Raw genomic sequence first — 57671 nt, 5'->3', positions numbered from 1 at the left:
ATATTTTTAATATAGCATTTGCTTCTGCATGTAAAACATACCATTTGGTTTCTCCATTTTTATCTTCACATATATTATCAAATCCACTTGGAGTTCCGTTGTATCCATCGGATATGATTCTGTTTTTTTTGACTATAATAGCTCCTACTTTTTTTTTTTTACAAAAAGATAATTTTGACCATTCTATAGCTAGACTCATGTAAGTTTGATCATATTTTTTAAATATTTCATAATTCATTTTAAGATAATATGGAAAACATATATGGGACACGTAGTCATAAAATTAATAATTTAAGAAAAATTTATAAAAAAAGTTCCAGAAAAATCTTTTTTGTAGAAGGAATTAAAGAATTTGAAATGGCAATAAAAGGTAATTTTTTACCCATAGAAATTTTCATATGCAAAAAAATATTTCACAAATATAATATTATCAAATCGTTTAATCACATTGTTTTTTTTATTAGCATAAAAGCCTTTAAAAAATTAGCCTATAGAGAAAATTCCGGTGGAATCATCGCCTTATTTAAAAGAAAAAATCTTGAAAGACTAGAAAATATAAAAATATCTCAAAATCCTTTTATTCTTATATTAGATGGGATAGAAAAACCTGGAAATTTAGGATCCATGCTAAGAATAGCTGATGCGGTAGGGGTTCATTTGATTATATTATGTAATATAAAAACCTATATTTACAATCCTAATATAATTAGATGTAGTCTAGGAAGTGTTTTTACAAACAAAATTCTCATTGAGGAAAAAGAATCCATTATTTCCTGGTTGCTAAAGAAAAAAATAGAAATTATAGTAACAGGATTTCATGAAAAGGCTATACAATTATATAGAACGAAATTTTCTTCACATTTAGCCATCGTTTTAGGTTCAGAAAGCAATGGGGTATCGCCTATTTGGTTAAAAATCGCTCACAAAATAGTAACCATTCCTATGTTTGGAAATATGGATTCTCTAAATGTAAGTAATGCTATGTCTGTAATCATATATGAAATTCTTAGACAAAGAAATTATAATTAATGAATATTTTTTTTCTTTTCATATGTTTCATAAACATAATCTATTTTTAAATTCTTTCTTTTGGAAGCTTCTGCTGATAGTCGATCACAATAATCATTAATATAATGAAAATCATGTCCTTTTATCCATTTGAAAACAATAAAATGTTGACGAAATATATCTAAAAATCGGATCCATAGATCTGCGTTTTTTTTTTATAAAAATTATTTTTTTTCCATTGAAATATCCAATTTTTTTGAATAGGATTTACCACATATTTAGAATCGGTAAATACAACAATATTCTGTTTCTTTTTTGTAATTTTTTCTAATCCAACTATGACAGCTAATAGTTCCATTCGATTATTAGTGGTATAACGAAAACCTTCGGAAATAACTTTTCTATAGGTAGTCCCTACTACTTCTATAAAAATAGCATATCCCCCAGGTCCAGGATTTCCTTTGGAAGAACCATCGGTGTAAATATGAATTTTTTTATTCACGAGTTAATTTTTTCACGTTCAAATTGTTCTAATTGATATTTAATTAAATTAAAACATTTTTCTTTTAGAAAATTTTTGTCTTTTAAGGACAAGTTTTTTGTTGAGATGGAGTGATGTTGTTTTATTCGTATTTTTCCAGGTCCACCCTTTATAATAGGAAAACTTGGAAACTTTGTTTTTATATCAGCTATGGTAAATGGAATGATAGGTATTTTTTTTATTATAGCAATAGAAAAGGCACCACTTTTAAAATGATCTAAAAAAATAGAAGGGTTAGGTACCCCTCCTTCTGGGAAAATACAGACACTTTTTCCAGAATCTACTTTTTTCTGTATTTGTTTAAATACTTGCATACAACTAGAAAAATTTTTCCTTTCTATTAATATATTGCTTCTTCTATAAACAAAACCGAAAAAAGGAAGTTTGGCTAGTTCCGCTTTCCCTACAAAAACTAAGGGATGGTTTCTCATTAAAGAGTAAATCAACATAATGTCCATAATAGAACTATGATTACTGATTATCATATATTGTTTATTCTTATCTAATGTTTCTTGATCTTTTTCTAATACATACCAAAAACCCATGAGAAAAAGATTGCTTCTCGCCCACATTTGGTGAAACCAATATGCAATATGATAATATTTATCTTGAAAAAGAAATGGAATAGAAGCCCCTGCCCATAATGGAACTAAAAATATATTGATTAGAAAAAACCAGACCCGCCATAATAATATAAATGAAATTTGAAGAATTTTCATGAACTAATAAAATTACTCAAAAAACAAATGAAAGTTATTTATAATGTATTATTTATTCCTTCTTTTTTTTTTTGGTGAAAAATAAAAAATTTATAACTTTTTTTTAAAAGATTAAAATTTGAATTTTTACAGTTTATATTCTATCATTTTTTCAAATGGAATTAACTATAAATTTTTCTAAAAAATAGAAGATTTTTTTTTTAAAAATCTTTGTCGTTTTTAGAAACGAAAAAAAATCTGATATTTATATATATTTTCCAATACATCATGTATACCTTAGGAGAATTTATCATAGAAAATAGAGATCGTTTTTTATATTCAACAGAAGATTTATTACGGTTATTTAGTTCTATTAAATTAGCAGCTAAAGCTATTAACAAGGAGGTGAATAAAGCAGGTTTAACAGAAAAAATTGGAAGTTCAGGAATAACTAATATACAAGGAGAAAATCAACAGAAACTAGATGATTTTGCACACAGAATTTTTATTGAATCATTTAAAAGCAGAAATGTAGTTTGTGGAATAGCTTCGGAAGAAAGCAAAGATTTTATAGTGATAAAGGGAGAAAAAGAAAATCCTTTTCAAAAGAAATACATTGTTTTAATAGATCCACTAGATGGTTCTTCCAATATAGATGTCAATGTGTCTATTGGGACTATATTTTCAGTGTATATCAAGAAGACTCCCATTCAAATGGATTTGAGAATAGAAGATTTTTTGCAAAAAGGAAATAAACAAATTCTTGCAGGATATATTATTTATGGATCCTCCACTATTTTGGTCTATACTACAGGAAATGGGGTACATGGATTTACTTTGGATCCTTCTGTGGGAACTTTTTATTTATCTCATCCTCAACTTCATTTCCCTAAAGTAGAAAAAATTTATTCTATCAACGAGGGAAATTATGTTAGATTCCCTAATGGGATCAAGAAATTTATAAGATACTGTCAAGAAGAAAAAGATAATCGTCCTTATACGGCACGATATATTGGATCATTAGTGGGAGATTTTCATAGAAATATGATACAAGGAGGTATATATATTTACCCCAAAACAGCGCTTTCTCCAAATGGAAAATTGAGGCTACTTTATGAATGTAATCCGATGGCATTTTTAACAGAACAAGCGGGTGGAAAAGCTTCTGATGGAAAAAAAAGAATTCTAGATATAGAACCTTTCAAGTTACATCAAAGGACTCCATTCATTTGTGGACCTGTCGGGATGGTTTCTAAGTTGGAGGAATTTATGAATAATCAATCATCAGATAGATAAGGTATGGGTTTTCAAGTAAAAAGAAAAAAAAATATTATTTATCATACAATCAAATACGGAAAATTATTACCTGTATTTCCTATTTATAGTTTTTTTTTATTGTATCCCCATAATGAAAATAAAATGAGATGTACAGAACTAATTGGAACTTTGGTAAAAAAAAAATTTCAAAAAAGCCGTACATAGAAATAGAATAAAACGTTTATTGCGGGCCTCTTTTTTATTAAATAAATCTATTTTAGAAGAAAAAATAGAACAAACTCGTTGTAGTTATCATATTGTATTTATTTATATAGGAAAATTTTTACCAAAATTTCAGGATATTAACCCCTCTATTAAAAAAATATTTAATCTCATAAGAGATACTGACCTCTCATTTTTATTGAAATAATTGACTGGCATTAGCTCCAAAAATTTTTACTGCAAAAGCCAATAAAACGATCCCGAATATCTTTTTTAGTATATCTAAACCATTAGTTCCTATTTTTTCGGCTATAAAATCACATCTATCTATGACAAAATAGACTACTATCATATTTAGTATCAAAGAAATAAGTATGATTTTTACATCATAAGTAGTTCTTAGAGAAATTAGAGTAGTTAAGGATCCGGGGCCAGCTATAAGTGGAAAGGCAATTGGAACGATAGAAGTTTGGGCGTTTTCTGTTACTTTATGAAGATCTATGCCTAAAATCATTTCTAACCCAATTAAAAACAAAACGATAGATCCTGCAATGGAAAAAGAGTGAACATCCACACCAATAATTTTTAGCATAGGTTGTCCTAAAAACAAAAAAGATAAAAAGATAATAAGAGAAGTCACTATCACTTTTTTTGTCTCTATAATATTTCCTTTGGATTTAAAACCCATAATTATGGGAGCATTTCCTAGTATATCGATAATGCTAAAAAGGATCATGAAACAACTGATTAATGAATTTATCCATTCCATATTCAAAATTTATTCAAAAAATTTTTAAGTTTATTTTTAAGTTTCGAATTCGAGTCTTTTTGAGGATAAAACATGATCAAACATAATTAATAATATCTATGATCTATTATCCTCCTCTTATCTATCACAAATTAAACAAAAATATAATCAGTACCATTAATTTTTTTGAAAAAAAAATTTAATCTATTCATGTTTTAATTTTAAGCTTTGTTGTATTAAGTATAATTTCTAAAGTCCATTTTCATAAGCGGTCCATCCTGCCTCTCTATATTTTTCTGCCACAATTTTTGGATTTGTAGATTGATAAATAGCTTTTCCAACTATGATAAAATCACTTTTATTTTTTTGAAAAGCTTGATTAGGATGAATGTACGTATTTCCCATCGAATTTTCTTTTGATTGAGAAAAATGTATTCCAGGGGTAAATAATAATAATCGATCGTCTACTCTTCTTTGTGCCACAGTTCCAATTACTTTTGGATTTTTTAAAGAAATGTTTAAAGCTTTTCTTATATAATTATCATCAGATAATCTTCCAAAAGAAGACATTTCAGACACAGTAATTAATCCCATATTTGAAGGAATATTCAAGTTTTGTATACTGATACTTCCTGCAAGTAGATGGACGGTTAAAATATCTACCCAAGAAGAAATTTTGTGTAATCCATGATGTAATTGTAGATAATTTATAGGTCCCACATCACATAATTTTCTATCTTCAAATAATAAAAATTTCTTTTCTACAGAAATCTTTTTAAGAGATGCAATGAATGAAGATGAAAAATCACTAATAATATCTGCATGAAGTTTCAATCCACAAATGGAATCTCCAGTCAAATTCCCTAGTTCTAAAATTTTTTCAGAGTATATTAAGTCAGCTGAAACAATCAAATTTGTTTTTTTTTTCAACGTTATATCAAGAAGTTTTTTTCCAATGGGATGGGAAATTTTTTCTTTTTTTTCTTCATAGGAAATACGTTTTTCCTGAAAATTTTTTTTATTCTTTTTTTTGAAAAAAAGTTGAATTATATGTATTTCTTTTTCCTTTAAAAGATCTTTGTTTTCTAACATCTTTAAAACTTCTCCTATCCGAAATAAAGTTCGGATATTAAATCCTCTTTTTTTTATATTATCTATTCCTCCTTGTTCACGATCAAGAATGGATAGAATGTTTTTAATAATTAATCCTTCTTTTTCAAGATCTCTCACGGTTTGTAATAAACTATCACCACTGGTGATTACATCTTCTATAAGAAGACAATTTTGTCCTTTTTTGTAAATCCCTTCTATCATTCGTTTGGTACCATAACCTTTATTTTCTTTTCTCTTAATAATCAAAGGGATATTTGACCTTAAGGATAAAGTAGTAGCTATAGGTAAAGCCGCATAGGGAACTCCACAAATAAGTTCAAGCGTATGATCTGGAACTTCTCTAAGAAGCAAATCAGAAAGTTTTATTAATAAATCTGGTCTAGAAGCTATTGGACGAAAGTCTATATATATAGGAGAAGTCATTCCACTTTTCAAGGTAAAATGACCAAATTTGATAATTCCTAAATTATAAATTTTTAAGAAAAACTGTTCTTTTTCTTCCATAAAAAACCTTTTTTGGTTAAAGTTAAAAATTTTCTCCTTGTGGGTTTTGTATTATATTACTTATACAATTTCTATGATCATGAAAAAAAAGAAAATAGATATATCTGCTGATATAAATGGGATCCAACTTTCTTCTTGTATTATGAATGCTTCAGGAGTACTTTGTACTACAGAAAAAGATCTTAAAAAATTGATTACTAGCTCTTCAGGAGCTGTTGTAACAAAGAGTTGTACCTTGAAACCAAGAAAAGGAAATTTAGAACCTAGATATTTTGGATGGAATATTGGAAGCATTAATTCTATGGGCCTCCCAAATCTTGGAATAGATTTTTATTTAGATTTTTTAGAAAAAAAAAATCTTAAAAAACCTTTTTTCTTATCTATATCAGGACTTTCTATAGAGGAAAATTATCTTCTTCTTCATAAAGCCAATCTTTCTTCCCGTATCAGTGCAGTAGAATTAAATTTATCTTGTCCAAATATTATTGGAAAAGATAAAGTATTAGGTTATGATTTTAATCATATTTCGAATTTTTTCGAAAAGATATTTAAATTTTATAAAAAACCTTTAGGAGTTAAGTTGCCACCTTATTTTGAAAATAGACATATTAAAAAAATGGCTTGTATTTTAAATAAATATCCTATTTTCTTTGTTACCTGTATTAATAGTTTACCTAATGGTCTTTTCATTGATATCAAGAAAGAAACTGTGGTAATTCAACCAAAAATGGGTTTTGGAGGGATAGGAGGAAAAACTATCAAACCATTTGCATTAGCAAATATTCGTCAATTTTATACTTATCTCCGAAAAGAGATTCCTATAATAGGTTGTGGGGGAATTTGTTCCGGAAAAGATATTTTTGAACACATATTGTGTGGAGCCTCAGCGGTTCAAATAGGAACACAATTTATAAAAGAAGGGGTTACTGTTTTTGATAGATTGAGAAAAGAATTAGTTGATCTTCTGCAAAAAAAAAAATTTCCATCTATAAATAGATTTATAGGAAAACTAAACGTGATTGAATTTCCTTAAATTAATAAGATTTTGCAAAAAAAACTCTTTGAGAAGAAGGATTTCCAGAATAAATACACTTTCCTTCTTCTTTTTTAGTAGAAATTGGAATACAACGTATAGTAGCTTCCGTTTCTTCTTGAATTTTTTTCCCTGTACTTTTTGTCCCATCCCAATGAGCAAGGATAAAACCTCCTACACTGTTTATTTTTTTTTTAAAATCCTCATAATGATCTGAAATCATGGTCAATTTTTTTGTTCTAGTTAAAGCTCTTTGATAGAGATTCTTTTGTATTTTCTCAAGAAGTTGTGGAATAAAAGTGATAATCTGATTCAAAGAAACATCTACTTTTTCGTAAGTATCTCTTCTAAAAACTTCTGCTTTTTCTTTTATGATTTCATCCAATCCAATGTTAATTCGTATAGGGACCCCCTTCATTTCGTATTCATGAAATTTCCATCCAGGAGTAAAAATCTCTCTGTTATCATATTTCACACTGAATCCTTTTTCTTCTATAATGTTTTGGATCCTTTCAGCTATTTCATTTATTTTACTTAATTCTTGCTTGTTTTTATATATAGGTATAATAACTATTTGTATAGGAGCTATTCTGGGAGGTAATATCAGTCCATGATCATCTGAGTGTAACATAACTATTCCACCTATTAATCTAGTCGAAACCCCCCAAGATGTAGACCAGACATATTCTTTCTTTCCATTTTTATTAGTGAATTTCACATCGAAAGCTTTTGAAAAATTTTGTCCAAGAAAATGTGAAGTTCCAATTTGTAACGCTTTTCCATCTTGCATCATGGCCTCTAGACTAAATGTTGTTTCAGAACCAGAAAATTTATCCATGTAAGGTTTAATTCCTTGAACTACAGGAATTGCCATAATTTTTTCAGAAAAATCTGCATAAATATTTAATATTTTTTTAGTTTCTTCTATGGCTTCTTTTTCAGTAGAATGAGCTGTATGACCTTCTTGCCATAAAAATTCAGAAGTTCTTAAAAATAAACGGGTTCGCATTTCCCATCTAATAGCATTTCCCCATTGATTCAAAAGAAGAGGAAGATCTCTATAAGAATGAATCCAATGTCTAAAAGTTTTCCATATGATACTTTCAGAAGTAGGTCGAATCACTAATTCTTCTTGAAGTTTAGATTTTGGATCTACAGTTAATTCTTCTCTATCTGTATTTTTTTTCAACCTACAATGCGTGACTATAGCACATTCTCTAGAAAAATTTTCAATATGTTTTTTTTCTTTTGAAAAAGAAGATTTAGGAATAAGCATAGGAAAATAAACATTTTTATGTCCCGTTTCTTTAAACATTTTGTCTAATGTTTTTTTGATGATTTCCCATATAGAAAAACCATATGGCTTTATAATCATAAAACCACGAATTCCGGAAAATTCTGCTAAACCAGATCTAATGATAATTTCATTATACCATTTGGAATAATCCACACTACGTTTAGTTAATTGATGCATAAAAAAATAAAGAAAAATTGATTAGGATTACAATCATTAAATATAAAAAAATTATTTTTATTAGTGATTTATTAAAAGAGTACATTATCATGGCACATCCTAAAAGAAGGCAATCTAAATCTAGAAGAAATAAAAGAAGAACTCATTTAAAAATACAGGAACCATTATTAGTTACATGTCCTTTAAATCACCAAAAACACTTATATCACCATGCTTATTGGCATGAAGGAAAACTCTATTATAGAGGAAAAATGGTATTGAAAAAAGATAATCCATCCATGTAATCATAATAATAGGTAGATCTTCGGTAAAATTTATGGATTTTAAAAATATTAAATCACTGATTCAATTGATTTCTAAATCTAATATTCGTGAAATAAGAGTGAAGATAGGAGAAACTCAAATTCATATTAAGAATAACAGAAAAAAAAGAAAAAAGTTATTGAACCCAATTTTATCCAGGAACAGAAGAGTTTATTCTCCTATTTCGGATTTTTCCGATAGGTTTTCTAAATTAGAAATGGAAAAAAAATCTGATAAAAATCAGTACATTATTATTAAATCTCCTATGATTGGAACTTTCTATCGTAGACCTCATCCAGATAAAGATCCCTTTGTGAAAGTAGGCGATCAGGTGAAAATAGGAACAAAAATTTGTGTAATAGAAGCTATGAAACTATTTAATGATATAGAATCTGAAGTAGATGGAAAAATCGTAAAAATTCTTGTAGAAGACTCTACTCCAGTTGATTATGATCAACCTTTATTTATGTTAGATCCTAATTATTAAAAGGAGACATCATCAATGTATGTTTAAAAAAATATTAATTGCTAATCGTGGAGAAATTGCCTTACGAGTGATACGTACGGCTAAAGAAATGGGGATAAAAACGGTAGCGGTTTATTCTACCGCCGATAAACATAGTCTTCATGTTTATTTTGCAGATGAAGCAGTCTGTATTGGTCCTGCTTCTCCATATCAATCGTATTTAAATGTTCCAAATTTAATATCTGCGGCAGAAATTACAAATGCAGATGCCATTCATCCTGGATATGGTTTTTTATCTGAAAATGCATATTTTTCATCTATGTGTAAAAAACATAGAATTAAGTTTATCGGTCCACTTCCAAATCATATTATTCAGATGGGAAATAAAATTTCAGCTAAAAAAACTATGAAAAAAGCTGGAATCTCGTGTCTTCCTGGATCAGATTTTTTTTTAAAATCTTCTTATAAGGAAATAGAAAGAATTGCAGAACAAATAGGATATCCTCTCATTATCAAAGCGGTTTCTGGAGGAGGTGGAAAAGGAATACGATCTGTTTTAGATAAAAAAGGATTAAAACGTTCTTGGGAAGAAGCAAAAAAAGAATCTTTTGCTTTTTTTGGAAAAAAAGATATGTATATAGAAAAATTAATTCTCAATCCAAGACATATAGAAATACAAATTATTAGTGATCAATATGGAAAAGCTTGTCATCTATCCGAAAGAGATTGTTCCATTCAAAGAAGAAATCAAAAACTGTTGGAAGAAGCCCCTTCTCCTTTTTTAACTTCTTCTTTGAGAAAAAAAATGGGAGAAGCAGCCATAAAAGCTGCTGAATTTATTCGTTATGAAGGAGTAGGAACGATAGAATTTTTAGTAGATAAAAATCGTAATTTTTATTTTATGGAAATGAATACTAGAATTCAAGTAGAACATCCTATTACAGAAGAAATAACTGGTTTAGACCTTATACAAGAACAAATTTTTTTAGCTAATGGAAAAAAACTTTCTGGAAAAAACTTTTATCCAAAAATGTATTCTATGGAATGTAGAATTAATGCAGAAGAACCTTCTCAAGATTTTCGTCCTATGCCTGGGAAAATTACTCAAATGCATTTACCAGGAGGAAAAGGGGTTCGTGTAGACACCCATGTTTATGCAGGATATAGAGTCCCACATTATTATGATTCTATGATTGCTAAAGTTATCACTACAGCAAAAAGTAGAAAAGAAACTATTGAAAAAATGCGTCGTTCATTAGATGAATTTGTAATAGAAGGGATTCGTACGACTATCCCTTTTCATAAACAGCTTATGCAAAATAATAACTTTTTGAAAGGAAATTATAATACAAATTTTTTAGATACACTTCATTTAGATTCAAATTTTTATAAAAATGAATCAAATCCGAATTATTGATTTTTTTCAGATAATTTTAAGAAATTAATCATTTCTTGAATATTTCCGTTCATGAATCCTACAAGATTATAAATGGATTTATGAATTCTATGATCCGTCACTCTTCCTTTAGGATAATTATAGGTTCGTATTTTTACGGATCTATCTCCTGTAGAAACTAAAGATTTTCTCTTAATAGATCGTTCTTTCAATCTTTTTTCCTTTTCATTTTGATAAATACGTGATCGTAAAACGTTCATAGCTTTTTCAAAATTTTTGTGTTGCGAACGTTCTTCTTGACATTCCACTGTGATTTTAGTTGGAATATGTGTTAATCGTACAGCTGATTCTGTTTTATTGACATGTTGTCCTCCAGATCCACTGGATCGAAATGTGTCTTTTTTTATATCCGATATATGAATTTTCATTTCTATATCTTTTATCTCAGGTAGAACTGCTACAGTGATAGCAGATGTGTGTACTCTACCTTGAGATTCTGTTTTTGGAATTCTTTGAACTCTGTGTACTCCAGATTCAAATTTTAAATTTCCATAAACTTCTTCTTTTCCACTGACATCTAAAATTATTTCTTTGTAACCTTGTATTCCTCCTTTTTGAGCATGGAGAATTTTATATTTCCAACCTACTTGTTTAAAATACATTATATACATTCGTAATATATCTTCTACAAAAAGACAAGCCTCATCACCTCCTGTTCCAGAACGTAATTCTACAATAGCGTTTCTATGATCGTCTTCTACTCTATTTTCTTTTCCTGTAGGAAAAAGAGAAAATAGTAGATTATCTGATTTTTTTTCAATATCAGACAGATCTTCTAAAATTTTATTTTTTTCCAAAAAAGCTATTTCTTTCATTTCTGGATCTGAATCATTTTTTAAAATAAAGTTAGCTTCTTGAAGAGCTGTTAACTTTTTTTTGTATTTTTCATAAATAGTTACTATTTTTTCTAAGTTTCGATACTTTTTTAATAATGTTTTATATTTTTTTTGATTAGATACAATATGAGGTTGTATAATGGAATTTGAAATTTTATGAAATTCTTTTTCAAGAATTTCAAATTTCTTAATTAATGAAATGTTTTTCATTTTTTTTAGTAAAAAGATTTGAAATATCTATTTCATCTGTCATCGTATTCTATTCATGGAATGGATTAATTTTATATCCTTTTTGATTTCTTGACTAGAAAGATATAAGAAACATATAGATAAAAATGTAAGAAAAAGATTAGTTGTTCTTGAAAACAGGAAATATTTATTTGATTGAAAACATGAAAAAATAAGAATCAATATAAAAGTAGTACTATTTAGAAGTATATTTAGACCATTGAAAAATATTTGTAATGGTTTTTTTTTAAAAAAAAGAAAACTTAAAACAGATAGAATTAAACATGTTATTATAAAAATTAAAATGAATTTATCTAATAAAAAAAAGGAATGCTGGATATTTTTTTTTGAATATGGATAAAAATGTAAAGAAATAGAAGAAACTAATATGGATATAAATAAATAAAAAGTTTGTATCCGATAGAACATAGGTAAAAAATATTTTCTAATTTATTCTCTAGAAGTTCAAATTAATTTGTATAATTGTTATACTGTCTTATTAAGCCAAGAGTGGCATAAATATAACCCAATTACTTTATGTTTGATATTACTGAATTAAAAAGTAAAAAACTTTTTGAATTACAGGAGATTGCTCGTTCTTCAGGATTAAAAAAATGCACACAATTACGAAAAAACGAACTCCTAGAAAAAATTATTTCCATTTTCAATAGTAATAATAAAAATACAACATCTACAAGAAATCCAAAGATAGAAAATTCTTTATTAAAAAAAGGATTTAAAGGTAGAAAAAATACGGAGTCAAAGACCACATTTTTAGAAAATATTAATGGGAAAAAAAAATTAACCAATCAAGAAAATTTCAAAAATTATTCAAAACCTTCAGAAGAAATTGGAAAATCCAAAAAAAAATATTTTCAAAATTGGAAAAAAAATGATAAATCAGAATTTTCTACTGGATCAGAAAGTGGATTTTCACAGAAAATTACTAATAAATATCGTACTCCTGAATATGAATTTGAGGGCATTATAATTAGTGAAGGGGTATTAGAAATTATGCCAGAAAATTATGGATTTTTAAGATCTTCTGATTTTAATTATTTATCATCTCCTGATGATATTTACGTTTCTCAATCTCAAATTAGACTTTTTGGAATGAAAACGGGAGACACTATAAGAGGAGAAGTTCGTCCACCCAAAGATGGAGAAAAATATTTTCCTTTGATTAAAATTCTTGAAATAAATGGGAGGCCTCCTTCTTTTGTCAGAGAAAGAGATTCTTTTGAACATTTGACTCCACTATTTCCAAATGAAAAATTCAAACTGGCTGAAAAAAATGCAACTCTTTCTACAAGGATAGTCGATCTTTTTACTCCTATAGGAAAAGGACAAAGAGGAATGATTGTGGCTCCTCCAAAAACAGGAAAAACTACTTTATTAAAAGAAATAGCTAATGCTATTGCAGCTAATCATCCAGAAGTCTATTTGATTATATTACTTATTGATGAACGTCCAGAGGAAGTAACGGATATGCAACGAAATGTTAAAGGAGAAGTGATCGCGTCTACTTTTGATGAACCTGCAGAAAGACATGTGAAAGTAGCTAATATTGTGTTGCAAAAAGCTAAGAGAATGGTAGAATGTTCTCATGATGTAGTTATTTTATTAGATTCTATAACACGTTTAGCTAGAGCTTATAACACTGTTGCTCCTGCATCTGGAAAAGTGTTATCAGGAGGAGTTGATGCAAATGCTCTGCATAGACCAAAAAGGTTTTTTGGAGCAGCAAGAAATATAGAAAATGGAGGTTCTTTATCTATTATTGCTACTGCTATGATCGATACAGGATCTAAAATGGATGAGGTTATTTTTGAAGAATTTAAAGGAACAGGAAATAAAGAACTTCAATTAGATAGAAAAATTGCAAACAAACGAATTTATCCGGCTATTGATTTGGTTTCTTCTAGTACTAGAAAAGATGATTTGTTATTAGATTCCAATACATTACAAAGAATGTGGATTTTACGAAAACATCTTTCCGATATGAATCCTGTAGAAGCTATGGAATTTTTAAGATCACGTATGGCTAGAACTCTAAATAATGAAGAATTTCTAATATCTATGAATGGATAAAATAAATTTTATCGATAATTTTGTTTTATAACTAAAAAACTTTATATTACGGGATTCGCGGGATGGAGCAGTTGGTAGCTCGTCGGGCTCATAACCCGAAGGTCATAGGTTCGAGTCCTATTCCCGCTATTTATTTCTTCTTCTAAAACAAAGAATTCTTGAGATTATTTTATGGTAATCTACTATCCTTTAGGAATTTTATTATTATTCTTTTTTGTTTTTTTCCTTTATTTTTTTAGAAAACTGGAAATTCTTTTAAGGGAGGAATCAAAAGATCAGCGAAATGAGTTAGCAAATACTTTGAAAGATTTCAAAGATGGTCTGATTCAATCTACAAGAGATTTTAAAAATTCTATTGAGGAAAAAATGAATCTCTCTTTTGAGAATCAATCTCATAAATTAAATGCGGTTCATATAGAACAAGAAAAATTAGTTAAATTAACAGAAAAGAAATTAGAAGATATCAGAGAAAGTGTAAATGAAAAACTTCAAAAATCCTTGAATTTACATTTGGGAAAATCTTTTGAATTTATTGGAAATCAATTGTTATTCTTACAGAATGGATTGGGAGATATGAAAATTTTAGCACAAGATGTGAATGCATTAAAAAGAACTTTAAATCATGTAAAAGTATGTGGAAGTTTCAGTGAAATGCAACTTTCTATGCTTTTACAACAAATTTTGGCTCCAGAACAATACGCCTGCAATGTCATTACTAAAACTAGTACAAATTATGTAGTAGAATTTGCTATTAAACTTCCAGGGCTGGGAGATGGAAATATTATATGGTTACCAATTGATGTAAAATTTCCAAAGGAAACTTATGAAAAAATACAAATTGCCTATAGTCTCGGAGAGAAGAAAAAATTAGAAATGGCTAAAAAAAATATGGAATCTGTTCTTAAAAAAATGTCCAAAGACATTAAGGAAAAATACATAGATCCTCCACATACTACTGATTTTGCTATTCTTTTTTTACCTTTTGAAGGTATATATGCAGAAATTGTAAGAAATTCAAGTTTATTAGAAGAATTGCAAAGAAAGTACAAAATAGTAATTGCAGGACCATCTACATTTGCAGCTATGTTAAATAGTTTGCAAATAGGTTTTCGAACATTAGCCATTCAAAAAAGAAGTTCTGAAGTGTGGAGTATTCTAGAAACTGTAAAAAAGGAGTTTACAAAATTTGGATTTTTACTTCATCAAGCACAAGATAAATTACAAGCAGCTTCTAAAGATATAGATATGGTAATGGGAGTCAGGAAAAACTTACTTGAAAAAAAATTAAGAGATATAGAGAACTCTTAAAAAAAACTACTGCGGAGAGAAAGGGATTCGAACCCTTGACACACTTCTGTGAACACGCTTTCCAAACGTGCGCCTTAATCCTCTCGGCCATCTCTCCAAAATAACATGAAAGTAAGACTATAAGCCGGATTCTGTTTAATCTCTATCATTTATCTAGGATAGTAGTTGCCCACTATCTCTATCTGCCGACCCCCCGGTATAAATCGAGCCAATTATCCGGTATACATGGCATTTCACCGTACAGAGTTTACATGATTTCACTACAGCTTTCCTGTACTTTCTTTCTGTTGCACTATTCCTCACCTTTCGGTGGATGGGTATTACCCATTGTACTGCTCTATGGTGTCCGGACTTTCCTCATTCTTTCAAAAAAAAATGCGATAGGACATCTTACTTTCATGTTTGGACTATATTAGAATATATATTTTTTATATCTTCATATTTTTCAATTTCTTTCATGAAATTTAATATTCTTTCTTCCTCCTTTTCTGAAATATGTTTTGGGTGTTTTGCTATACGTTTGACTATCGATTGATGGGGGATATTCAATTTGTCTAAATAATTTTTCATAGTCCCAAAATATTCAAAATCTGTGTATATGTAAACTATTTTTTCATCTTTTAGAAGATCCTTTGCTCCAAAATCTATAATCATAAGTTCAAAATCTTCCATAGAGTTAGGTATATTTTTTTCTCTTATTGAAAAAATTCCTATGCGATTAAACAAATGAACCAATTCTCCGTTATGACATAATCTTCCTCCTTTTTTTTTAAAAAAAATTCTTATGTCAGAAGTAGTTCTAATATGATTGTCTGTCATACATTCTATAATCATGCTAATTCCGTAAATTTGTCCTTCTAAATTTAAATTTTTAAAATGATTCGTATTAGCTTGTGAAGCTTTTTGTATAGCTCTTTCTATAGTATTTTTAGGAATATTAACGGATTTTGCATTGAGTAGAGCGTTTTTTAAACGAAACGAAGTTTTATTTAAACCTGATTCTTTAACTGCAATAGAAATTTCTTTAATGATTTTAGAAAACTTTTTAGATTTTCTAAAATCTTGATTAGATTTTCTATGTTGTATATTAGCCCATTTGCTGTGTCCTGACATGGAAAATAAGTTAGGTTGTGATTTTTTGGTATATTTGACCTATATTAGCTAATTTTGGAGACTAAAGTTAGTCAAAAAAATAATTATGTCAAAAGTTTGTGAACTTACAGGAAAGAGAGCTATGATCGGGAATAAAGTATCTCATGCTAATAACAAAAATAAACGTCGTTTCAACATAAATCTATGTAAAAAACGTTTTTTTTTAACAAAAGAAAAAAAATGGATTACCTTAAAAATTTGTACTTCTGCTATTAAACTTATTAATAAAATAGGAATCGAAAAAGCATTAAAACGTTTCAAATATAAATATTAATGGGAAAAAAAGGAAATCGGATTCAAATAATCTTGGAATGTAGTGAACAGAAAAAAAGTGGGATTGGTGGGGTTTCTAGATATGTGACTACTAAGAATAAAAGAAATACTCCTAAAAGAATAGAATTAAAGAAATATAATTCTATACTGAGGAAATATACTCTTCATAAAGAAATTAAATAAATATGTCTAAAAAAATTACAGAAAAGAAAAAGAAAAAAATTTCCCAAAAAATGATTTTGGCTATTAGAATAATTAAATCAAAAAAATCTGGTTCTTATACTTTTGAAGATAAAATGTTAACTGATAACGAGGTCAAGAATTTTTTTAAAAAAAATAACTAATTTCGAAATAAATCACAGATATCATGTTTTTTATAAAAAACAAAGAAACATTTGATCGTGAATTGAAAAAAACTAGGGAATCCTTCTTTTCTAGAATAAAGAGTCTTTTTTTTCGAAAATCAAAATTAGATACAGATTTTATTGATCATATAGAAGAAGTCTTGTTATCTTCAGATATAGGAACAAAAACTACTATCAAGATTATTCATAATCTTGAAAAAAGAATTCAAAAGGAAAAGTATGGGGGGAAGATTCAAGAATTATATCAACTTCTTAAAGAAGAAATTGAATCTCTATTTAAGAATATTAAAAATGAATGTTTAGAAAAAAAAATAGAAGAAGAAAGAAAACCATACGTAATTATGATGGTCGGAGTAAATGGAGTTGGAAAGACTACTACAATTGGTAAATTGGCTTTTTTTCTAAAAAAAAAAGGATTTAATTTGATTATAGGAGCTGCGGACACATTTCGTGCAGCAGCTATAAATCAACTTGAAATCTGGTCAGATACAGCTAATGTTCCACTAATAAAACAACATATGTATGCGGATCCTGCGTCTGTCGCATACGATACTTTACAATCTGCTAAATCTAAAAAGATGGATGTAGTATTGATTGATACAGCCGGTAGATTGCAAAATCGAATTGGTCTTATGGAAGAACTGGCTAAAATAAGTAGAGTAATGAAAAAAGTTATCGCTAAAGCTCCTCATGAAATCATGCTTGTTCTGGATGCTTCTACAGGACAAAATGCTTTTGAACAAGTAAAAAAATTTATTTCTTTTGTAAAAATTTCTTCCATAATATTAACTAAATTAGAAGGAACAGCTAAAGGTGGCGTAGTTATAGGAATAATGGATCAGTTTCAAGTTCCTATTAAGTATATTGGAATAGGAGAAAAAATACAAGATTTAAAAGAATTTAATGGAAAAAAGTTTATTGATTCTTTTTTTCTTCCAGAACCAGAAATACCAATATAGGACTGACATAATGTCTTTTTCATTTGAAATGGTATAATCTTTGTAATTTTTCTTTATTATTTACATACATAAAAAACCTAGAATTTTTATGGAAAAGGATAAGATTAGTGTTACTTCAGATAATATTTTTCCTATCATTAAAAGATTTCTTTATTCAGATCAAGAAGTTTTTTTAAGAGAATTAGTATCCAATGCAACGGATGCTATTCTTAAATTAAGAACTATAGAAAAATTAGGAAAAATAGAAGAAATTCTTGATGATTTAAAAATCAAAGTAAAAATTGATAAAAAAAATCAAACGATTCATATCATTGATAATGGGATTGGAATGACGAAAGAAGAAGTAGAAAAATATATCAATCAAATCGCTTTTTCTGGTGCGGAAGAATTCATTCAGAAATATAAAAATTCTGCATCTTTTTCTATTATTGGACATTTTGGATTAGGTTTTTATTCTTCTTTTATGGTAGCTCGTAAAGTAGTTATTTACACTCAATCTTATGAAAAAAATTCCCCCTCTATTTTTTGGTCTTGCGAAGGGACTCCAACATTCAGGATGAATGAAATAGAAAAAAGAGATAGAGGAACGGAAATAGTTCTTTTTCTTAATGAAGAAAGCAGAGAATTTTTAGAATATGATCGTATCTTAAAATTGCTTCAAAAATATTGTAAATTTACGCCTATAATTATCTATCTATCTTCAACAGAAAAGGAGAAAGAGATATTCATTAATAATACTACTCCTGCTTGGAAAAAAAATCCTACCCTTTTAAAGGACAAAGACTATCTAGATTTTTATCATGAACTATATCCAAATCAATTAGAAAATGCTTTATTTTGGATTCATTTAAACATAGATCATCCTTTTCGTTTAACAGGAATTTTATATTTTCCAAAAATAGAAAATAAAATTGACTTTCAGAAAGATAGAATACATTTATACAAAAATCAAGTTTATATTACGGATAACTTAGAGGGAGTGGTTCCAGATTTTCTCAGTTTATTAAAAGGAGTGATTGATTCTCCTGACATTCCTCTTAATGTATCACGTTCTCATCTTCAATCAGATCCATCTGTAAAAAATATATCAAAATATATTACAAGAAAGGTCTCGAATAAACTAGATTCTCTGTTTAGAACAGATAGGGAAAACTTTCAAAAAAAGTGGGAATATATAAAACTCATCGTAGAATATGGAATGATTAGTACAAAAAACTTTTTTGAAAAAGCCAAAAAGTTCTTTATTTTTTCTACTATAAATGGAATGTTTTTTACTTTGGAAGAATTCAAAGAAAAAATAAAAAACTTTCAAAAAAACAAAGATGGAAAAATTGTTTTTCTCTATACTTCAGACAAAGAAAAACAATATAGTTATATTCAAAACGCGGAAGATAGATCTTATGAAGTTTTAATTTTGAATAGTCCACTTACAGTCCATTTGATCCAAAAACTAGAAATGGATGATCCAGATATTTCTTTTGTTCGTATAGATTCAGATCCTATTGATAAATTAATTCACAAAGAAGAAAAGTATTCTTCAGAAATTTCTGAAAAAGAGAAAGAAGATTTAAAAAATCTTATCAACACTCATTTGATGAAAGAATATAAATTTTCCGTAAAGTTGGAAAATTTATCAAAAAAAGACTCTCCTTTTTTAATTATCATTCCAGAATTTTTACGAAGGATGAAAGAAATGAATACTCTAGGAAGAAAAATTGTGGAAAACGATCAAGATAAATTTTATCAATTAATTGTTAACACAAATCATCTTTTAATAAAAAAAATATTAAAGGAACCAAAAGATGAGAATAAAAAAATCCTCATTCAAGAGGTTTTTAATTTAACTCTTTTATCCAAAAATTTGTTGCAGGGGAAAAATTTAACTCTTTTTATTTCAAAAAAATTAGAAGATCTTTCTAAATAATTATTTATTAAATTTCCGTAATTTAACACCTGTTAATATTTTTTTTGTATATAAGGGAAAATTAGAATTCTGTATCCAACCATAATAATTTGGATCTTTTTCGAAAATTTCATAAACTTTTTCTCCTTTATATTTTCCAAAATTAAATATTTCATTTCCTTCTTCATCTATCTTTATAAAACCAGCAAGGTCCGCTAAATTTTTTTGGTGGGAAAATTGATTTAAACTTTTTACATCTTGTTTTAGATCTTGATATTTTTCTAGTTGTGCTAGCAATATTTCGTATGTAGCCAATGTATCGGCTTTGGAACTATGAGCTTTTATAAGGTTTTTTTTACAATAATATTTATAAGCCGCTGAAAGAGTTCGAGGTTCCATTTTATGAAAAATGACTTGAACATCTATTGTTTTATGTTTTTTGATATCGAAAGATATTCCAGCACGTAGCATTTCTTCCACTAAAATAGGAATATCAAATCTATTAGAATTATATCCCGCTAAGTCCGTATTTTCAATCATTCTAAAAATCTGAATGGCTACATCTTTAAATGGTAATTTTCCTGCAACATCTTCATCTTTAATTCCATGAATAGCTGTAGATTTTGGTGGAATAGGTATTTCAGGAAAAACAAGCCAGGTTTTATCTTCCTGATTTCCATTTGGAAATATTTTCAATATAGATATTTCTATGATTCTATCTTTTCCAATATTGACTCCTGTAGCTTCTATATCGAAGAAGCATATAGGACGATATAGTCGTAGTTTCATGTGTTAATGTGAATTTTTTCTAAATCTATGAAAATAAATTGAAGTTATAATGTAAAAAATGATAATACATGGTAACGCTATTAAGTGTAAAATTAATAAAAGAAATATACTAATCAATAAAAATAAATAACGTATTTTATTTTTTTTCCAAGAAATACCTTCAAAAACCAAGGGAAGCATTTTTATTCTAGATATGAGAAAGTAACAAGAAAAGAAAATCGTAAAAAGCATTTTTATAGGAGATAAAACAAGAAAATCTGTATTTCTACTTTTTAGAATAGATAAAGAAGTAAAAAACAAAGCATTTACTGGAGTAGTTAATCCAAAATTTTTTCTAGAAGAGTTGTGTATATTAAACTCCGCTAAACGCCATGCAGAAAATATAGCAATTAGAAAAGCTGACCATTCAATGAATGGAATTTTTTGGTGTTTTTCTATATTTTTCAATATCATAAAAACAATAATAGATGGAACTAAACCAAAAGATATCATATCTGCTAAAGAGTCTAATTCTTTACCTAATTTACTTTCATTTTTCATGAATCTAGAAAGAAATCCATCTAGAAAATCAAAAGTCAATGAAAATATGGTGCAAATAGCAGAAGATTCAAAACATTTTGATTGTAAAAAAGTTATAGAAATGCATCCAAAAAGGAGATTTAATAAAGTAAAGATATTTGGAATCGCATTTCTTATTTTTTTCATTTAATTATGAACTCTTATGATCGTAAAAATAAAAAAATTTTTTTTATGATTAATTTTTTTTACGAGATTTCTAACTTTTCTATTACAAATAAATCTCTTTTTATTCAAACTATTTATCTTATATTAAAAAATGAAGGAAAAGAAATTGGAAATATTAATTATATTTTTTGTAATGATCATTATCTTTTAAATTTAAATAAAAAATATCTACAAAAAGATTTTTATACAGATGTCATCGCTTTTGCTTATTCTTCTACTCCTCCTTCTCATAAGATATCCGGAGATGTTTTTATTAGCATAGATCGTGTTTTAGAGAATTCTAAACAATGGAATCAATTTTTTCAAGTTGAATTAAAAAGAGTTATGATACATGCAATATTGCATTTTTTGGGATATGAGGATCAAATCAATGAAAAACTTATGAAGAAAAAAGAGGAGTTTTATTTAATTTTATTTCAATTTTGAAAAAATCATGTGTTTATTTTCAAGTGTTTATGATGTAATTGTGGTTGGAGGCGGTCATGCTGGGGCAGAAGCTGCATCTGCTTCTGCTAATATGGGATCCAAAACTTTACTAATCACTACAAATTTACAAACAATCGGTCAAATGTCTTGTAATCCAGCTATAGGAGGAATAGCAAAAGGACAGATTGTAAGAGAAATAGATGCTTTAGGAGGTTTTTCCGGAATAATTACAGATTATAGTATGATACAATTTAGAATGTTAAATAAATCTAAGGGGCCTGCTATGTGGAGTCCAAGAGCTCAATGTGATAGAAAATTATTTTCTAATCATTGGAGATCTTTTCTAGAAAAAAATTCAAAATTAGATCTATACCAAGATACAGTGATTTCTTTAATTGTAAAAAAGGAAAAAGTAAAAGGAGTTATAACTTCTTTTGGAATCAAAATTAAGGGAAAATCGGTTATTCTTACAAATGGAACATTTTTAAATGGAAAAATTCATATTGGAAAAAAAATCGTTAGTGGAGGAAGGATAGCGGAACAAGAAGTTAAAGGGATCACGGAGCAATTAAAAAGTTTAGGATTTCGATATGGAAGAATGAAAACAGGAACATCTCCAAGAGTAGATGGACGTTTTTTAAACTACCATGAAATGGAATCTCAAGAAGGAGATTTAAATCCTAAGAAATTTTCTTTTTCAAAGACTATAAAATTAAAAAAACAACGTAAATGCCATATTACATTTACCAATAAAAAAGTTCATGATTTAATTCGTAAAAATTTAAAATTTTCTCCAATTTTTACAGGATCTATTCAAGGTGTTAGTCCTCGATATTGTCCTTCTATTGAAGAAAAGATTTATAGATTTCCAGATAAAGAAGAACACCATATTTTTGTAGAACCAGAAGGTTGGAATACTGTAGAAGTCTATATAAATGGATTTTCCACTTCTTTACCAGAAAAAATCCAATATCAAGCTTTGAGAAACATTTCAGGATTTGAAAAAGCCAAAATGTTAAGACCTGGATATGCAATTGAATATGATTATTTTCCTCCTATACAATTAAAATTTACTTTAGAAAGTAAGTTGATTGGTAATCTTTTTTTTGCTGGACAAATTAATGGAACAACGGGATATGAAGAAGCTGCCGCACAAGGTTTAATTGCAGGAATTAATGCTCATTTAAAAATTCATCAAAAGGAACCTTTTATTCTTAAAAGAAGTCAAGCTTATATAGGGGTTTTAATAGATGATTTGATCACAAAAGGAACAGAAGAACCCTATAGAATGTTTACTTCAAGAGCTGAGTATAGAATGTTATTACGTCAAGATAATGCAGACGAAAGATTAACCAAAATGGGATATGAAATTGGGCTCAATTCATATGAAAAAATGAAAGCAGTAGATAAAAAAAAATCTCAGATAGAAAAATGTCTTTCTTTTTTTCAAAAGGAGAATTTAAAACCAAAAATTATCAATCCTATTTTGATTGAAAAAAAATCTCCAATCATATTTCATGAAAAAAAAATAGATAGGATTCTATCCCGTTCTGAAATTGAGATCCACGATATTATTTCTATTCCATTTTTAAAAAAAAATATAGAAAAAAATAATTTTTCTCAAGAAATTTTGGAGATAGTATCTATTCAGATTAAATATAGGGGATATCTTGATAGAGAGAAAGAAAATGCAAAAAAATTGTTAAAACTTGAAAATCTTAAAATTCCCGAAAATTTTGATTATGGAAAAATCCCATCTCTTTCTCTAGAGGGTAGAGAAAAATTAGCTTATCATCGTCCAAATTCTTTAGCACAAGCGTCAAGAATTAGCGGAGTTTCTCCTTCAGATTTAAGTATTTTGTTAGTGTATATGGGACGTTAAAAAAAATTAACGTCAATTTTTTTTTATGACAAATAAATCCTCATCTTCTTTTTTCATGTAGAATTTTTCTCTAGCTAATTTTTCCAGATATTTAGAATCTGTTTTTAATTTTTTTAAATGATTTCCTTCCAAAAAAATTTTTCTCTTTAAAGAATCTCTATCTGAGATCATTTTATTTATATTTTTTTTAAATTTCCAGTGCAAAACCAAAGAATTTGTATCAAAAAAAAACATCCATATAGAAAAAAATAGACTGATCCAAAAATATTTATTCTTAAATATTTTTTTTTCATAAAAAGCTATTCTATTTTCTATTTTTTTTTTCAATTTTTTTTATAATGTTAATTCCTACTACACTGATAAGCCAATATATACTAAAAAAAGATAAAAAAATGACACACCAAAATCCAGAGATGGCTATGAGTAGGAAAAGTAAAAATCCTATAAATTTAATTATCATACATGATCAAAGTTGATAAAATTTAATAAAAAATTAGAATTTTTTTTATATAAAGTTTATTAATTTCGTAAAAAAAAAAATAGGAAAATGATTTTTAGAACAGAAAGAGATACATTGGGAGTAGTTCAAGTTCCTGTGGATAAGTATTGGGGAGCACAAACAGAAAGATCAAGAAATAATTTTAAAATTGGACCGGAAGGATCTATGCCTATGGAAATTATTTACGCTTTTTCTATTTTAAAAAAAGCGGCTGCACATACTAATTTTGAATTAGGTATTTTGTCAAAAAAGAAAAAAGACTTGATCTCTTTGGTTTGTGAAGAAATCTTAGAAGGAAAATTAGATGATCAATTTCCTTTGGTGATATGGCAAACTGGATCTGGGACGCATTCTAATATGAATGTAAATGAAGTGATATCTAATAGATCTAAAGTTTTAATTGAGGAAAAGCTTGGAAAGAGTAAGTCTTTTATTATACATCCTAATGATGATGTTAATAAGTCTCAATCATCTAATGATACTTATTCGACCGCTATGCATATTGCTTCTTATAAGAAATTGGTAGAACAAACCATTCCATCTCTGGAAAAATTGCGTAACACATTAGAAAAAAAAAGTCATTCATTCAAAAATGTGATTAAAATAGGAAGAACTCATCTTATGGATGCCGTTCCTATAACTTTAGGACAAGAATTTTCCGGTTATGTTTCTCAAATGAATCACGGGTTAAATTCTCTTAAAAAAACTTTAGATCATCTTTCTGAATTATCTATTGGAGGAACAGCTGTAGGAACTGGATTAAATTCACCTAAAGGATATGATTTTAAAGTTATTGACTATATTTGTCAATATACTGGACTTCCATTTAAAGTGGCAGATAACAAATTCGAATCTATAGCCTCTCATGATGCCATAGTAGAATCTCATGCTTCTCTAAAACAAATAGCTGTTTCTTTAATGAAAATATCAAATGATATCCGTTTTCTAGCTTCTGGACCTCGTTCCGGAATAGGAGAAATTTTCATTCCTGAAAATGAACCTGGATCTTCTATTATGCCTGGAAAAATAAACCCTACACAATGTGAAGCTCTTATGATGGTTTGCACACAAATCATAGGGAACGATATGGCTATTTCTATAGCAGGGGCCTCAGGAAATTATGAACTCAATGTTTCTAAACCCTTAATGGCATATAATTTTTTACAGTCTGCACAGCTCTTGTCAGATGCTAGCATTTCTTTTTCCAATCTTTGTGTTCAAGGAATTACTCCAAATCATGCAAGGATTCAAGAACTACTAGAGAGATCTTTAATGCTAGTGACGGTACTTAACACAAGCATAGGATACGAAAAATCTGCAAAAATTGCAAAATGTGCATATATGAATAATACGACTTTAAAAGAAGAAGCTATTAGGTTAGGATATTTAACCGTAGAGGAATTTGATAAATTAGTCAAACCGGATAAAATGATTTAATTAAAAAAAAGTTCTTGTACATTTATATTAATAATATCAGCTATTTTTTCCTCTGGAATAGAATAAATTTGAGAAAGTTTTTTTAAAACTATTTTTATATAAATGGGTTCATTTCTTTTTCCTCTAAATGGAACGGGAGATAAATATGGAGAATCTGTTTCTAATACGATATTTTTTAAACTAATTTTATGTAAAAAGTGACTGAGATTGTTTTTTTTAAAAGTGATAATCCCTCCAATGCCTAGTTTTAATCCAAAATCAATAATTTTTTTTGCTTGTTCTAAAGTTCCGGAAAAACAATGAAAAATTCCTTTTGTAGTAGAATAGTATTCTTTTAGAATATTAAAAACTTGATCAAAAGCTTTTCTACAATGAATAATTATGGGTAAATTTTTCATTTTTGCCCATTTTATTTGAGTTTGAAAAGCATATTCTTGTTCCAGAACAAATTTTTTTTCTAAGTGAAAATCTATCCCAACTTCCCCTAAAGAAATGAAAGAATGTAGATCTAACCATTTTTTGATATTATTTAATTCTTGTTCTAAATTTTCTGGATGTACCTTGTTAGGATGCAATCCAATCATGGAAAAACATCTTTTCGGATATTTTTTTTCCAATTTTAATATTCTAGGAATAGTTGAGCTATCTATAGAAGGAAGAAAAAATCTATCTATTCCATTAGATATCGCTTTTTGTATGATTACATCTCTATCTACATCAAATTGTTGCATGTATAGATGAGTATGAGTGTCCGTGATTTTCATTATAAAACGTTATTAATTTTTGTTCAAATTAAAAATTTATTAGGAATATGAAGGCTTATATATTTCCAGGTCAAGGATCCCAATTTTTGGGAATGGGAAAAAATTTATACAAAACTTCTAGTTTAGCAAAAAAATTGTTTCAACTATCCAACGACGTTTTGGGATTTAACATAACAAACATCATGTTCGATGGTTCTAGCATGAAAATTATAAAAAAAACTAAGTATACACAATTGGCTATTTATATTTATTCAGTAATACAAGCAAAAATATTAAATGATTTTTATCCGGATATGGTAGCTGGACATTCTCTTGGAGAATTTTCTGCTTTAACTGCCATTGATGTATTTTCTTTTGAGGATGGATTAAAATTAGTAGAAAAAAGAGCTAGTCTAATGCAAGAAATATGTGAGTCTATATATGGAGGGATGGCAGTTGTGTTTGGATTAGAAGATGAAATCATAGAAAATGTTTGTAAAAAAGATCCTGGAATTATTGTTCCAGCTAATTATAATAGTCATGGACAATTAGTAATTTCAGGAGAAGAAAAAGCTTTGAAAAGAGTTTGTAGTTCTTTAGAAAAAATTGGGGCTAAAAAAATTTTAAAACTTCCCGTTCATGGAGCATTTCATTCTCCTATTATGGAACCAGCTAAAAAAAGATTAAAAATCTTTCTAGAAAGAATTACTTTTAAAGATTCTACATGTCCAATATATCAAAATGTAACCGCTAAATCAGTGAGTAATTCTGATGAAATAAAAAAAAATCTTATCGAACAATTAACTTCTCCTGTTAAATGGAAACAATCAATAGAAAATATGATAAAAAAAGGGGCGATTTCATTTATTGAAGTAGGACCAGGAAACGTTTTACAAGGAATAATAAAGAAAATTATAAAAAAGAATAATTAAAAATATGAAATTAAAAGATTTACATTTTTTTTATTATTATAGTCATGGAAAATTGTTATTAACAGGAGAGTATTTAATTTTGCATGGAGCTTTTGGTTTAGCTTTACCCACAATTAAAGGACAATCATTTACCATTTTTTATTATAAAAATGACTCTCCCTGTTTTTCTACTTTATCTTCTGAATTTTTACAATGGAAGAGTTTTGATGAAAAAGATCAACTTTGGTTTGAGGGAATCTTTCAACTTCCTTCTTTAGATATCTGTTATGAAACAGAAAAAAAAACTGCTTTTCGATTAAGAAATTTATTGCTAAAATCTAGAGAAATTCAAAAAAATTTTCTTTCCAATACATTTGGAATATATGTAAAAACGAAATTAGAATTTTCTAGAAATTGGGGATTAGGAAGTAGTTCTACTTTGATTAGTAATATAGCCAAATGGTCCAGAGTAAAACCTCATTTATTATTAGAAAAAAATTTTCCAGGAAGTGGATATGATATTGCTTGTGGATATTATTCGAAACCTATAATTTTTAGAAGATTAAAAAATAAAGGACCTCATGTTATTCCTATAGATTTTAATCCCCCATTTAAAGAACAACTTTTTTTTTTATATCTAAATAAGAAACAGAATACTTGTGAAAGTATCCGATTTTTTCTAAAAAAAAAAAAAGATTTAAAGATCTTTAGTAAAAGAATGGATTTCATATCTTCTATTACCAAAAAAATTCCTTTTTGTAAAACTTTAAAAGAATTTGAGGAACTTTTGTTGAAACATGAAAAGATTATATCCGACATATTAGATATTCCTACTATAAAAGAAACATATTTTCCAGATTATTTAGGTTTGGTAAAAAGTTTAGGAGCTTGGGGAGGGGATTTTATTTTAATCAGTTATAGAGATGGAATGAGAAAATATTTTTCAAAAAAAGGATTTCATACCCTTATTTCATTTGATGACATGATTATATGATAATAGGAGAGTGAAAAAAAAACATCACAATGTGCGGGCGAAGGGATTCGAACCCTTATGCCTGATAGGCATCAGATCCTAAGTCTGACGTGTCTGCCAATTCCACCACGCCCACATTAATAAATTTAAGAAATTAATTTCTTTTAAAAGAAGAGGAAACTACTTCTTTATTTTTATTGAAAATTTTATATTCCGTGTATTTAAAAGAATCTCTAGGAATAATTTTAATCCATTTTTTATATTTAAAAAGCCATTTATGTTGAATAGAAGGAAATCCTTTTTTCAGATAAGCCGCTACAAAAGTATGTATATGCAATTGTATTCCTTTATGAAATTTATCTTTTACAAGAGTCTCTAGAATAAATTCTAAATGATGAATATAAACTATAGGAGATTCTTTAAATTTTTTATCATGATGATTAGCTTTTAATTCAGGTCTTACTCTATGACGGGTAAATTGAACTAAACCAAATTCATTTGGAGGTAAAATTTGGTGTTTGGCTCTATCATTTTTCATTTTTTCTTTCAAATGTTCATATAATTTTTTTCTTTGATAGGGCTCAGACATATCTATAAAATCTACTATAATTATTCCTCCCATATCCCTTAACCTCAGTTGTCTAGCAATTTCTGTTGCAGCTAAAAGATTGACTTTTAACATAGTATCTATTCTTTCTGATTCTGTACAATATTTTTTAATGTGATTAATCATCCCACTATTCACATCTATAACATGTAAAGCTTCAGTATGTTCAATAACAAGATAAGCTCCATTTGCAAGAGGAACATTTTTTCCCAAAAAATTTTTTATCTGTTTCTCAATCCCATATTTTTCAAATATGGGAATATCTCCTTTATAATGTTTAATAATGCTGGTTTTTTCTGGGGCAATTAAAGATAAATAAGAACGAATTTCCTGGCAAAGAAACCTATTGTTACAATAAATAGATTTAAAATCATTATTGAATGTATCTCTTAATAAACAAGAAGTTTTACTACTTTCGCTTAAAACCCTAACTGGAGGTAATTTGATTAAATTACTTAATATAATTTTCCATTTTTTTATTAAAAAGAATAGTTCTTTTTTGAAAACTTGTTCTTTTTTGGAAGAAGCCGCCGTTCGAATAAGAATTCCAAATTCTTTTGGTTGTATTTTCTTTATACAAGAAATTAATCGACTTTTTTCTTTCGTGTTTTTAATTTTTTTAGAAATAGAAATCTTTTCTGAAAAAGGAATTAACACTAAATTTCTTCCAGGAATACATAACTTGGCAGTTAATTTTGGTCCTTTATTGGAAATGGGTTCTTTCGAAATTTGAACCAGAATTTTTTGTCCAGGATATAAAATTTTTTCTATGGAACTCCTATTCTCTTTTTTTATCAAAAAAGAATTTTTTTTTTGAATGATCAGACTTAACATTTTTTCTATTTGAAATCCAAGATCATTATAATGCAAAAAAGCTCCTTTTGAATATCCTATATCAATGATAGCCGCATTTAATCCATATGAAATCTTTTTTACTACACCTAAATATATATCCCCTACAGAGAACTTTTTATTGAAAACTTCTCGATGAAGTTCTAACAATTTCCCTTCTTCTAAAAGGGCTATTTTTACTTCTTGTTCTTCTGCATTTATAACTAACTCTTTATTCATACACATCATACACAAAAACAAGGAAAAAAAGTTTTAAAAATTATAAAAGATGAACTTTTGATAAAAATTTTTATTTTTTCTTTTTATGTCTATTCTTCCTATTTCTTTTTTTTCTTTTATGGGTAGAAATTTTACGTCTTTTTCTTTTTTTTCCGTTTGGCATAATTTTAAATCGTTGTTTATCACCTACATATTATTTTTTAATAGGAACGTTTTTTTTGACTAACTCGGTAAATGCTTTTGCAGGTTTAAATGCTGGTATATTATGCGCAGGAATGACAATAGACATATCTTTGGATATATGACGTCCAAGTTTTTTCGCTCTGTATTTAATAATAAAGGATCCAAATCCTCGTAAATAAACATTTTCTCCAGATTTTAGGCTTTGTTTTATTTTTTTCATAAACGTTTCTATCACCTTTTGCGTGTCAATTCTCTCAGATCCCGTTTCGGATATGATTTCTGTTATTATATCTGCTTTTGTCATGTTGAATCATTATAAATCGAATAACAAAATTCGGTTTCCTAAATATACCAATTTTTTATAAAATTGCTCTAAAATTAACATAGATATGAATTTTTCTAAAAAAATAATAAACTGGTATAAAAACAATTATCGAAAACTTCCTTGGAGAGAAACTAAAAATCCATACTATGTATTAGTTTCTGAATTTATGCTGCAACAAACAAGAGTATCAAAAACTATAAAATATTATTTAGATTTTGTCAAAAAATTTCCAAATATAGAAAAATTAGCCTATGCAGAAGAAAAAGAAGTCTTGAAAGAATGGGAAGGATTAGGTTATTATACAAGAGCTCGCTATTTACATTTGTTTGCTAAAAAATTGGTAAAAGAAAAACCAAGTGGATTTTTTCCAAAAACATATAAAGAATTAATCAAATATAAAGGAATAGGTCCATATACAGGAGCAGCTGTAGCCTCTATATGTTTCGATGAAGTGATTCCTGCTTTGGATGGAAATGCTTATAGAGTATTTTCTAGATATTTAGGAATTTACCATAAGATCACATCTGCTAGAGCAAAAAATATATTTAGATTTTTCATTTTAAAAATAATGGATCATCACTATCCAGGAATTTTTAATCAAGCTGTTATGGATTTAGGCTCTACTTTATGCACTCCAAGAAAAGCTAAATGTTTTTACTGTCCAGTAAAATCTTCTTGTTTTGCATTGAAAAATGGAACGGTCTATGATCTTCCTGTTAAAAACATAATAAAAAAATCTGTTTCTCATAGATTTTTTTATTATGTTTTTATATGGGATAAAAAGAAGCATCTCTGTATTCAGAAAAGAAATCACCCAGACATATGGAAAGGGTTGTATGATTTTCCGTTAATAGAATCAGAAAAAAATCTTTCCATTCACGAAATCAAAGATAAGATTTGGACGAGGTTTAGGATAATTTCTGATTCTATTATTTATAAAGTAATACATAAGTTAACTCATCAGACATTATCCATTCAATTTTTAAATTGTAAAATCATACAAAATATTCAAAAAGAAAAATATTTTGATAATTTTTTTTTCATTCCACACGAAAAAATTGTTGAATATCCTTTTCCTCGTCCAATTACCTTGTTTTTAAAACATGAAAAAATGATTTAGTTTTGTTTTCATCAAAATTAAATCTCTTGGAAAAAAAATCTTCTACGAGCATTTTTTTAGAAAGCACTCTATATTTTCAAATATTTCTATTTGTGTTAATAATCATCTTACTATTATTTTCTGCACTTATATCTGGATCAGAAACTGCTTTTTTTTGTCTTGAAAAAAAAACTATTGATAGAGAAAGAAAAAAAAATCCATCTAGAGGAGATAGAGTGTTAAATGTTCTTAAGAATAGAAAAAAACTTTTAGCTACGATATTGATATTCAATAATTTTTCTAATATAGGAATTGTTATATTAAGCTCATATTTAATCACAAAATCTTTGAAAAAAAGTTTTTCAATTCCTATAAATTTTCTTTTAGAAGTGGTTTTTTTAACTTTTATTTTACTTTTATTTGGAGAAATAATTCCAAAAATATATGCTCGAAAAAATAATTTTCGTTTTGCTCTCTTCATGTCAAAAACCTTGATGTTTCTCGGAAAAATTCTAGATCCTTTTAGTAAAATTATGATCCTCATTTCTAAACTGATAGAAAAAAAAATGAGAAAGAAAAAGAATAGAATATCTGTGGATCAACTTTCAAAAGCCTTAAAAATCGCATCTTCTCATAAAAAAAATGTTAAAGAATGTCTCTTTTTGCAAAGAATTGTGAATTTTGGAAATACAGAAATACATCAAATCATGACTCCAAGGATAGATATGTTCGCTTTGAACAGGAATACTCTGTTTTTTCACGTTTTAGAATTAATTCGTTATCAAGGATATTCTAGAATTCCTATTTATAAAGACAGTATTGATGATATAGAAGGAGTGCTTTTTTCTAAAGATCTTCTTCCATTTATTCATGAAAAAGAATTTGAATGGACTAAACTGATTCATCCTCCTTTTTTTGTTCCAGAAAACAAAAAAATAGATGATCTTTTAAATGATTTTAAAAAAAAAAAGATCCATTTAGCTATTGTGGTAGATGAATACGGAGGAACTTGTGGATTAATTACTCTTGAAGATGTTATTGAGGAGATTGTAGGAGATATTGTAGATGAATTTGATGAAGAAGACATGTCTTATTCAAAACTAAATCAGAATAATTATTTATTTGATGGAAAAACTTCCCTGATCAATTTTTATCGTATTATGGAAATAAAAGAGGAAGTATTTTTCGAAAAAAAAAAAGGAGATGCAGATACTTTGGGAGGGTTTCTTATGGAAATCAATAAAGAATTTCCAAAACGAAAACAAAAAATTAATTTTTTAAACTATTCTTTCATTATAAGAAGCCTAGATCATAAAAGAATAAAGAGTATAGAAGTCATACGAAAAAAAAACTAAATGATTTTATGTATATTTTATATTTATTCACAGTATTTCTTTAAAAATGAAAAAAAATCCTGTTTTCCTTATGATGAATTTTAGTCTTTTTTCTTTTTTTAAAAAGAAAAAAGTGATGGTTTTTTTTTGTAGTATAATTTTTATAACAGTAGGAAGCTATTTCTTTTATAAAAAATTTATTTTATCTCCATCCGAGGAAAAAGCTCTGGAAGAATTAAGCTATGCACAAAAATATCTTTCTCAGGGAGCTATAGATCAAGCTTTAAATAAAAAAAAATTAAAAATTCCTTATCTAGGATTTTATGGCATTTTTACCAAATATCCTTTTACTAAAGCAGGTAATATTTCTAAATTTTATGCTGGAATTTGCTTTTATAAATTAGGAAACTATAAAGAATCTATAAAAATGATGAGAAATTTTTCTGCAAAAGATGAATTTTTATCCTCTATTAAATATGGAATGATAGGAGATGCCTTTGCACAGATTAAAAATAAAAATGAAGCTTTAAAAAATTATGTTAAAGCAGCTAATATAAGAGAAAATGAAATCACTACGCCTCTTTATTATTACAAAGCAGCATTATTAACTTTTTCTATGAAAAAATACAAAAATTCTAAATTTTTTCTTAAAAAAATTGAAAAGAGATATCCTATTTTTCTGTATAAAAAAAATGTAGAAAAATATCTCATGTTTCTTGAAAATAAATTGTAAATCTCACATGAAACAAACTCCTGTATATCAAACAGATAAATTAAAAAATAAACATCTAAGATTTGCTATCATAGTGGCACAATGGAATAATGATATTACCGATAACCTATATAAAGGAGCATATGAAACTTTAATTCAATCAGGAATTTTAAAAGAAAAAATCAAAACTTGGAAAGTTCCAGGAAGCTATGAACTTATTTATTCAGCTAAAAAAATAGCTCTTTGTTATAATTTTGATTCTATTATTGTCATAGGGTCTCTTATACAAGGAGAAACTTCTCATTTTAAGTATCTTTCTCAAGCTATTTCACAAGGAATAAAGGATATCAATATTCAATATGATGTTCCAGTTATATTTTGTGTTCTTACTGACAAAAATAAACAGCAATCTTTGGATAGATCCGGTGGGAAAAAAGGGAATAAAGGCATAGAATGCGCTAAAACAGCTTTATATATGGCTATTTTTCGGAAATCTATTGAATGATGAATAGTAATACTATTCAATTATTACCTAAAAAAGTGATCAATCAAATTGCTTCTGGTGAAATAGTACAACGTCCTTCTTCTGTATTAAAAGAACTTATTGAAAATTCAATAGATGCAAAGGCAAAAATGATTGATGTATTTATAAGAGATTCAGGAAAAACTTTAATTCAATTAATAGATAATGGAGATGGAATGAGTTTGAATGATGCTAGAATGAGTTTTCAGCGACATGCTACTTCTAAAATAAAAACCAATGAGGATCTTTTTAGAATTAGAACGAAAGGATTTCGTGGAGAAGCATTAGCTTCCATTGCTTTCATTTCTCAACTAGAAATACAAACTAAAAATAAAGAAAATGTTATGGGGTTTCACTTTTTTATAGAAGAGGGAAAAATAAAAAAACAAATTCCCATAAATATGCTTCAAGGGACTAGAGTCTCTGTGAAAAACATTTTCTATAAAATTCCTGCTAGGAGACGATTTTTAAAATCTTCCAGAATAGAATTTCAACATATTGTTAATGAATTTTATAAAATCGTTTTAGCACATAGAGATATTGTCTATCGTTTTTATCATAATGATAAAATTCTTTTTTCTTTTAAAAAGGCTTCTTTAAAGGATAGAATCCAAGAAATTTTTAGTAAAAAAAATCAAATATTAATACCAATTATCATCAAAAAAAGTAGAATTTTTATAGAAGGTTTTGTTAGTAACCCAGATACGGATGTCCAAAAAAAAGGAGATCAATTTTTATTTGTTAACCAACGTAGCATTACAAATACTTTCTTTCATAGAAAAATTATTTCCGCTTATGATGGAATTTTAAAAAATTTAAAAACAGTTTCCTATTTTATTTTTATTCATATAGACCCCAGTTTAGTAAATTGGAATATTCATCCTACAAAAAAAGAAGTCAAATTGGAAGAAGAAAATCTAGTTGGAAATATGATTCAACAAGAAATAAAAAATATTTTATGTTGTCAGTATAAAGTCAAAAAGGAGGATTTAAATCATTCAGATTTTTTATTTTCTTGTGATTCATCAAAAAAGATGAATCATTATAATTCTTTTTTTGAAGAGCTTTCTTATAAAGAAAAAGTAATTCAGTTGGATAATTTTCTCCATCACATGAAAGAATCAGACTTTTTTATCGATATTCATTTGACAAAAAAATTATCTAGCTATGTTTCTAATGAAAAAGATATAAAAACTTTTCAGATAAATGGAAAATATATAATTTTCCCATGGGAGGAAGAAAATATCATCCTGGTAGATCAACATAGAGCTCATCAAAATATATTATTGGAATTTTTTTTTCAAAAAAGAAAAAAAAAATTAATAAGCCAACAGTTTCTTTTTCCAATTGAAGTGAGACTGTTAAAGCATGAATTCAACTCATTAAATAACATTAAACAAGACTTAATTGAAATGGGATTTCATTTTTTCTTTTGTAAGAAATCTGCTTATTTATATTCTATTCCAGAAAAGATACATCAAAATATTCTGGTGGAAATTTTTCACAATATTTTAACATATAATTTTTCTAAAGGAGAAAAAAATAACAAAAAAATACTTATTAAATCTATAGCGAAATCTGCTGCTATAAAATACGGAACAAAATTACATTCTTATAAAATGAAATGTTTAATTAGAGATTTTTTTTCTTGTGAAAATACAAGTTATACGTATACAGGAGCCCCTGTTTTTTTTGTGTTAAAAAACAATTTTTTCAAAAAACAATTTTGTAAGTGAATTTTTATATATCAAATTTTAATTCAGATGCTGTCAAACATTTAATTAGTATTAATATACTTGTATATGCAGCTACTTTTGTTTTTTCACAATATAAAATAGAAAATATTCTTTCTTTATATCATCCTTTGGATAATAGATTTGAAATCTATCAGATTTTTACTCATATGTTTGTACATTCTAAGCGTCTTTTTCTGCACATTATTTTCAACATGTTAGCCTTATTCATGTTTGGAGGACAAATGGAAAATTTGTTAGGAATTAAAAAATTTTTAATCACCTATTTTTTATCAGGTATTTTAGCAGCATTATTACAATTAGTGTTCAATACTGGGATTCTTTATTATTTCGTTCATTCATTGGATTTTTCCAAAGCAAAAATAATATTTGATGATTTAAATCAAGAACAACGTATCAATCTCTACAGTTCTATGTATTCTCCAATGATGGGAGCTTCAGGAGCTGTAAGTGGAATAGTAGGAGCTTTTGCTAGATATTTTCCAGAACATAAAATATTTATTTTACCATTTCCTTTTCCAATTGCTGTACGAAAAGCTCTTCTGATTTTTATTTTTGGAAGTTTGATTTCGGCTTTTTTTAATTTGTCCCCTGGAGTAGCACATTTTGCTCACATAGGAGGAATATTATCTGGTTATTTTATAGGAAATTTTTTTCTGAAAAAAGAAAATCGCTTTTAAGATTTTTTATAAAAGAGAAAATAAGAAAAATATATAAATAAAAATGTAAAAAAAAAGGATAAATAGGAGTTTTTTCCATCTACTGTAGTCATCATACGATCCCAACGAAATTTCCAATTGAGAAAATTTAAAGGATTTTTTCTATCCCAATCTATACTCATCCATATAAATATAGGTTTTCCTACTATATGATCTTCCGGAACGAACCCCCAATAACGAGAATCAGAAGAATTATGTCTATTATCTCCCATCATGAAATAATAGTTTTTTTGTATTTTATAATAATTATTTTTTTTATTATTGATAACGAAACACGAACGTCCTTTTCTTATTTTATTTCCTTCATATACAATAATATCATAATAGATATGAATATTTTTTGAATTTAATTTAATCCTATCTCCCTTCTTAGGAATATACAAAGGGCCAAAAAAATCTCTGTTCCAACCAAAAGAGCTTGGAAATATAGAATCTTCCGAAAAATTTCTTGGTAATAGGTATTTTTTTAGATAAATTATATTTTCAAATAAATTACTGATCTGTATGGCTTTCTTTTCAGTCAACATAATTTGATAAAAATATTCGTCATTTTTTTCCCCTATGAGATCAATATCTTCTATATCCATATTTTCTTTAAGAAATTCTATATTTAATGGAATATTTTTTGTTTTAATAAGATAAATTTGTTGTTTTTTTATCTGATTTTCTTGTTCCTGTTTATTATTTACAAATAAAATTCCATTTTTAATAGAAATTATATCTCCCGGTAAACCTACACAACGTTTGATATAGTTTTCTTTTCTATCTATTACTTGATGATTTAAATCTTTAGGAAAATTAAAAACTACAATATCATTCCTTATTATAGATTGTATAGGAGATAGACGGAAATAAGGCCATTGAAAAAAAGAAATATAAGATTTCCATTGATCTATAATCGTGTTATGTGTAAAAGGGATAGATATTGGAGTTATAGGCATTCGCAATCCATAATGAATTTTACTGACTAATATAAAATCACCTACTAATAAAGATCCTTCCATAGAAGAAGTAGGAATGGCAAATGGTTGAATTATATAAGTATGTGTAAGAAAAGAAAAAATCATCGCCAATAAGATATTGTATCCTGTATTTTTTTTCTTTTTATAGATGATTTTGAATGTTTCCAGTTTTTTAGAATAATTTATATAATAGATATATCCTCCTAGAGATAGAAAAAATAAGAAAATATCTTTTTTACTTGTATTTCCAAAAATACGAAGTAAATCTATCCATAAAGTGATAATCAAAAAAATACTTGTTAATGGAATAAATAAAAGAAAAATCCACCAAATAGGTCTATGAGATTTTTTTAAAAGAAGAACAATATTGTATATAGGAATCATTTGTTGATGATAACTGACTCCCATTTTTTTTAAAAGCTTCCATGTTCCTAAAACATGAATAATATGTTCAAAAAATAAAAAAATTCCACTAAAAAAAAGATACTGATACATATGATAGGATCAAATCTATATTCCTAATACATCTTTCATAGAAAAAAATCCTTTTTTATTTTTAATCCATTCTGCAGCTATAATGGCTCCTAATGCAAATCCTTCTCTGCTATGAGCTTTGTGTTGTATTTCTATATTTTCTATTTTAGATTGATATGTTACTGTATGTATTCCCGGGATTTTTTCCAATCTTTTGGAAATGATTAATACTTGATCTTTTGTATTTTTCTTATCTAAGATCCATGCTTTTTTCATTTTATTATTAATAATATCTTTTGCTAAAGAAATAGCAGTTCCACTAGGTTTATCTATTTTTTCTTTATGATGAATTTCCTCAATTATGACTTCATAATCTTTGGCGTATGTAGATAAAAATTTTGATAGTTGATGATTGATTTCGAAAAAGAGATTCATTCCTATACTGAAATTAGAAGAATATAAAAAAGTTCCGTTTTTTTTTTTACAAAGATCCTTAACAAAAGGAAATGTTTCTAACCATCCTGTAGTTCCACATACTATAGGAATATGATTTTCCAAACAGATTTTTATATTCTGAAAAGCAGAGTCTGGCTGAGTAAATTCTATAGCCACATCCGTATTTTTTAAAGAAATGGAATTAGGACTTTCGTTAGAAAAAAAGGAAATTTGATGATTTCTAATTTTCGCTATTTTTTCTACAGATTTTCCCATTTTTCCATATCCTATTATTGCTATATTCATATTATTTTTTTTTAAATTGATATAATATAATAATATAAATCAATTTGATTAAGCAAAAATAAATTATCTTTACGAAAAGATGAAAAAGAAAGTAATAACTACAGGTTTTTGAAATGGAATAGGATATGAAATAGCAAAAGAATTCTTAAGATGTAATTGGAGTTTTCCTTCCAAAAATATTCCTATAGAAAAATATATTTATTCGTTCTCTTTTCTTTTAAAAATTAATATAATAGCCCACGTGGTGGAATTGGGAGACACGCCACCTTGAGGGGGTGGTATCCGATTAGGATGTGCTGGTTCAAATCCAGTCGTGGGTACAAATTGATATTATATAAGAACACGAAATAAATCTGGATCTTTATTTAGGTACTGAAAATGAACTCTATATTTTTTCATTCTTCCTAATAATCCAGAAAATTCCTTCTTATCTGCTAATTCTATTCCTATTATAGCTGGTCCTTCTTCTTTAGAATTTTTTTTAGAGTATTCGAAATAAGCAATATCATCCTCTTTGTGGAAACTTGACAATAAAATAGTGTTTTTTTTCTTCATATAAAAGGGATCTTTCTCTTATCTCTTCTGTTCTAGTAATATCGTTATTTCCACCACTTAATACACAAACTATAGTCTTTCCTTTGATTTTTTTAGAATAAAGGTCTAATGCAGATATTGAAAGAGCTCCAGCTGGTTCCGCTACAATAGCTTCCAAATTGTATAAATCTAAAATAGTAGTACAAACCTTTCCTTCCGGGACGGTCTTTATTTCAGATAAAACTCGATTACATATGTGAAAGTTTAATTCCCCTACTTTTTTTACTGAAGCTCCATCAATAAATCTATCTATGGTTTTTAATTCTATGACTTTTCCTTCTTTGAAAGAATGACTCATAGATGGAGCGCCCTCAGGTTCTACTCCTATGATTTTAGTTTTTGGACTAAATTGTTTAAAAATACTTCCTACACCTGAAGCCAATCCTCCTCCTCCAATAGGAAGAAAAACGTAATCAATAAAGTGATCATTAGATTGTTTTAAAATTTCTAAACCTACAGTAGCTTGCCCTTCAATAATTTTGATATCATCAAAAGGATGAATGAATATTTTTTTATTCTTTTTACAATCTCTCATGGCTTCATAACTAACCGCATCGAAAGTATCTCCAATAAGAACAATTTTCACATGTTCTTTTCCAAACATTTTAACTCTTTCTACTTTTTGCTTAGGAGTAGTACTAGGCATATAAATTTTTCCTGGTAATTGTAATATATTACAAGAGTAAGCTACACCTTGTGCATGATTTCCAGCACTAGCACAAACAATTCCCTTTTTTAGTTCTATATGGGATAAACTTTTTATTTTATGATATGCTCCTCTAATTTTATAAGAACGTATAATCTGCAAATCTTCTCTTTTCAAAAAAATATTAGCTTGATATTTTTCTGACAAAAGAGAATTTCTCTGCAATGGAGTTTCATAAATAATATCTTTTAATAGGTTTTTAGCCTTAACAATTTCTTCATAAGAAGGAAAATATAATTTATTTTTCAATATTTTAAAAATAAAAAAATGTCAATAAAATAATTTCTTTTCTTTTTATAATATATAGTGAATTTTAATTCATTCACTATTATTTACTTTTTTTTTGGTCTGAGATCACGAATCGTCTTTCCTACTTTCCATAATTCACTTTCTCGAAGAGAAGTCAATTCTTTTTCTAATTTCAATCTATAATCTGAAAGGCTATTTTCTTCTATAACTCTTTCCGCCTCGTTTCCTGAAGAAACTTTTTGATATAAACTTCTAAATACAGGTAAAGTAGCATCTCTAAATTTTTTCCACCAATCTAAAGCCCCTCTTTGTGCAGTGGTAGAGCAATTAGCATACATCCAATCCATTCCATTTTCTGATACTAATGGCATAAGACTTTGAGTTAATTCTTCTACTGTCTCATTGAAAGATTCCGAAGGAGAATGCCCTTTTTCTCTTAAAATCTGATATTGGGCGGAAAAAATTCCTTGTATGGCTCCCATTAAAGTTCCTCTCTCTCCTACTAAATCAGAATAGACTTCTTTTTGAAAAGTTGTTTCAAATAAATATCCAGATCCAATTCCTATCCCTATAGAAAGAGCTTTTTTTAAACTTTTTCCACTATAATCCTGATAAATGGCATAACTAGAATTAATTCCTTTTCCTTTTTTAAAAAGTCTCCTTAAACTTTTTCCTGAACCTTTGGGAGCAACTAAAAAAACATCTACATCTTTAGGAGGATGAATTTTAGTTTTTTCACAAAATGTTAATCCAAATCCATGCGAAAAATATAAAGATTTTCCTTTGGTCAGATTTTTATGAAGAGTAGGCCAAAAAGAAATTTGACCAGCATCTGATAACAAATACATCAATATAGTTCCCCTTTCAGAAGCCTCTTCTAAGGAAAAAAGATTCTTTCCTTCAATCCATCCATCTTCTAAAGCTTTTTTCCAAGATAAAGAATTCCTTCTTTGTCCTACAATAACTCTAAAACCATTATCCTTTAGATTAAGAGATTGACCAGGTCCTTGAACTCCATATCCTAATACAGAAATAGTTTCTTTATTTAAGATTTCTTTAGCTTTCGATAATGGAAACTCTTCTCTTGTTACAATTTTTTCTTCTACAGATCCAAATTTTATTTTCATGATTTATTTAAAATTTAATTTTCTTAATTAAGACGTTGCTAACGGGAAATCTATTTTTTTCCAGGAATTTTCTCTGGAATTTTTTTCCTTTATTTTGAAAGAGTAAATATGAATAATGCCAATTAATTTTTCAATTAATTTTGTCAATTTAATCAATTGTTCCTCGTGACATTCTAAATCAATAATATATTGAACGTTATCCATATCTATGGTTTCATTTTCATGATTAGAGACATTGATATGATTGATTTTTAAATTCCTACGATTCAATAGAACAAGTATTCTACTCAACAATCTTATTTGATTTTCCACTACAATTATTATTCTGAATTGATGCTTCATAATATTTTTATTATTTATTATTATATTAAACGAATTTCATCTACAGATGCACCTGCAGGAATCATAGGAAAAACATTATCCTCTTTTTCTACTACTATTTCTAATAAAAAAGCATTCTCTTTCCCTAATGCTTTTTTAACTGCCATTTCTAATTCGTCTCTTTGATTGACTCTCTCTGCTTCAATATTGTAAGCATCGGCTAATTTTACAAAATTTGGATTAACTAATTCTGTACAAGAATAACGTTTATCAAAAAAAAGTTGTTGCCATTGACGAACCATTCCCAAAAAATTATTATTTAGTAATATAATTTTTATAGGAATATTATTCTGTAAAATAGTCCCCATTTCTTGTATCGTCATTTGAATCCCTCCATCTCCTACAATACAGATGATTTGTCTTTCTTTTTCCCCTAATTTTGCTCCTATAGAAGCAGGTAAAGCAAACCCCATAGTTCCTAATCCTCCAGAAGTTATCTGACTTTTTTTATAGGTAAAATCAAAATATCTAGAAGCTATCATTTGATGTTGCCCTACGTCTGTAACAAGTATGGAATTTGTTTGTTTATATTTATTTATCCACTTAATCACTTCTCCCATAGTTATTCCCTCTTTCTTTGGATAAAGATCCTTTTTTATGACGTATTCTTCTTCTTTTCTTCTTAATTCATGGAATTTTTCTATCCATTTTTCATGAGTAGATTCTTTGACATAAGAAGTCAATTTTTTTAAAGAGATTTTACAATCTCCCAAAATAGGGAGATGGCATAATATATTTTTATTCACTTCAGAAGGATCTATTTCTAAATGGATAATTTTAGCTTGTTTCGCATATTTTTTTACATCTCCTGTAACACGATCATCAAAACGCATGCCTATAGCAATGAGAAGATCACACTGATTGGTTAGAATATTAGGAGCATAATTTCCATGCATTCCTAGCATTCCTACATGTAAACGATGATGACTTTCTAAACTTCCTAATCCTAAAAGAGTACTAGCAACTGGAATTCCAGTTTTTTCGATAAATTTTTTAAATTCATTTTCTGCATGAGCCAAAATCACTCCTTGTCCTACAAGAATTAAAGGTTTTTTAGATGAATTGATTAAATCAGCGGCTTCTTTTATTCTTTCTTCTTTTATACAAGGATATGGATGAAAATTTTTAACATATTTACAACGATTATAAAGAAATTCCGTTTTTTGAAATTGAGCATCTTTGGTGATATCTATTAATACGGGTCCTGGTCTTCCCTTTTTAGCTATAAAAAACCCTTTTTGAATAGACTTACAAATATCTTTCGCTTTCAAAACTTGAGTATTCCATTTAGTTACAGGAATAGATATATCTATAATATTCGTTTCCTGAAAAGCATCAGTACCTAAAAGATGAGAAGATACTTGTCCAGTAATACACACGATAGGAGTACTATCTATTAATGCATCTGCTAATCCAGTAATTAAATTGGTAGCTCCAGGACCGGATGTAGTAAAACATACACCTATTTTTCCAGTAGCTCTAGCATAACCTTGCGCGGCATGAATGGATCCTTGTTCATGACGCATTAAGATATGAGAAACCCTATTTAAATAATCGTGTAGAGAATCATATATAGGCATAATCGCTCCACCTGGATATCCAAAAATATATTCTACTTCTTCATATAAAAGAGTTTTTATTACTATTTCTGAACCAGAGAATAACTTTTTTTCCATACACAATTAATTAAAATTGATCTGTAATACAACCTTTAGAAGCTGGAGAAACGGTTTTTATATATTTATATAGATATCCTCTTTTCACTTTTAATCCAGGTGGGGTCCACGCTTTTTTTCTTCTTTTTATTTCCTCTTCTTTTACTTCAAGAGTTAGAGTATTATTTTTTGCATCTATTTTAATGAAATCTCCATTTTTAATCAAAGCTATTGGTCCTCCAGATTGTGCTTCTGGAGTAATATGGCCGACAACAAATCCATGTGATCCTCCAGAAAACCTTCCATCCGTAATAAGAGCTACATGTTTTCCTAATCCAGAACCCATAATATAAGACGTTGGTTTCAGCATTTCAGGCATTCCTGGACCTCCTATTGGACCTACATATCTAATCACCACAACATCTCCATGATGAATTTGATGATTTAAAATAGCTTGATTTGCCTCTTCTTCTGAATTAAAAACATTCGCTTTTCCTCTAAAAATTATTCCTTCCTTACCAGTAATTTTTGCTATAGATCCTTCTGGAGAAAGATTTCCATATAAAATTCGTATATGTCCATCTTTCTTGATTGGTTTTTTTAAGGAATAAATAATTTTTTGATTAAAAGTCATATTCGGAACATTTTTCATATTTTCATATAAAGTTTTCCCCGTGACTGTTATACAGTCGCCAGATAAAATTCCTTCATTTAATAAATATTTTATAATAACGGGCATTCCTCCAATATACATATGGATATCCTCCATTAAAAAAATTCCACTTGGTTTTAGATTTCCAAGAAGAGGAACTTGATGACTAATTTTTTGAAAGTCCTTTAAAGTAAAATTAATATTTGCTGATTTAGCAATAGCTAAAAAATGTAAAACTAAATTAGTAGATCCACCTAAACACATAGCTAGTTTTACTCCATTTTCTATAGAAGTTTTTGTGACAATATCTTTAGGCTTTATGTTTTTTTCTAGAAGTTTTTTAATAAAAATCGAAACTTCTTCACACTCTATTTTTTTATTTTCACTTGTGGATGGAGAAGATGAAGAATAAGGCAACATCATTCCCATAGCTTCTAAAGCAGAAGCCATGGTATTAGCTGTATACATTCCTCCGCAAGCTCCAGGTCCTGGACAGGAATTTTTTACAATATCTTTATATTCTTTTTCGGATATTTTACAAGTATTTTTTTTACCTAAAGCCTCAAAAGAAGAAACAATGTCTAATTTTTTTCCATTATAATCACCTGAAGAGATGCTTCCTCCATAGACAATAATAGAAGGTCTATTTAATCTTAGTAAAGCCATCATAACCCCTGGAAGATTTTTATCACATCCAGGTATAGCGATGACTCCATCATAATGATGTGAATCTACCACGGTTTCTATACTATCCGCTATTAATTCTCTAGAAGGAAGTGAATACCTCATTCCATAGGTCCCCATAGTAATTCCATCACTTACTCCTATAGTAGTAAATTGAAATCCTATTAAATTTTTATTTATGATCGAAGATTTTATCTTTTTTCCTAGTTCATTCAAATGCATATTACAAGGATTTCCATCATACCAGTTACTAACTATTCCTATTTGAGCTTTACAAAAGTCCGTTTCTTTTAACCCGGTTGCATAAAGCATAGCGTGAGAAGCTGGTAAATTAGGTTCTTCCGTAATTTTTCTGCTAAAATTATTAATTCTTTTTTTCATGAGATGTTTTATAAATCAAAAAGCCCTACTGAATCGATTATCAAGTAGGGATTAAAAAAAATACTCTTTCTTTAAGAAAATTTACTGATGCATATCATAAATTATATAATATGCAAAATTATGAAAAAAATCGATTATATAGAAATTATTTTTTATATTTTTTTATAATATCATTAATTTTTATATTTTTTTAATAAAAAATATTGAAAATTTTACAATTGAGAATTCGTTTGTATAATGTATTTTATTTTTTTTAAAAAAAACATGTGTTTTTTTTTGAAATAATAAAATTTTGATATAAAAATTTAAAAAAATAAATCTATCCAGATAAATATTATAATAATTTATGAAATAACGCCTGATCCTATTAATTCTTCATCCAAATACCATACAGCGAATTGTCCTTCGGTAATAGCGCATTGTAGAAATTCAAATTCTATAAACATTCCGTTTTTGGTTTTGTATAAAAAGGCTTTTTGCAAAGGTTGTCTATAACGAATTCTACAAAAAACCTCCATTTTTTCTCCATTTAAGAGAGCTAAATCCTCCCGAATCCAATGAATGTCTTTTTCCTGAATAAATAAGGATTTTTTATATAAACCTGGATGATTTTTCCCCATCCCTGTATAAACTATATTTTCTTTGATATCTGTTTCAATAACAAAAAGAGCTTTTTTATATCCTCCTAAAGAAATTCCTTTTCTTTGTCCTTTTGTAAAAAATTGAGATCCATGATGGTATCCAATTACTTTTCCATCTGATTTCTGATATTTTTTTCTTTTAGATAAAAAAAACAATTCTTCTTCCTTTGAAAAAAAGGATTTTTTTTTGGGGTGGTACATTAAAGCGTTTGAATCTATCAAAACGATTTCTCCTTTTTTTGGAAAGATTTTTTTTTGGAGAAATTTGGATAATTGAATTTTTCCTACAAAACACAATCCTTGAGAATCTTTTTTAGATGCATTACATAATCCATTTTTTTCCGCTATTTTACGAACCTGATTTTTAGTCAATGAACCTAACGGAAATAGAGATTTTTCCAATTGATATTGTGTTAATTGACATAAAAAATAGGATTGATCTTTATTAGAATCTTTTCCAACAAGAAGACGATATATGATTTTATTATTTTTTATAATTTTTTTTTTATTAACGTAATGACCTGTTGCAATAAAATCGGCCCCTAAATCAATGGATTTTTTCAAAAAAACATTGAATTTTATTTTTCGGTTACACAAAATGTCTGGATTAGGAGTTTTTCCAGATCTATATCCGTCAAACATATAATTAATAATAGATTCCTCGTATTCTTTTTTCATTTCTATTATTTGAAAAGGAATATTTAAATCTTTAGCTACTAACAAAGCATCAATACTATCTTCTTTCCAAGTACATTGATGAATTTCATGAAAAACAGAATCATCCCAGTTATGCATAAATAACCCGATCACTTCATAACCTTGTTTTTTAAGAATTAATGCTGCAACACTAGAATCAACTCCTCCTGAAAGTCCTACTACTACTCTTTTTTTTTGCATCAGAATAAAAAGATAAAAAATGTAGTTTTCATAAAGAGAATAGATTTTTTTTGTAAAGTTGAAAGAAGCACATGAAGTTTGAAAAAAAATATAATTTAAGAAAACATTTCTCTAACGCGATCAAAAAAAGATTTTTCTGAATTTCCAGGATGAGGGAGAAAATTTTCATTTTTTCTCATTTTTTCAAAGAATTTTTTCTGTTCTTCATTGATTTTTCTTGGAGTCCAAACGTTCACGTGAATAAAAAGGCTTCCATATCCATATCCTTCAATATTAGGTAATCCCTTATTTTTTAATCTGAGAGTTTTTCCTGATTGTGTTCCTGGATCTATTTTAATACGGGCTTTTCCATTAATGGTCGGGACTTCTTTTGAGGCTCCTAATATTGCGTCTGGGAATGAGATATATAAATCATAATGAAGATTACAGCCTTCTCTTTTTAATTTTGAATGAGGAATTTCTTCAATTAATACAATTAAATCTCCGGGAATTCCGTCAAATGGAGCTTCATTTCCCTTTCCAGAAACTTTCAGTTGAATCCCCTCTGTAAGCCCTGCAGGTATTTTTATATTTACTAGTTCTTCTTCTTTCATTAATCCATGTTTATTAGCTCCAGAAGGGATATTATCAAGAATTTTTCCAGTTCCAGAGCATATGGAACATTGAGAAGTTGTTTGCATTCTCCCTAAAATGGTATTGGCTATACGGGTGATTTGCCCCGTTCCATTGCAAGAAGTGCAATTTTTAAATTGAACGCCACTAGCTACTTTCAATCTTTTTACTTTTACTTTTTTTTCTATTCCGTTGGCTATTTCTTCTAAGGTCAGTTTTACTCTGATTCTCAAATCGCTTCCTTTAATAGTTTTATTTCGTGTTGATTTTCCAAATCCAAAACTAGAAAATCCCTCTCCAAAAGCGTCCGAAAAAATATCTCCAAAATTTGCAAAAATATCTTCCATATTCATTCCTGATCCAGAACTACTTCCTTTAACACCGGCATGTCCAAATTTGTCATAACGTTGTCTTTTTTCCGAGTTGCTTAATACTTCATAAGCTTCAGCAGCCTCTTTGAATTTTTCTTCTGCTTTCTTTTTATTATCCGGATTTTTATCTGGATGATATTTAATGGCTAATCTTCTATAAGCCTTTTTAATTTCTTCTGAAGAAGCATTTCTAGAAATACCTAATACTTCGTAATAATCTTTTTTCACCATGAAGATAAAAGTTTATTATTTTCCAGTAATAACTTTTGCATGTCGTATAACTCTTTCCTGTAGAATATATCCAGATTCTATAATCTCCATAATCTTTCCTTTTAAATTTTCTGGCGTAGCTGGAATCTGTGTAATGGCCTCATGGAAATCAGTATTAAAATCATCTCCTCTTTTTATTTTTATTTTATTCAATCCTTTTTCTTTTAAAATTTTTATGAGTTTTTCCTGTATTAGAGATACTCCTTGAATGAGAGCTTCATCTTTTGATTTTTTCAGCTCTTTAAGTCCTCTTTCAAAATCATCTAAAATAGGGATTAAATCTATAATAATTTTTTGATGAGCAGATCTAAAAAGATCAAATCTTTCTTTTTGAATACGTTTTTTATAATTTTCAAATTCTGCAAAAAGACGTAAAAATTTATCTTTTTCTTTTTCCAATTTTTCTTTAAAAATTTCTACTTCTTTTATTAATGAATTTTCTTTTTTTTCTTGACAAGAATCTTCCATTTCAGATAAATCTACAGGATTCTTTTCATCCTGAGAATCAGTATTTTTTTGATTGATATTCATAACATAAAAAATATTTAGAAAACAATTCTATGCTCTAGAAGCAAAAGATTTGCCATGTTTTATAATTGTGTCATTATGACATAATGTCAAATTTTAGATAAAGAATTAAATTTGAAAGTTTTTCGAATCTGATTTAATCTTTCATAAGCTATATTTCTTGCTTTTTTAGCTCCTAAATAAAAAATACGATCTAATAAAGATTTATTCTTTACAAGAGAAAAAAATTTTTTCCTTTCAGAGGAAAATCTTTTTATAATACACTCATATAATTCTTTTTTAGCCTCTAAATATCCATATCCTCCTTCTATATATCTTTTTTTCATTTCTTCTACTCTATCAAGTGGAGCCAACAATCTGTACAAAGACATTATACAATCTTTATCCGGATTTTTTTTTTCTTTTAAAGATTTATTATCCGTATGAATGCTCATAATTTGTTTTTTCAGAATGTGATCTGAAGAAAAAATATTAATCCAATTTTTTTTGGATTTACTCATTTTTTTTCCATCTGTCCCAGGAACTAATCCAATTTCTATTGGCATGAAAGCTTTAGGTAAAACAAATAGTTGTTGACCTATTTTTTTATTTAAACGACTAGCTATATGACGTGTTATTTCTATATGTTGTAACTGATCTTTTCCTACTGGAATGACTTCTGCATTATAAAGCAATATATCAGCCGCCATTAACATAGGATATGTAAACAAACCTACATTAATTTTTCCTTTCCGACTAATTTCTCTTTTGAAAGAATGAGCTAATGTAAGTCTTTGATAAGGAAAAAAACAATTAAAATACCAAGCTAATTCAGTGACTTCGGAAACATCTGATTGTTTATAAAATATGCTTTTTTCTGTATTTAAACCAAAAGCTAACCATGCTGCCGCAATTTGATAAGTATTATAACGGATAGTTTCTAAATCTTTTATTTGTATTAGTGAATGTAAATCGGCCACAAAGATGAACGAAGAGTATTCGGAATGATTAGCCATATGTATAGATGGGATTATAACTCCCAAAATATTCCCTAAATGAGGAGTTCCTGTACTTTGAATTCCTGTTAATATTTTTTTCATAATTTTTTTTATGTTAAATAAAAAACCTTATCTTATGACATTACGTAATAAATAAACGGAATGTCCTTCACTCCTTATTAATTAGTTTCCCTTAAAGCTTCTAATCCACTAATAATTTCAAGTATTTCCTCAGTAATGGAAGTTTGTCTTTCTTTATTATAGTTCAACATAAGATTCTTTTTAATGTCAGAGGCATTTTCTGTAGCTTTATGCATAGACATCATACGTGCAGTATGTTCTGAAGTAGATGATTCTAATATACTTTTAAATAGTTTCACGCTAAGAAATTTAGGAATAATATAATCCAAAATTTCTTCTCTAGATGGTTCTAAAATAGAATAATTTGATGATTTTTTTGAGGATTTATTTTCAGTAAAAAGAATTGGAAGAAATTGTTCTATAATTATTTCTTGAAAGAAGGATTTTTTTAGATTATTGTAAATCAAATATATTGAATGAAATTTCTTGGATAAAAAATCTTCAATTAATTTTTTTACCAAAAAAATTACATCTTGATATTTATAAGTAAAATTCTTTGGTATTTTTTTTTTCTTATACATATTATATTTTCTCGATAAAAAATCAAATCCTTTTTTTCCGATAGAAAAAAAAATACAATCTTTTTTCAAAAAACCGTTTTCTTGAATATATCTATGAATTTTATCAAAGATCAAGGAATTGAAAGCTCCACATAATCCACGATTAGAAGTTATGACTATAAACAATTTCTTTTCTCCTGAAGAAAAAAAATATTTATTATCCTGAATATTTTCTAATTGATCATGGAATGATAACAGAAAATGTTGAAATAATTGCTCTATAGATTCTGAGTACTTTTTGATATGGAAAAGCAATTCTTTGGATTTCCGTAATTTCACGATAGAAATCATTTTCATAGCTTCCGTTGTTTTTACAACGGAAGCTATAGAAAAAATTCTTTTTTTGATCTCTTTTGGATTAGACATAAAACTTCTCTTAAGAAGAATATTTTTCACTTAGTTCCATGGCAGTTTTTTCCAGTATTTCAGATAATTCTTTGTTGAAAATCCCTTTTTTCAAATTTTTCAATAATTCTTGGTGTTTTTCATTTAAATAAAAGAGATATTCCTTTTCAAAAGAGGATATTTTTTCAATAGGTACTTTTTTTAAAAGATTTTTAGTTCCAGCATAAATAATAGCAATTTGATCGGCTATATTATATGGAGAATGAGGAGGTTGTTTTAATATTTCTATGTTTTTTCTTCCCTTCTCTATAATTTCCATAGTTGTAGGATCTAATTCAGAACCAAATTTTGAAAAAGATTCCAATTCTCTAAATTGAGCTTGATCTAATTTCAAAGTTCCAGATATTTTTCTCATAGATGGAATTTGAGCAGAACCTCCTACCCGGGAAACAGAAATACTTTCATTAATTGCAGGACGTACTCCAGAATGAAATAGATCTTTTTCTAAAAAAATTTGTCCATCTGTTATAGAAATGACATTGGTAGGAATATAAGAAGAAACATCTCCAGATTGTGTTTCAATAATAGGAAGTGCGGTTAAAGAACCTCCACCTTTTACATGTTCTCTGATAGATTCTGGAATATCGTTCATTTTTTGAGCTATTTTTGTATCTTTTATTATTTTAGATGCGCGTTCTAATAATCTAGAATGCAAATAGAAAACATCTCCTGGATATGCTTCTCTACCAGGAGGACGTCGTAATAAAAGAGATACTTCCCTATAAGAAACCGCTTGTTTGGATAGATCATCATAAATTACCAAAGAAGAACGCCCCGTATCACGAAAGTATTCTCCAATAGCTGTCCCAGAAAACGGAGCAAAAACTTGCATTGCGGCTGAATCAGAAGCATTTGCAGCGACTATAACTGTATAGGACATGCCCCCTTTTTCCTCTAAAGTTTTCGTGATTCTGGCTATTGTAGATCCTTTTTGACTTATAGCTACATAAATACAATAAACTTTTTTATCTGTATTATCCCATTCTTTCTGATTTAGAATCGTATCAATGGCTATAGTGGTCTTTCCTGTTTGTCTATCTCCAATAATTAATTCTCTTTGTCCTTTTCCTATAGGAATCATAGAATCTATAAATTTAATTCCTGTTTGAAGAGGTTCTTTTACAGGTTCTCTATAAATAACACCTGGAGCTTTTCTTTCCAAAGGCATATCAAATAAATTCCCTTCTATAGGACCTTTTCCATCAATCGGATTTCCTAATACATCCACTACACGACCTAGCATTCCTTCTCCAACTGGAATAGAAAGAACCTTTCCTGTACGCTTTACAATATCTCCTTCTTTGACATCTTTTGAGGAATTTACTAATACTATACTTACATGATCTTCTTCCAAATTCAAGACTATTCCTTTTATTCCTGAATGAAATTCAACTATTTCTCCAGAAAATACAGAATTCAATCCAACAGATCGAGCTATCCCATCTCCTACTTGAACAATCACCCCGGATTCAGATAATTTTGATTCATATTGAAAATCCAATAATTGTTTTTTAAGAATCGATGATATTTCAGAATATTTTAAATCGGACATGAAAATAAATACTTTAAACTGAATTTTTTAATAGTTTTTGAATACAAAATAATTGTTTTTTCACACTAAAATCCCATTCTTTGTATCCTATACGAAGCAAAAAACCTCCAAGAATGGATCCATCTATTTTATTTATAATCTGATATTTTTTTGATTCTGAAATGATTTTATTTATAATAATTTTTTGAAGATCCATTTTTAATGGAAAAGCAGAAATAAGGTAGCATTTTAACAATCCTTTTTTTTCCTGATAAATTTTTTGATATTCCAAAAAAATTTTTTTAGAAAGATGTTCTCTTTTTCGTACTGTTAAAATTTTTATAAAATAAAAAATAAAAGGATCGAAAGGATAGAAAATTTTTTCTAAAATTTGTATTTTCCTTGAAAGACTTAACAAAGAGGTACACAAAACCTTATTCAAATCAAGATTTTGAGATAATAGAAAGGATATTTTTTTAATTTTATGATAAGTAGAACTCCATTTCTCGTGATTCATAGAATGTTCAAAAAGAACTTTAGCATAATGTCTAGCCACTTTTTTTTTCGAAAACATTTTTATAATTTTTTTACTAATTCTTTGATAAATTTTTCTTGTTTATTCGTTTTTTGACTTGGATCTAACTCTTTCTTTAAGATTTTTTCGGAAATTATTATGGAAATATCAATTATTTGATCTTTCAATTCTTGTATAGCCATTTTTCTCTCTACCTGTATAATTTTTTTTGTCTCTTTTATAAGCTTTTTTTTCTCTAAAACACCTTCTTCTATAGCTTTATTTTTTATTTTTTCTTTCATTTGAATGGCCTCTTCCAAAATTCTATCTCTTTTTATGCGAGTTTCTTTCAAAATTTTATTTTTTTTGTTTTCTACCATTTTCAATTCGTTTTGAACTAGATCCGCATTTTCTATAGAAATTCTAATTTTTTCCTCTCTTTGATCAATGAATTTCATAATTGGTTTCCACGCGTATTTGGAAAGAAAGGAGATCAATATCAGAAATATTATTGTCTGCCAAACAATTAAACCGATAGAAGGAGTAACCAAATCCATGATACAAAACTTATTTAAACACAGCTAATAAAGCGGTTACTATTCCAAAAAGAGCGGCCCCTTCAATAAGAGCTGCAGCAACAATCATGGCGTTTTGTATCTTTCCCGAAGCTTCAGGCTGTCTAGCAATAGCATCCATTGCTGAACTTCCAATTTTACCAATTCCTAAACCAGCCCCTATGACAGAAATTCCAGCACCTAAAGCGGCTAAACCTGAATAAGTTAAATCTATATCCATAATGATAATATTATTTTAATACGTTTTATGTTCATAATCCTTTACGGCCATTCCTATAAGTAAAGCAGATAAATTCGTAAAAATAAAGGCTTGCAAAAAAGCCACCATAATTTCCAACAAAGAAATAAAAAAGCAGAAAATAATGGAAAAACTAGCAATAAAAAAATTTTTAAAAATAAAAATAAGACAAATAAAACTTAAAATAATGATGTGTCCAGCAGTAATATTAGCAAATAAACGAATACATAAAGTCAATGGACGAATGAAAATTCCAATAAATTCTATGGGGGCTAACAAAAATTTTATTCCTATGGGAACATTTGGCATCCAAAAAATATGTTTCCAATAATTTTTATTGGCTTTAATATTGATTATGAAAAAAGTAATTACTGCTAAAACCAATGTGACACTTATATTTCCTGTCACATTTGGAAATCCTGGCAAAAGACCTATTAAATTATTAACTAATATGAAAAAAAACACAGTCAATAAAAAAGGAAAATAGGTTTTATATTTTTTTTCCCCAACATGGGGAATAACTATTTCATTACGAATAAATAAGATTAAGAATTCTAAGAAAATTCCGAAATTCCACTTTATCTGATGATTTTTATAGCTCAACCTCATTCTCCTAAAAATGTAACATAATATTAAAAAGGATATTCCAAGAGACACTACATTTTTTGTAATAGAAAAATCCAAAGGTCTATCATTTTTAGGAGAACCTCTTGCATCTATATATAAACTTCCAAAAGAATTTGTTTTATATATTTTTTCTTGAAACATTTTATAATTTCCATATTTTCCTTTTACTACTTTTCCATGAGAAAATTGAGAGGATAAAAAAAATTCCCATCCATTATTCCACAAAAGCACTGGTAAAGAAAATATAATTCCCTTTTCATGATTCCCTAAAACATGCCATTCGTGAGAATCACTTACATGTTCAAGAATAGTCTTGGCTACATCTATATTTTTTTTATTTTCATTTTCATTAGCAAAAAGATTTGAATGAATAAGAAAAAGAAAAATTAAAAAGTAATATAATCCTAATTTTTTTAAAGCTAAAGTCATTCAAAAAAAAGTAGAAAACAAATTTAGATTTTTTTCCATAAAATAAAGAATTTAAAAATTCCATTTTTTGAATTTTTGAATTGAAAGAGTACATTTGTATATAATTTTGTGCAAAATATAATGGCAATGAAGGAAGAAACAAAACTAATTCAAAACATTTTATCAGACCCTTTAACAGGAGCCATATCTACTCCCATATACCAGACTTCTACTTATGTTCAAGAATCTCCTGGAGTTCATAAAGGTTTTGATTATACAAGAACCAATAATCCTACAAGAAAAATATTGGAAAAATTAATTACAGATTTAGAAAAAGGCTATGGAAGTTTAGCTTTTTCTTCTGGATTAGCATCTGTAGATGCTGTTTTGAAATTATTAGAATGTGGAGATGAAATAATTGCTGTAGATGATATTTATGGAGGAACTTTTCGTTTATTAAATTTGTATCAAAAATTAGGAATTCAAACCCATTTTGTGGATACTACCTATGCAGAAAATGTTATTTCTATTCTTACTCCTAAAACTAAGATGGTTTGGTTAGAATCTCCTACTAATCCTACTTTAAAAATATCTGATATTAAGTATATTAGTGAACATTCTAAAAAAATAAACCCTAACATTTTAGTTGTTGTAGACAATACTTTTGCTACTCCAGCTTTTCAGAATCCTCTCAGTTTAGGAGCAGATATAGTTATTCACAGTGCTACAAAATATCTAGCAGGACATTCAGATGTATTAGCTGGACTAATTACCGTGAAAAATCCAGATTTATATGAAAAATTCAAATACATTCAAAATGCTACTGGAGGGGTTTTATCTCCTCTTGATTGTTGGTTAACTATCAGAGGTTGTCAAACTTTGTATCTACGTATCAAGAAACAATCTGATAATGCATTTAAAATAGCTTCTTTTTTATTGGAAGAAAAAAATACCTATATCGATAAGGTTTATTATCCTGGATTATCCCAGCATAAAAATCATATAATAGCAGTAAAACAACAACTATATTTCGGAGGAATCGTGTCCTTTAGTCTTAGAGAGGATACTATAGAAGCGGCAAAAAAAGTTGTAACCTCTACTAAATTATTTAAACTAGCAGAAAGTTTAGGAGGAACAAAAAGTTTAATTTGTCATCCGGCAACTATGACTCATAAATCTACTCCTTTAGAGGTTAGAAGAAACGCAGGAATTCAAGATTCTCTTATACGTTTATCTTTTGGAATAGAGAATGAAGAAGATCTTCTTGAAGATATAGATCAAGCTTTAAAACAAAACAACTAAATAAGTTTTTCATCATGTAATGAAATCCCTACGCGGGATAGTTCTTCGCGAATTAAATCTGAAAGAACCCAGTTTCTTTTTTTTCTTGCTTCTATTCGAATTCTTATTAATATTTCAGTGAGTATGTCTAATTTTTTAGACGTTGTTTCAAAGGAATTTTTTTCTATCTTTTGAAGACCAAGTATATCAAATAAAAAATGATTCATATATTTTTTTAATAAATGGATAGAATCCCCTATATAGTTAATAGAATGATTCAAAATGTGAGTCACTTTGAAAAGATGAGAGATTAATAATGGGGTGTTAAAATCATCATTAATAGCTTCATAACAATTTTTTATCCATTTATTTACATCAAATTTTGATATATTTTTTTTATCACTAGAAAAAAATTCTAATTTTTCTATTGCATTAATTAAACGATGATATCCTTTTTCAGCATCTATAAGTCCTTTTTGAGAAAAGTTTAAAAGGCTACGATAATGAGATTGTAATATAAAGAATCGAATGACTATTGGATGATATTTAGATATTAAATCTTTTGTGGATAAGTAATTTCCTGTAGATTTACTCATTTTTTTTCCATTTAAAGTAAGCATATTTGTATGCATCCAATAATTTGCAAGATTATTCTTGTTATAAATTCCTATGGCTTGTGCTAATTCACATTCATGATGGGGAAATTTAAGATCTATTCCTCCACCGTGAATATCAAAAAATTCTCCTAAATATTTTGTACTCATCGTGGTGCATTCTATATGCCAACCTGGAACTCCTTTTCCCCATGGAGAATTCCAGTTCATAATATGACTGTGTTTAGTTCTTTTCCAAAGAGAAAAATCTTGAAAATGTCGTTTTTCACCAAAAAAATCAGATTTTTTCTGAACAAGTTGATCAATTCTATTATGACTCAATATTCCATAAGAATATAATTGGCTATATTTTTTGACGTCAAAATAAACAGATCCATTATTTTCGTAAGCTAGATTTTTTTGAATCAATTTTTGAATCATATCAATTTGTTCTATAATATGACCAGTAGCTGTTGGTTCAATACTTGGAGGTAAAGTATTGAAAATATTTAATATATGATGAAAAGATAAAGTATATTTTTGAACAATTTCCATAGGTTCAAGTCCTTCAAAACGAGATCTTTGATGAATTTTATCTTCTCCTTCATCACTATCATTTTCTAAATGTCCTACATCCGTAATATTTCTGATATAGCGTACTTTATAACCTAAATGTTTAAAATAACGAAAAACTAAATCGAATAATATAAAAGTACGACAGTTTCCCAAATGAAGGTGATTATAAACCGTGGGTCCACAAACATAAATTCCTATATATTCCTTGTGAATAGGTTTAAATAATTCTTTTTTTTCGGTAAAAGAATTATATATTTTTATATGATCTCGTATATAACGTAGATAGTTTTCTTCTATCTTCAGTAAGATCATGATCTTCCAATATAATGGAAAAATTCTCTTCGAATTTCCGAATCTCTTTTAAATGCTCCTACTAATTCAGTAGTGATAGTTCTGGTGTCTATATCTCGAATTCCACGAGAATTTACACATAAATGTTTTGCGTCTATAACACAAGCCACATCTTTTGTATTTAATATCTTTTGCAAAGATTTAACAATTTGCATAGTTAAACGTTCTTGAACTTGTGGTCTTTTTGCGTAAAAATTTACGATTCTATTAATTTTAGAAAGACCCAAAACCTTTCCATTGGAAATGTAACCAACATGTGCTTTTCCAACAATAGGTAGAAAATGATGCTCACAAGTAGAA

At 27.8% G+C, this 57671-nt stretch carries 58 protein-coding genes, 4 tRNA genes, 1 other RNA gene and 2 pseudogenes (2 of these 65 running past the window's edge); 28 read left to right on the top strand and 37 right to left on the bottom strand.

Annotated elements, in window-relative coordinates:
- Positions 1 to 238 carry the 5' portion of a deoxycytidylate deaminase gene (locus H0H45_RS00665; RefSeq protein WP_185866696.1) on the bottom strand. 221 nt of this gene lie to the left of the window's left edge, so 238 of the gene's 459 nt are visible here — the first part of the coding sequence; the start codon lies at positions 236 to 238; its stop codon lies beyond the left edge, outside the window.
- An 11-nt stretch (positions 239 to 249) separates the two neighbouring features.
- Here H0H45_RS00665 and H0H45_RS00660 point away from each other — a divergent pair, with 11 nt between their 5' ends.
- Complete coding sequence (locus tag H0H45_RS00660) at positions 250 to 1029, top strand: RNA methyltransferase (protein ID WP_185866695.1); 780 nt, start codon at positions 250 to 252, stop codon at positions 1027 to 1029.
- Here the strand turns inward: H0H45_RS00660 and H0H45_RS00655 are convergent.
- A pseudogene (locus H0H45_RS00655) lies at positions 1026 to 1510 on the bottom strand (RNase H family protein). The gene H0H45_RS00660 and the pseudogene H0H45_RS00655 sit on opposite strands and share 4 nt — an antisense overlap.
- Complete coding sequence (locus tag H0H45_RS00650; protein WP_185866694.1) at positions 1507 to 2268, bottom strand: lysophospholipid acyltransferase family protein; 762 nt, start codon at positions 2266 to 2268, stop codon at positions 1507 to 1509. The pseudogene H0H45_RS00655 and the gene H0H45_RS00650 overlap by 4 nt, the downstream one beginning before the upstream one ends.
- Positions 2269 to 2535: 267 nt before the next feature.
- Between H0H45_RS00650 and fbp the strand changes: the two genes are divergently transcribed.
- Entirely contained in the window at positions 2536 to 3543 is a 1008-nt protein-coding gene (gene fbp / locus H0H45_RS00645) for a class 1 fructose-bisphosphatase (protein WP_185866693.1), read from the top strand.
- Between the two features lie 205 nt (positions 3544 to 3748).
- Positions 3749 to 3934, top strand: coding sequence for a hypothetical protein (locus H0H45_RS03155; RefSeq protein WP_394366645.1), 186 nt, complete (start codon positions 3749 to 3751; stop codon positions 3932 to 3934).
- Here the strand turns inward: H0H45_RS03155 and H0H45_RS00635 are convergent.
- Entirely contained in the window at positions 3923 to 4495 is a 573-nt protein-coding gene (locus H0H45_RS00635; protein ID WP_185866692.1) for a MarC family protein, read from the bottom strand. The genes H0H45_RS03155 and H0H45_RS00635 overlap by 12 nt on opposite strands.
- Positions 4496 to 4723: 228 nt before the next feature.
- Positions 4724 to 6091 carry an orotate phosphoribosyltransferase gene (gene pyrE, locus H0H45_RS00630; RefSeq protein WP_185866691.1) on the bottom strand — a complete coding sequence of 456 codons (1368 nt, stop codon included), beginning with the start codon at positions 6089 to 6091 and terminating at the stop codon, positions 4724 to 4726.
- Between the two features lie 73 nt (positions 6092 to 6164).
- Here pyrE and H0H45_RS00625 point away from each other — a divergent pair, with 73 nt between their 5' ends.
- On the top strand, positions 6165 to 7124 hold the full coding sequence (locus H0H45_RS00625) for a dihydroorotate oxidase (protein ID WP_185866690.1): 960 nt from the start codon (positions 6165 to 6167) through the stop codon (positions 7122 to 7124).
- A 1-nt stretch (position 7125) separates the two neighbouring features.
- On the opposite strand, the gene proS is transcribed toward H0H45_RS00625, so the two are convergent.
- A complete protein-coding gene (gene proS, locus H0H45_RS00620) occupies positions 7126 to 8598 on the bottom strand; it encodes a proline--tRNA ligase (RefSeq protein WP_185866689.1) in 1473 nt (490 codons plus the stop codon).
- A gap of 89 nt (positions 8599 to 8687) precedes the next feature.
- Between proS and rpmF the strand changes: the two genes are divergently transcribed.
- From rpmF to accC, 3 genes are read left to right on the top strand one after another with little or no spacing between them, the layout of a single operon-like run.
- Complete coding sequence (rpmF, locus tag H0H45_RS00615) at positions 8688 to 8882, top strand: 50S ribosomal protein L32 (RefSeq protein WP_185866688.1); 195 nt, start codon at positions 8688 to 8690, stop codon at positions 8880 to 8882.
- Positions 8883 to 8914: 32 nt separating this feature from the next.
- On the top strand, positions 8915 to 9388 hold the full coding sequence (gene accB / locus H0H45_RS00610) for an acetyl-CoA carboxylase biotin carboxyl carrier protein (RefSeq protein ID WP_185866687.1): 474 nt from the start codon (positions 8915 to 8917) through the stop codon (positions 9386 to 9388).
- A gap of 19 nt (positions 9389 to 9407) precedes the next feature.
- Positions 9408 to 10784 (top strand): acetyl-CoA carboxylase biotin carboxylase subunit, encoded by a 1377-nt coding sequence (accC, locus tag H0H45_RS00605; RefSeq protein WP_185866686.1) that lies wholly within the window; start codon positions 9408 to 9410, stop codon positions 10782 to 10784.
- On the opposite strand, the gene prfA is transcribed toward accC, so the two are convergent.
- Positions 10778 to 11869 carry a peptide chain release factor 1 gene (prfA, locus tag H0H45_RS00600; protein WP_185866685.1) on the bottom strand — a complete coding sequence of 364 codons (1092 nt, stop codon included), beginning with the start codon at positions 11867 to 11869 and terminating at the stop codon, positions 10778 to 10780. The genes accC and prfA overlap by 7 nt on opposite strands.
- 39 nt (positions 11870 to 11908) lie before the next feature.
- A complete protein-coding gene (locus H0H45_RS00595; protein ID WP_185866684.1) occupies positions 11909 to 12316 on the bottom strand; it encodes a DUF4293 family protein in 408 nt (135 codons plus the stop codon).
- A 108-nt stretch (positions 12317 to 12424) separates the two neighbouring features.
- On the opposite strand from H0H45_RS00595, the gene rho reads away from it, so the two are divergent.
- The 3 genes from rho to H0H45_RS00580 all read left to right on the top strand — a co-directional run bounded on the left by rho (position 12425) and on the right by H0H45_RS00580 (position 15286).
- Positions 12425 to 13978, top strand: a complete 1554-nt coding sequence (gene rho, locus H0H45_RS00590; RefSeq protein ID WP_185866683.1) for a transcription termination factor Rho — start codon at positions 12425 to 12427, stop codon at positions 13976 to 13978.
- A 56-nt stretch (positions 13979 to 14034) separates the two neighbouring features.
- A tRNA-Met gene (locus H0H45_RS00585) sits at positions 14035 to 14107 on the top strand.
- A gap of 42 nt (positions 14108 to 14149) precedes the next feature.
- Positions 14150 to 15286 (top strand): DNA recombination protein RmuC, encoded by a 1137-nt coding sequence (locus H0H45_RS00580; RefSeq protein ID WP_185866682.1) that lies wholly within the window; start codon positions 14150 to 14152, stop codon positions 15284 to 15286.
- A 12-nt stretch (positions 15287 to 15298) separates the two neighbouring features.
- On the opposite strand, the gene H0H45_RS00575 is transcribed toward H0H45_RS00580, so the two are convergent.
- The 3 genes from H0H45_RS00575 to H0H45_RS00565 all read right to left on the bottom strand — a co-directional run bounded on the left by H0H45_RS00575 (position 15299) and on the right by H0H45_RS00565 (position 16399).
- Positions 15299 to 15383, bottom strand: a tRNA-Ser gene (locus H0H45_RS00575).
- Between the two features lie 7 nt (positions 15384 to 15390).
- Positions 15391 to 15683, bottom strand: an RNA gene (gene rnpB, locus H0H45_RS00570) — RNase P RNA component class A.
- Positions 15683 to 16399: a YebC/PmpR family DNA-binding transcriptional regulator gene (locus tag H0H45_RS00565; protein WP_185866681.1), complete on the bottom strand. Its 717-nt coding sequence runs from the start codon at positions 16397 to 16399 to the stop codon at positions 15683 to 15685. Before H0H45_RS00565 ends, rnpB begins: the two co-directional genes overlap by 1 nt.
- 85 nt (positions 16400 to 16484) lie before the next feature.
- Here H0H45_RS00565 and rpmB point away from each other — a divergent pair, with 85 nt between their 5' ends.
- The 5 genes from rpmB (at position 16485) to htpG (ending at position 19959) form a co-directional block, all read left to right on the top strand.
- On the top strand, positions 16485 to 16712 hold the full coding sequence (gene rpmB, locus H0H45_RS00560; RefSeq protein ID WP_185866680.1) for a 50S ribosomal protein L28: 228 nt from the start codon (positions 16485 to 16487) through the stop codon (positions 16710 to 16712).
- Positions 16712 to 16894: a 50S ribosomal protein L33 gene (gene rpmG / locus H0H45_RS00555; protein WP_185866679.1), complete on the top strand. Its 183-nt coding sequence runs from the start codon at positions 16712 to 16714 to the stop codon at positions 16892 to 16894. Before rpmB ends, rpmG begins: the two co-directional genes overlap by 1 nt.
- A 2-nt stretch (positions 16895 to 16896) precedes the next feature.
- Positions 16897 to 17055 (top strand): DUF4295 family protein, encoded by a 159-nt coding sequence (locus tag H0H45_RS00550; protein ID WP_185866678.1) that lies wholly within the window; start codon positions 16897 to 16899, stop codon positions 17053 to 17055.
- Between the two features lie 23 nt (positions 17056 to 17078).
- A complete protein-coding gene (gene ftsY, locus H0H45_RS00545) occupies positions 17079 to 18035 on the top strand; it encodes a signal recognition particle-docking protein FtsY (protein WP_185866677.1) in 957 nt (318 codons plus the stop codon).
- 88 nt (positions 18036 to 18123) lie between these two features.
- Positions 18124 to 19959, top strand: coding sequence for a molecular chaperone HtpG (gene htpG / locus H0H45_RS00540; RefSeq protein ID WP_185866676.1), 1836 nt, complete (start codon positions 18124 to 18126; stop codon positions 19957 to 19959).
- Here the strand turns inward: htpG and H0H45_RS00535 are convergent, their stop codons facing one another.
- Together H0H45_RS00535 and H0H45_RS00530 are read right to left on the bottom strand one after the other, a co-directional pair.
- On the bottom strand, positions 19960 to 20727 hold the full coding sequence (locus H0H45_RS00535) for a 3'-5' exonuclease (RefSeq protein ID WP_185866675.1): 768 nt from the start codon (positions 20725 to 20727) through the stop codon (positions 19960 to 19962).
- A gap of 3 nt (positions 20728 to 20730) precedes the next feature.
- Positions 20731 to 21432 carry a CDP-alcohol phosphatidyltransferase family protein gene (locus tag H0H45_RS00530; protein WP_185866674.1) on the bottom strand — a complete coding sequence of 234 codons (702 nt, stop codon included), beginning with the start codon at positions 21430 to 21432 and terminating at the stop codon, positions 20731 to 20733.
- Positions 21433 to 21477: 45 nt separating this feature from the next.
- Between H0H45_RS00530 and ybeY the strand changes: the two genes are divergently transcribed.
- Both ybeY and mnmG read left to right on the top strand, forming a co-directional pair.
- Positions 21478 to 21897 carry an rRNA maturation RNase YbeY gene (gene ybeY, locus H0H45_RS00525; protein ID WP_185866854.1) on the top strand — a complete coding sequence of 140 codons (420 nt, stop codon included), beginning with the start codon at positions 21478 to 21480 and terminating at the stop codon, positions 21895 to 21897.
- A gap of 7 nt (positions 21898 to 21904) precedes the next feature.
- Positions 21905 to 23779, top strand: coding sequence for a tRNA uridine-5-carboxymethylaminomethyl(34) synthesis enzyme MnmG (gene mnmG, locus H0H45_RS00520; protein ID WP_185866673.1), 1875 nt, complete (start codon positions 21905 to 21907; stop codon positions 23777 to 23779).
- A gap of 12 nt (positions 23780 to 23791) precedes the next feature.
- Here the strand turns inward: mnmG and H0H45_RS00515 are convergent, their stop codons facing one another.
- On the bottom strand, positions 23792 to 24013 hold the full coding sequence (locus H0H45_RS00515) for an FtsB family cell division protein (protein ID WP_185866853.1): 222 nt from the start codon (positions 24011 to 24013) through the stop codon (positions 23792 to 23794).
- Positions 24014 to 24326: 313 nt separating this feature from the next.
- Between H0H45_RS00515 and fumC the strand changes: the two genes are divergently transcribed.
- Positions 24327 to 25715 carry a class II fumarate hydratase gene (gene fumC / locus H0H45_RS00510; RefSeq protein ID WP_185866672.1) on the top strand — a complete coding sequence of 463 codons (1389 nt, stop codon included), beginning with the start codon at positions 24327 to 24329 and terminating at the stop codon, positions 25713 to 25715.
- On the opposite strand, the gene H0H45_RS00505 is transcribed toward fumC, so the two are convergent.
- The gene (locus tag H0H45_RS00505; protein WP_185866671.1) at positions 25712 to 26479 is read right to left on the bottom strand and encodes a TatD family hydrolase; all 768 of its coding nucleotides are present in this window, start codon (positions 26477 to 26479) and stop codon (positions 25712 to 25714) included. The genes fumC and H0H45_RS00505 overlap by 4 nt on opposite strands.
- Positions 26480 to 26526: 47 nt before the next feature.
- On the opposite strand from H0H45_RS00505, the gene fabD reads away from it, so the two are divergent.
- Together fabD and H0H45_RS00495 are read left to right on the top strand one after the other, a co-directional pair.
- On the top strand, positions 26527 to 27390 hold the full coding sequence (fabD, locus tag H0H45_RS00500; protein WP_185866670.1) for an ACP S-malonyltransferase: 864 nt from the start codon (positions 26527 to 26529) through the stop codon (positions 27388 to 27390).
- 4 nt (positions 27391 to 27394) lie between these two features.
- On the top strand, positions 27395 to 28363 hold the full coding sequence (locus tag H0H45_RS00495; protein WP_185866669.1) for a GYDIA family GHMP kinase: 969 nt from the start codon (positions 27395 to 27397) through the stop codon (positions 28361 to 28363).
- A gap of 32 nt (positions 28364 to 28395) precedes the next feature.
- Here the strand turns inward: H0H45_RS00495 and H0H45_RS00490 are convergent.
- The 3 genes from H0H45_RS00490 to H0H45_RS00480 form a co-directional block, all read right to left on the bottom strand.
- Positions 28396 to 28478, bottom strand: a tRNA-Leu gene (locus tag H0H45_RS00490).
- Between the two features lie 18 nt (positions 28479 to 28496).
- Entirely contained in the window at positions 28497 to 30020 is a 1524-nt protein-coding gene (locus tag H0H45_RS00485; protein WP_185866668.1) for an Rne/Rng family ribonuclease, read from the bottom strand.
- A 193-nt stretch (positions 30021 to 30213) separates the two neighbouring features.
- Entirely contained in the window at positions 30214 to 30507 is a 294-nt protein-coding gene (locus H0H45_RS00480) for an HU family DNA-binding protein (protein WP_185866667.1), read from the bottom strand.
- Between the two features lie 85 nt (positions 30508 to 30592).
- Here H0H45_RS00480 and H0H45_RS00475 point away from each other — a divergent pair, with 85 nt between their 5' ends.
- The 6 genes from H0H45_RS00475 to H0H45_RS00450 all read left to right on the top strand — a co-directional run bounded on the left by H0H45_RS00475 (position 30593) and on the right by H0H45_RS00450 (position 36630).
- Positions 30593 to 31648, top strand: coding sequence for an A/G-specific adenine glycosylase (locus H0H45_RS00475; RefSeq protein ID WP_185866666.1), 1056 nt, complete (start codon positions 30593 to 30595; stop codon positions 31646 to 31648).
- Positions 31649 to 31674: 26 nt separating this feature from the next.
- Positions 31675 to 32982 carry a gliding motility-associated protein GldE gene (gene gldE / locus H0H45_RS00470; protein WP_185866852.1) on the top strand — a complete coding sequence of 436 codons (1308 nt, stop codon included), beginning with the start codon at positions 31675 to 31677 and terminating at the stop codon, positions 32980 to 32982.
- A 70-nt stretch (positions 32983 to 33052) separates the two neighbouring features.
- Positions 33053 to 33694 (top strand): tetratricopeptide repeat protein, encoded by a 642-nt coding sequence (locus H0H45_RS00465; RefSeq protein WP_185866851.1) that lies wholly within the window; start codon positions 33053 to 33055, stop codon positions 33692 to 33694.
- A 7-nt stretch (positions 33695 to 33701) separates the two neighbouring features.
- Complete coding sequence (gene ribH, locus H0H45_RS00460) at positions 33702 to 34178, top strand: 6,7-dimethyl-8-ribityllumazine synthase (protein ID WP_185866665.1); 477 nt, start codon at positions 33702 to 33704, stop codon at positions 34176 to 34178.
- Positions 34178 to 35932, top strand: a complete 1755-nt coding sequence (gene mutL, locus H0H45_RS00455) for a DNA mismatch repair endonuclease MutL (RefSeq protein ID WP_238785232.1) — start codon at positions 34178 to 34180, stop codon at positions 35930 to 35932. Before ribH ends, mutL begins: the two co-directional genes overlap by 1 nt.
- Positions 35929 to 36630 carry a rhomboid family intramembrane serine protease gene (locus H0H45_RS00450; protein ID WP_185866663.1) on the top strand — a complete coding sequence of 234 codons (702 nt, stop codon included), beginning with the start codon at positions 35929 to 35931 and terminating at the stop codon, positions 36628 to 36630. Before mutL ends, H0H45_RS00450 begins: the two co-directional genes overlap by 4 nt.
- Here the strand turns inward: H0H45_RS00450 and lepB are convergent.
- Together lepB and dapB are read right to left on the bottom strand one after the other, a co-directional pair.
- Positions 36627 to 38126 (bottom strand): signal peptidase I, encoded by a 1500-nt coding sequence (lepB, locus tag H0H45_RS00445; RefSeq protein ID WP_185866662.1) that lies wholly within the window; start codon positions 38124 to 38126, stop codon positions 36627 to 36629. The genes H0H45_RS00450 and lepB overlap by 4 nt on opposite strands.
- A 15-nt stretch (positions 38127 to 38141) precedes the next feature.
- Positions 38142 to 38846: a 4-hydroxy-tetrahydrodipicolinate reductase gene (gene dapB, locus H0H45_RS00440; protein ID WP_185866661.1), complete on the bottom strand. Its 705-nt coding sequence runs from the start codon at positions 38844 to 38846 to the stop codon at positions 38142 to 38144.
- Between the two features lie 235 nt (positions 38847 to 39081).
- Here dapB and H0H45_RS00435 point away from each other — a divergent pair.
- A tRNA-Leu gene (locus tag H0H45_RS00435) sits at positions 39082 to 39166 on the top strand.
- Between the two features lie 10 nt (positions 39167 to 39176).
- On the opposite strand, the pseudogene ilvA reads toward H0H45_RS00435, so the two are convergent.
- The 15 genes and pseudogenes from ilvA to atpB form a co-directional block, all read right to left on the bottom strand.
- Positions 39177 to 40395, bottom strand: a pseudogene (gene ilvA / locus H0H45_RS00430) (threonine ammonia-lyase).
- 83 nt (positions 40396 to 40478) lie between these two features.
- Positions 40479 to 41522: a ketol-acid reductoisomerase gene (gene ilvC, locus H0H45_RS00425; RefSeq protein WP_185866660.1), complete on the bottom strand. Its 1044-nt coding sequence runs from the start codon at positions 41520 to 41522 to the stop codon at positions 40479 to 40481.
- A 27-nt stretch (positions 41523 to 41549) separates the two neighbouring features.
- Positions 41550 to 41864 (bottom strand): acetolactate synthase, encoded by a 315-nt coding sequence (locus H0H45_RS00420; RefSeq protein WP_185866659.1) that lies wholly within the window; start codon positions 41862 to 41864, stop codon positions 41550 to 41552.
- 20 nt (positions 41865 to 41884) lie between these two features.
- On the bottom strand, positions 41885 to 43579 hold the full coding sequence (gene ilvB / locus H0H45_RS00415) for a biosynthetic-type acetolactate synthase large subunit (protein ID WP_185866658.1): 1695 nt from the start codon (positions 43577 to 43579) through the stop codon (positions 41885 to 41887).
- A 10-nt stretch (positions 43580 to 43589) separates the two neighbouring features.
- On the bottom strand, positions 43590 to 45275 hold the full coding sequence (ilvD, locus tag H0H45_RS00410; RefSeq protein ID WP_185866657.1) for a dihydroxy-acid dehydratase: 1686 nt from the start codon (positions 45273 to 45275) through the stop codon (positions 43590 to 43592).
- Positions 45276 to 45619: 344 nt separating this feature from the next.
- The gene (gene mnmA / locus H0H45_RS00405) at positions 45620 to 46813 is read right to left on the bottom strand and encodes a tRNA 2-thiouridine(34) synthase MnmA (protein ID WP_185866656.1); all 1194 of its coding nucleotides are present in this window, start codon (positions 46811 to 46813) and stop codon (positions 45620 to 45622) included.
- Positions 46814 to 46908: 95 nt separating this feature from the next.
- Complete coding sequence (dnaJ, locus tag H0H45_RS00400; protein ID WP_185866655.1) at positions 46909 to 48027, bottom strand: molecular chaperone DnaJ; 1119 nt, start codon at positions 48025 to 48027, stop codon at positions 46909 to 46911.
- A 15-nt stretch (positions 48028 to 48042) separates the two neighbouring features.
- On the bottom strand, positions 48043 to 48597 hold the full coding sequence (locus tag H0H45_RS00395; RefSeq protein WP_185866654.1) for a nucleotide exchange factor GrpE: 555 nt from the start codon (positions 48595 to 48597) through the stop codon (positions 48043 to 48045).
- Between the two features lie 86 nt (positions 48598 to 48683).
- Positions 48684 to 49673 (bottom strand): tryptophan--tRNA ligase, encoded by a 990-nt coding sequence (gene trpS / locus H0H45_RS00390; RefSeq protein WP_185866653.1) that lies wholly within the window; start codon positions 49671 to 49673, stop codon positions 48684 to 48686.
- Positions 49674 to 49750: 77 nt separating this feature from the next.
- On the bottom strand, positions 49751 to 50638 hold the full coding sequence (gene atpG, locus H0H45_RS00385) for an ATP synthase F1 subunit gamma (RefSeq protein WP_185866652.1): 888 nt from the start codon (positions 50636 to 50638) through the stop codon (positions 49751 to 49753).
- 10 nt (positions 50639 to 50648) lie between these two features.
- Entirely contained in the window at positions 50649 to 52229 is a 1581-nt protein-coding gene (gene atpA / locus H0H45_RS00380) for a F0F1 ATP synthase subunit alpha (RefSeq protein ID WP_185866651.1), read from the bottom strand.
- A gap of 13 nt (positions 52230 to 52242) precedes the next feature.
- Positions 52243 to 52782, bottom strand: a complete 540-nt coding sequence (gene atpH, locus H0H45_RS00375; RefSeq protein ID WP_185866650.1) for an ATP synthase F1 subunit delta — start codon at positions 52780 to 52782, stop codon at positions 52243 to 52245.
- A 2-nt stretch (positions 52783 to 52784) separates the two neighbouring features.
- On the bottom strand, positions 52785 to 53279 hold the full coding sequence (gene atpF, locus H0H45_RS00370; RefSeq protein WP_185866649.1) for a F0F1 ATP synthase subunit B: 495 nt from the start codon (positions 53277 to 53279) through the stop codon (positions 52785 to 52787).
- Positions 53280 to 53289: 10 nt separating this feature from the next.
- Positions 53290 to 53517 carry an ATP synthase F0 subunit C gene (gene atpE / locus H0H45_RS00365; protein ID WP_012821237.1) on the bottom strand — a complete coding sequence of 76 codons (228 nt, stop codon included), beginning with the start codon at positions 53515 to 53517 and terminating at the stop codon, positions 53290 to 53292.
- Between the two features lie 15 nt (positions 53518 to 53532).
- Complete coding sequence (gene atpB, locus H0H45_RS00360) at positions 53533 to 54591, bottom strand: F0F1 ATP synthase subunit A (RefSeq protein ID WP_185866648.1); 1059 nt, start codon at positions 54589 to 54591, stop codon at positions 53533 to 53535.
- Positions 54592 to 54717: 126 nt separating this feature from the next.
- Here atpB and H0H45_RS00355 point away from each other — a divergent pair, with 126 nt between their 5' ends.
- The gene (locus H0H45_RS00355; protein ID WP_185866850.1) at positions 54718 to 55872 is read left to right on the top strand and encodes a trans-sulfuration enzyme family protein; all 1155 of its coding nucleotides are present in this window, start codon (positions 54718 to 54720) and stop codon (positions 55870 to 55872) included.
- Here H0H45_RS00355 and cysS read toward each other — a convergent pair.
- The gene (gene cysS / locus H0H45_RS00350) at positions 55869 to 57332 is read right to left on the bottom strand and encodes a cysteine--tRNA ligase (RefSeq protein WP_238785230.1); all 1464 of its coding nucleotides are present in this window, start codon (positions 57330 to 57332) and stop codon (positions 55869 to 55871) included. The genes H0H45_RS00355 and cysS overlap by 4 nt on opposite strands.
- On the bottom strand, positions 57329 to 57671 hold the 3' portion of the coding sequence (gene folE, locus H0H45_RS00345; protein ID WP_394366643.1) for a GTP cyclohydrolase I FolE. 332 nt of this gene lie beyond the right edge of the window; the window shows 343 of its 675 coding nt (coding positions 333-675); its start codon lies off the right edge, out of view; its stop codon occupies positions 57329 to 57331. The genes cysS and folE overlap by 4 nt, the downstream gene beginning before the upstream one ends.

It is taken from the genome of Blattabacterium cuenoti, from assembly GCF_014252095.1.
In the GTDB taxonomy this organism is placed as follows: domain Bacteria; phylum Bacteroidota; class Bacteroidia; order Flavobacteriales; family Blattabacteriaceae; genus Blattabacterium; species Blattabacterium cuenoti_F.
This window is presented reverse-complemented; position numbering and strand designations above follow the sequence as displayed.

What these genes read in the sequence shown, in the direction of transcription:
- H0H45_RS00660 (WP_185866695.1), top strand. Translation starts at nt 250, where the DNA reads ATGGAAAACATATATGGGACACGTAGTCATAAAATTAATAATTTAAGA.
- H0H45_RS00650 (WP_185866694.1), bottom strand. Translation starts at nt 2,268, where the DNA reads ATGAAAATTCTTCAAATTTCATTTATATTATTATGGCGGGTCTGGTTT.
- fbp (WP_185866693.1), top strand. Translation starts at nt 2,536, where the DNA reads ATGTATACCTTAGGAGAATTTATCATAGAAAATAGAGATCGTTTTTTA.
- H0H45_RS00635 (WP_185866692.1), bottom strand. Translation starts at nt 4,495, where the DNA reads ATGGAATGGATAAATTCATTAATCAGTTGTTTCATGATCCTTTTTAGC.
- pyrE (WP_185866691.1), bottom strand. Translation starts at nt 6,091, where the DNA reads ATGGAAGAAAAAGAACAGTTTTTCTTAAAAATTTATAATTTAGGAATT.
- H0H45_RS00625 (WP_185866690.1), top strand. Translation starts at nt 6,165, where the DNA reads ATGATCATGAAAAAAAAGAAAATAGATATATCTGCTGATATAAATGGG.
- proS (WP_185866689.1), bottom strand. Translation starts at nt 8,598, where the DNA reads ATGCATCAATTAACTAAACGTAGTGTGGATTATTCCAAATGGTATAAT.
- rpmF (WP_185866688.1), top strand. Translation starts at nt 8,688, where the DNA reads ATGGCACATCCTAAAAGAAGGCAATCTAAATCTAGAAGAAATAAAAGA.
- accB (WP_185866687.1), top strand. Translation starts at nt 8,915, where the DNA reads ATGGATTTTAAAAATATTAAATCACTGATTCAATTGATTTCTAAATCT.
- accC (WP_185866686.1), top strand. Translation starts at nt 9,408, where the DNA reads ATGTTTAAAAAAATATTAATTGCTAATCGTGGAGAAATTGCCTTACGA.
- prfA (WP_185866685.1), bottom strand. Translation starts at nt 11,869, where the DNA reads ATGAAAAACATTTCATTAATTAAGAAATTTGAAATTCTTGAAAAAGAA.
- H0H45_RS00595 (WP_185866684.1), bottom strand. Translation starts at nt 12,316, where the DNA reads ATGTTCTATCGGATACAAACTTTTTATTTATTTATATCCATATTAGTT.
- rho (WP_185866683.1), top strand. Translation starts at nt 12,425, where the DNA reads ATGTTTGATATTACTGAATTAAAAAGTAAAAAACTTTTTGAATTACAG.
- H0H45_RS00580 (WP_185866682.1), top strand. Translation starts at nt 14,150, where the DNA reads ATGGTAATCTACTATCCTTTAGGAATTTTATTATTATTCTTTTTTGTT.
- H0H45_RS00565 (WP_185866681.1), bottom strand. Translation starts at nt 16,399, where the DNA reads ATGTCAGGACACAGCAAATGGGCTAATATACAACATAGAAAATCTAAT.
- rpmB (WP_185866680.1), top strand. Translation starts at nt 16,485, where the DNA reads ATGTCAAAAGTTTGTGAACTTACAGGAAAGAGAGCTATGATCGGGAAT.
- rpmG (WP_185866679.1), top strand. Translation starts at nt 16,712, where the DNA reads ATGGGAAAAAAAGGAAATCGGATTCAAATAATCTTGGAATGTAGTGAA.
- H0H45_RS00550 (WP_185866678.1), top strand. Translation starts at nt 16,897, where the DNA reads ATGTCTAAAAAAATTACAGAAAAGAAAAAGAAAAAAATTTCCCAAAAA.
- ftsY (WP_185866677.1), top strand. Translation starts at nt 17,079, where the DNA reads ATGTTTTTTATAAAAAACAAAGAAACATTTGATCGTGAATTGAAAAAA.
- htpG (WP_185866676.1), top strand. Translation starts at nt 18,124, where the DNA reads ATGGAAAAGGATAAGATTAGTGTTACTTCAGATAATATTTTTCCTATC.
- H0H45_RS00535 (WP_185866675.1), bottom strand. Translation starts at nt 20,727, where the DNA reads ATGAAACTACGACTATATCGTCCTATATGCTTCTTCGATATAGAAGCT.
- H0H45_RS00530 (WP_185866674.1), bottom strand. Translation starts at nt 21,432, where the DNA reads ATGAAAAAAATAAGAAATGCGATTCCAAATATCTTTACTTTATTAAAT.
- ybeY (WP_185866854.1), top strand. Translation starts at nt 21,478, where the DNA reads ATGATTAATTTTTTTTACGAGATTTCTAACTTTTCTATTACAAATAAA.
- mnmG (WP_185866673.1), top strand. Translation starts at nt 21,905, where the DNA reads ATGTGTTTATTTTCAAGTGTTTATGATGTAATTGTGGTTGGAGGCGGT.
- H0H45_RS00515 (WP_185866853.1), bottom strand. Translation starts at nt 24,013, where the DNA reads ATGTTTTTTTTTGATACAAATTCTTTGGTTTTGCACTGGAAATTTAAA.
- fumC (WP_185866672.1), top strand. Translation starts at nt 24,327, where the DNA reads ATGATTTTTAGAACAGAAAGAGATACATTGGGAGTAGTTCAAGTTCCT.
- H0H45_RS00505 (WP_185866671.1), bottom strand. Translation starts at nt 26,479, where the DNA reads ATGAAAATCACGGACACTCATACTCATCTATACATGCAACAATTTGAT.
- fabD (WP_185866670.1), top strand. Translation starts at nt 26,527, where the DNA reads ATGAAGGCTTATATATTTCCAGGTCAAGGATCCCAATTTTTGGGAATG.
- H0H45_RS00495 (WP_185866669.1), top strand. Translation starts at nt 27,395, where the DNA reads ATGAAATTAAAAGATTTACATTTTTTTTATTATTATAGTCATGGAAAA.
- H0H45_RS00485 (WP_185866668.1), bottom strand. Translation starts at nt 30,020, where the DNA reads ATGAATAAAGAGTTAGTTATAAATGCAGAAGAACAAGAAGTAAAAATA.
- H0H45_RS00480 (WP_185866667.1), bottom strand. Translation starts at nt 30,507, where the DNA reads ATGACAAAAGCAGATATAATAACAGAAATCATATCCGAAACGGGATCT.
- H0H45_RS00475 (WP_185866666.1), top strand. Translation starts at nt 30,593, where the DNA reads ATGAATTTTTCTAAAAAAATAATAAACTGGTATAAAAACAATTATCGA.
- H0H45_RS00465 (WP_185866851.1), top strand. Translation starts at nt 33,053, where the DNA reads ATGATGAATTTTAGTCTTTTTTCTTTTTTTAAAAAGAAAAAAGTGATG.
- ribH (WP_185866665.1), top strand. Translation starts at nt 33,702, where the DNA reads ATGAAACAAACTCCTGTATATCAAACAGATAAATTAAAAAATAAACAT.
- mutL (WP_238785232.1), top strand. Translation starts at nt 34,178, where the DNA reads ATGAATAGTAATACTATTCAATTATTACCTAAAAAAGTGATCAATCAA.
- lepB (WP_185866662.1), bottom strand. Translation starts at nt 38,126, where the DNA reads ATGTATCAGTATCTTTTTTTTAGTGGAATTTTTTTATTTTTTGAACAT.
- dapB (WP_185866661.1), bottom strand. Translation starts at nt 38,846, where the DNA reads ATGAATATAGCAATAATAGGATATGGAAAAATGGGAAAATCTGTAGAA.
- ilvC (WP_185866660.1), bottom strand. Translation starts at nt 41,522, where the DNA reads ATGAAAATAAAATTTGGATCTGTAGAAGAAAAAATTGTAACAAGAGAA.
- H0H45_RS00420 (WP_185866659.1), bottom strand. Translation starts at nt 41,864, where the DNA reads ATGAAGCATCAATTCAGAATAATAATTGTAGTGGAAAATCAAATAAGA.
- ilvB (WP_185866658.1), bottom strand. Translation starts at nt 43,579, where the DNA reads ATGGAAAAAAAGTTATTCTCTGGTTCAGAAATAGTAATAAAAACTCTT.
- ilvD (WP_185866657.1), bottom strand. Translation starts at nt 45,275, where the DNA reads ATGAAAAAAAGAATTAATAATTTTAGCAGAAAAATTACGGAAGAACCT.
- mnmA (WP_185866656.1), bottom strand. Translation starts at nt 46,813, where the DNA reads ATGCAAAAAAAAAGAGTAGTAGTAGGACTTTCAGGAGGAGTTGATTCT.
- dnaJ (WP_185866655.1), bottom strand. Translation starts at nt 48,027, where the DNA reads ATGGTGAAAAAAGATTATTACGAAGTATTAGGTATTTCTAGAAATGCT.
- H0H45_RS00395 (WP_185866654.1), bottom strand. Translation starts at nt 48,597, where the DNA reads ATGAATATCAATCAAAAAAATACTGATTCTCAGGATGAAAAGAATCCT.
- trpS (WP_185866653.1), bottom strand. Translation starts at nt 49,673, where the DNA reads ATGAAAAAAATATTAACAGGAATTCAAAGTACAGGAACTCCTCATTTA.
- atpG (WP_185866652.1), bottom strand. Translation starts at nt 50,638, where the DNA reads ATGTCTAATCCAAAAGAGATCAAAAAAAGAATTTTTTCTATAGCTTCC.
- atpA (WP_185866651.1), bottom strand. Translation starts at nt 52,229, where the DNA reads ATGTCCGATTTAAAATATTCTGAAATATCATCGATTCTTAAAAAACAA.
- atpH (WP_185866650.1), bottom strand. Translation starts at nt 52,782, where the DNA reads ATGTTTTCGAAAAAAAAAGTGGCTAGACATTATGCTAAAGTTCTTTTT.
- atpF (WP_185866649.1), bottom strand. Translation starts at nt 53,279, where the DNA reads ATGGATTTGGTTACTCCTTCTATCGGTTTAATTGTTTGGCAGACAATA.
- atpE (WP_012821237.1), bottom strand. Translation starts at nt 53,517, where the DNA reads ATGGATATAGATTTAACTTATTCAGGTTTAGCCGCTTTAGGTGCTGGA.
- atpB (WP_185866648.1), bottom strand. Translation starts at nt 54,591, where the DNA reads ATGACTTTAGCTTTAAAAAAATTAGGATTATATTACTTTTTAATTTTT.
- H0H45_RS00355 (WP_185866850.1), top strand. Translation starts at nt 54,718, where the DNA reads ATGAAGGAAGAAACAAAACTAATTCAAAACATTTTATCAGACCCTTTA.
- cysS (WP_238785230.1), bottom strand. Translation starts at nt 57,332, where the DNA reads ATGATCTTACTGAAGATAGAAGAAAACTATCTACGTTATATACGAGAT.